Annotated in this window: 49 protein-coding genes and 1 riboswitch (2 of these 50 running past the window's edge); of the genes, 15 read left to right on the top strand and 34 right to left on the bottom strand. The window is 34.3% G+C overall.

Annotated elements, in window-relative coordinates; genetic code table 11:
* Together nadD and infA are read left to right on the top strand one after the other, a co-directional pair.
* Positions 1-346, top strand: partial view of a nicotinate-nucleotide adenylyltransferase gene (gene nadD / locus AC5LXV_RS07745; RefSeq protein WP_493467878.1) — the 3' portion only. The gene continues 311 nt to the left of window position 1, outside the view; 346 of the gene's 657 nt are visible here — the last part of the coding sequence; its start codon lies beyond the left edge, outside the window; the stop codon is at positions 344-346.
* A 225-nt stretch (positions 347-571) separates the two neighbouring features.
* A complete protein-coding gene (infA, locus tag AC5LXV_RS07740) occupies positions 572-790 on the top strand; it encodes a translation initiation factor IF-1 (protein ID WP_025315083.1) in 219 nt (72 codons plus the stop codon).
* 122 nt (positions 791-912) lie between these two features.
* Here the strand turns inward: infA and AC5LXV_RS07735 are convergent, their stop codons facing one another.
* Both AC5LXV_RS07735 and AC5LXV_RS07730 read right to left on the bottom strand, forming a co-directional pair.
* The gene (locus tag AC5LXV_RS07735; RefSeq protein WP_258363941.1) at positions 913-2,379 is read right to left on the bottom strand and encodes an amino acid permease; all 1,467 of its coding nucleotides are present in this window, start codon (positions 2,377-2,379) and stop codon (positions 913-915) included.
* A gap of 178 nt (positions 2,380-2,557) precedes the next feature.
* Positions 2,558-2,824: a YkgJ family cysteine cluster protein gene (locus AC5LXV_RS07730; protein ID WP_493446277.1), complete on the bottom strand. Its 267-nt coding sequence runs from the start codon at positions 2,822-2,824 to the stop codon at positions 2,558-2,560.
* Positions 2,825-2,934: 110 nt separating this feature from the next.
* Between AC5LXV_RS07730 and efpL the strand changes: the two genes are divergently transcribed.
* The 4 genes from efpL to AC5LXV_RS07710 all read left to right on the top strand — a co-directional run bounded on the left by efpL (position 2,935) and on the right by AC5LXV_RS07710 (position 6,707).
* Positions 2,935-3,507: an elongation factor P-like protein EfpL gene (gene efpL, locus AC5LXV_RS07725; RefSeq protein WP_493467877.1), complete on the top strand. Its 573-nt coding sequence runs from the start codon at positions 2,935-2,937 to the stop codon at positions 3,505-3,507.
* 14 nt (positions 3,508-3,521) lie between these two features.
* Positions 3,522-4,418 (top strand): tRNA 2-thiocytidine(32) synthetase TtcA, encoded by an 897-nt coding sequence (gene ttcA, locus AC5LXV_RS07720; RefSeq protein WP_493446429.1) that lies wholly within the window; start codon positions 3,522-3,524, stop codon positions 4,416-4,418.
* 227 nt (positions 4,419-4,645) lie between these two features.
* Positions 4,646-5,473 (top strand): MBL fold metallo-hydrolase, encoded by an 828-nt coding sequence (locus AC5LXV_RS07715; RefSeq protein ID WP_493467876.1) that lies wholly within the window; start codon positions 4,646-4,648, stop codon positions 5,471-5,473.
* A gap of 13 nt (positions 5,474-5,486) precedes the next feature.
* The gene (locus AC5LXV_RS07710; RefSeq protein WP_110433991.1) at positions 5,487-6,707 is read left to right on the top strand and encodes an MFS transporter; all 1,221 of its coding nucleotides are present in this window, start codon (positions 5,487-5,489) and stop codon (positions 6,705-6,707) included.
* Between the two features lie 52 nt (positions 6,708-6,759).
* On the opposite strand, the gene AC5LXV_RS07705 is transcribed toward AC5LXV_RS07710, so the two are convergent.
* The 9 genes from AC5LXV_RS07705 to rplM all read right to left on the bottom strand — a co-directional run bounded on the left by AC5LXV_RS07705 (position 6,760) and on the right by rplM (position 20,031).
* The gene (locus AC5LXV_RS07705) at positions 6,760-8,928 is read right to left on the bottom strand and encodes an extracellular solute-binding protein (RefSeq protein ID WP_493467875.1); all 2,169 of its coding nucleotides are present in this window, start codon (positions 8,926-8,928) and stop codon (positions 6,760-6,762) included.
* Between the two features lie 75 nt (positions 8,929-9,003).
* A complete protein-coding gene (gene glnE / locus AC5LXV_RS07700; protein ID WP_493467874.1) occupies positions 9,004-11,841 on the bottom strand; it encodes a bifunctional [glutamate--ammonia ligase]-adenylyl-L-tyrosine phosphorylase/[glutamate--ammonia-ligase] adenylyltransferase in 2,838 nt (945 codons plus the stop codon).
* 1,229 nt (positions 11,842-13,070) lie between these two features.
* On the bottom strand, positions 13,071-13,988 hold the full coding sequence (locus AC5LXV_RS07695; protein WP_493467873.1) for a CYTH domain-containing protein: 918 nt from the start codon (positions 13,986-13,988) through the stop codon (positions 13,071-13,073).
* Positions 13,989-14,052: 64 nt separating this feature from the next.
* Positions 14,053-15,786 carry an ABC transporter ATP-binding protein gene (locus tag AC5LXV_RS07690; protein WP_493467872.1) on the bottom strand — a complete coding sequence of 578 codons (1,734 nt, stop codon included), beginning with the start codon at positions 15,784-15,786 and terminating at the stop codon, positions 14,053-14,055.
* Positions 15,779-17,605, bottom strand: coding sequence for an ABC transporter ATP-binding protein (locus AC5LXV_RS07685; RefSeq protein ID WP_493467871.1), 1,827 nt, complete (start codon positions 17,603-17,605; stop codon positions 15,779-15,781). The genes AC5LXV_RS07690 and AC5LXV_RS07685 overlap by 8 nt, the downstream gene beginning before the upstream one ends.
* A gap of 209 nt (positions 17,606-17,814) precedes the next feature.
* Positions 17,815-18,219 (bottom strand): ClpXP protease specificity-enhancing factor, encoded by a 405-nt coding sequence (locus AC5LXV_RS07680; RefSeq protein WP_110433997.1) that lies wholly within the window; start codon positions 18,217-18,219, stop codon positions 17,815-17,817.
* A 44-nt stretch (positions 18,220-18,263) separates the two neighbouring features.
* Entirely contained in the window at positions 18,264-18,896 is a 633-nt protein-coding gene (gene sspA, locus AC5LXV_RS07675; RefSeq protein WP_110433998.1) for a stringent starvation protein SspA, read from the bottom strand.
* A 302-nt stretch (positions 18,897-19,198) separates the two neighbouring features.
* Entirely contained in the window at positions 19,199-19,591 is a 393-nt protein-coding gene (rpsI, locus tag AC5LXV_RS07670; RefSeq protein WP_034901366.1) for a 30S ribosomal protein S9, read from the bottom strand.
* A gap of 11 nt (positions 19,592-19,602) precedes the next feature.
* The gene (rplM, locus tag AC5LXV_RS07665) at positions 19,603-20,031 is read right to left on the bottom strand and encodes a 50S ribosomal protein L13 (RefSeq protein WP_034901369.1); all 429 of its coding nucleotides are present in this window, start codon (positions 20,029-20,031) and stop codon (positions 19,603-19,605) included.
* Between the two features lie 277 nt (positions 20,032-20,308).
* On the opposite strand from rplM, the gene AC5LXV_RS07660 reads away from it, so the two are divergent.
* Positions 20,309-20,929, top strand: a complete 621-nt coding sequence (locus AC5LXV_RS07660; protein WP_493467870.1) for a YrbL family protein — start codon at positions 20,309-20,311, stop codon at positions 20,927-20,929.
* Here AC5LXV_RS07660 and pmrB read toward each other — a convergent pair.
* The 11 genes from pmrB to AC5LXV_RS07605 all read right to left on the bottom strand — a co-directional run bounded on the left by pmrB (position 20,901) and on the right by AC5LXV_RS07605 (position 31,222).
* Entirely contained in the window at positions 20,901-22,001 is a 1,101-nt protein-coding gene (gene pmrB, locus AC5LXV_RS07655) for a two-component system sensor histidine kinase PmrB (protein WP_493467869.1), read from the bottom strand. The genes AC5LXV_RS07660 and pmrB overlap by 29 nt on opposite strands.
* 30 nt (positions 22,002-22,031) lie before the next feature.
* Entirely contained in the window at positions 22,032-22,688 is a 657-nt protein-coding gene (pmrA, locus tag AC5LXV_RS07650) for a two-component system response regulator PmrA (RefSeq protein WP_493467868.1), read from the bottom strand.
* Between the two features lie 130 nt (positions 22,689-22,818).
* Positions 22,819-23,343, bottom strand: a complete 525-nt coding sequence (locus tag AC5LXV_RS07645) for a phosphatase PAP2 family protein (RefSeq protein ID WP_493467867.1) — start codon at positions 23,341-23,343, stop codon at positions 22,819-22,821.
* 134 nt (positions 23,344-23,477) lie between these two features.
* Positions 23,478-24,164, bottom strand: coding sequence for an amino acid ABC transporter permease (locus tag AC5LXV_RS07640; protein ID WP_493467866.1), 687 nt, complete (start codon positions 24,162-24,164; stop codon positions 23,478-23,480).
* Positions 24,165-24,170: 6 nt separating this feature from the next.
* A complete protein-coding gene (locus AC5LXV_RS07635) occupies positions 24,171-24,890 on the bottom strand; it encodes an amino acid ABC transporter permease (protein WP_110434004.1) in 720 nt (239 codons plus the stop codon).
* A 3-nt stretch (positions 24,891-24,893) separates the two neighbouring features.
* Positions 24,894-25,721 carry an ABC transporter substrate-binding protein gene (locus tag AC5LXV_RS07630; protein ID WP_493467865.1) on the bottom strand — a complete coding sequence of 276 codons (828 nt, stop codon included), beginning with the start codon at positions 25,719-25,721 and terminating at the stop codon, positions 24,894-24,896.
* A gap of 276 nt (positions 25,722-25,997) precedes the next feature.
* Positions 25,998-26,462, bottom strand: a complete 465-nt coding sequence (locus AC5LXV_RS07625) for a NanQ anomerase/TabA/YiaL family protein (RefSeq protein WP_493467864.1) — start codon at positions 26,460-26,462, stop codon at positions 25,998-26,000.
* 75 nt (positions 26,463-26,537) lie between these two features.
* A complete protein-coding gene (locus AC5LXV_RS07620; protein WP_493467863.1) occupies positions 26,538-27,722 on the bottom strand; it encodes a sialidase family protein in 1,185 nt (394 codons plus the stop codon).
* Between the two features lie 15 nt (positions 27,723-27,737).
* Positions 27,738-29,138 carry a sodium:solute symporter family protein gene (locus tag AC5LXV_RS07615; protein ID WP_493467862.1) on the bottom strand — a complete coding sequence of 467 codons (1,401 nt, stop codon included), beginning with the start codon at positions 29,136-29,138 and terminating at the stop codon, positions 27,738-27,740.
* A gap of 42 nt (positions 29,139-29,180) precedes the next feature.
* Positions 29,181-30,059: a dihydrodipicolinate synthase family protein gene (locus AC5LXV_RS07610; RefSeq protein WP_493467861.1), complete on the bottom strand. Its 879-nt coding sequence runs from the start codon at positions 30,057-30,059 to the stop codon at positions 29,181-29,183.
* Positions 30,060-30,085: 26 nt separating this feature from the next.
* Complete coding sequence (locus AC5LXV_RS07605) at positions 30,086-31,222, bottom strand: iron-containing alcohol dehydrogenase (protein ID WP_493467860.1); 1,137 nt, start codon at positions 31,220-31,222, stop codon at positions 30,086-30,088.
* Positions 31,223-31,449: 227 nt separating this feature from the next.
* Here AC5LXV_RS07605 and dtnK point away from each other — a divergent pair, with 227 nt between their 5' ends.
* Genes dtnK through AC5LXV_RS07590 form a run of 3 tightly spaced genes read left to right on the top strand, consistent with a single transcriptional unit; the run spans position 31,450 to position 34,491 of the window.
* A complete protein-coding gene (gene dtnK / locus AC5LXV_RS07600; RefSeq protein ID WP_493467859.1) occupies positions 31,450-32,712 on the top strand; it encodes a D-threonate kinase in 1,263 nt (420 codons plus the stop codon).
* 11 nt (positions 32,713-32,723) lie between these two features.
* Positions 32,724-33,707 (top strand): 4-hydroxythreonine-4-phosphate dehydrogenase PdxA, encoded by a 984-nt coding sequence (pdxA, locus tag AC5LXV_RS07595; RefSeq protein WP_493467858.1) that lies wholly within the window; start codon positions 32,724-32,726, stop codon positions 33,705-33,707.
* 22 nt (positions 33,708-33,729) lie between these two features.
* Positions 33,730-34,491, top strand: a complete 762-nt coding sequence (locus AC5LXV_RS07590; protein ID WP_493467857.1) for a DeoR/GlpR family DNA-binding transcription regulator — start codon at positions 33,730-33,732, stop codon at positions 34,489-34,491.
* Between the two features lie 726 nt (positions 34,492-35,217).
* Here the strand turns inward: AC5LXV_RS07590 and pbpC are convergent.
* The 11 genes from pbpC to coaA form a co-directional block, all read right to left on the bottom strand.
* Entirely contained in the window at positions 35,218-37,515 is a 2,298-nt protein-coding gene (gene pbpC, locus AC5LXV_RS07585) for a penicillin-binding protein 1C (protein WP_493467856.1), read from the bottom strand.
* 100 nt (positions 37,516-37,615) lie between these two features.
* Positions 37,616-42,748, bottom strand: a complete 5,133-nt coding sequence (locus tag AC5LXV_RS07580; protein ID WP_493467855.1) for an alpha-2-macroglobulin family protein — start codon at positions 42,746-42,748, stop codon at positions 37,616-37,618.
* A gap of 264 nt (positions 42,749-43,012) precedes the next feature.
* Positions 43,013-43,684 (bottom strand): 7-cyano-7-deazaguanine/7-aminomethyl-7-deazaguanine transporter, encoded by a 672-nt coding sequence (locus tag AC5LXV_RS07575; RefSeq protein WP_110434015.1) that lies wholly within the window; start codon positions 43,682-43,684, stop codon positions 43,013-43,015.
* Between the two features lie 44 nt (positions 43,685-43,728).
* A complete protein-coding gene (gene queC, locus AC5LXV_RS07570) occupies positions 43,729-44,385 on the bottom strand; it encodes a 7-cyano-7-deazaguanine synthase QueC (protein WP_110434016.1) in 657 nt (218 codons plus the stop codon).
* Positions 44,386-44,435: 50 nt separating this feature from the next.
* A complete protein-coding gene (gene queF, locus AC5LXV_RS07565) occupies positions 44,436-44,909 on the bottom strand; it encodes a preQ(1) synthase (RefSeq protein WP_110423807.1) in 474 nt (157 codons plus the stop codon).
* 2 nt (positions 44,910-44,911) lie between these two features.
* A riboswitch (PreQ1 riboswitch) is annotated at positions 44,912-44,956 on the bottom strand.
* Positions 44,957-45,105: 149 nt separating this feature from the next.
* Entirely contained in the window at positions 45,106-48,030 is a 2,925-nt protein-coding gene (locus AC5LXV_RS07560; protein ID WP_493467854.1) for a bpX6 domain-containing protein, read from the bottom strand.
* Entirely contained in the window at positions 48,020-49,822 is a 1,803-nt protein-coding gene (locus AC5LXV_RS07555) for a hypothetical protein (protein WP_493467853.1), read from the bottom strand. The genes AC5LXV_RS07560 and AC5LXV_RS07555 overlap by 11 nt, the downstream gene beginning before the upstream one ends.
* The gene (locus AC5LXV_RS07550) at positions 49,812-50,234 is read right to left on the bottom strand and encodes a bpX5 domain-containing protein (protein ID WP_493467852.1); all 423 of its coding nucleotides are present in this window, start codon (positions 50,232-50,234) and stop codon (positions 49,812-49,814) included. The genes AC5LXV_RS07555 and AC5LXV_RS07550 overlap by 11 nt, the downstream gene beginning before the upstream one ends.
* 1 nt (position 50,235) lies before the next feature.
* The gene (locus tag AC5LXV_RS07545; protein ID WP_493467851.1) at positions 50,236-51,321 is read right to left on the bottom strand and encodes an AAA family ATPase; all 1,086 of its coding nucleotides are present in this window, start codon (positions 51,319-51,321) and stop codon (positions 50,236-50,238) included.
* Positions 51,322-51,578: 257 nt separating this feature from the next.
* Positions 51,579-52,034 (bottom strand): DUF1090 domain-containing protein, encoded by a 456-nt coding sequence (locus AC5LXV_RS07540; RefSeq protein ID WP_493446253.1) that lies wholly within the window; start codon positions 52,032-52,034, stop codon positions 51,579-51,581.
* 16 nt (positions 52,035-52,050) lie between these two features.
* A complete protein-coding gene (gene coaA / locus AC5LXV_RS07535; RefSeq protein ID WP_034884000.1) occupies positions 52,051-52,986 on the bottom strand; it encodes a type I pantothenate kinase in 936 nt (311 codons plus the stop codon).
* Between the two features lie 167 nt (positions 52,987-53,153).
* Between coaA and yihI the strand changes: the two genes are divergently transcribed.
* Both yihI and hemN read left to right on the top strand, forming a co-directional pair.
* On the top strand, positions 53,154-53,648 hold the full coding sequence (yihI, locus tag AC5LXV_RS07530) for a Der GTPase-activating protein YihI (RefSeq protein ID WP_110434022.1): 495 nt from the start codon (positions 53,154-53,156) through the stop codon (positions 53,646-53,648).
* Positions 53,649-53,888: 240 nt separating this feature from the next.
* A complete protein-coding gene (hemN, locus tag AC5LXV_RS07525) occupies positions 53,889-55,259 on the top strand; it encodes an oxygen-independent coproporphyrinogen III oxidase (RefSeq protein WP_493467975.1) in 1,371 nt (456 codons plus the stop codon).
* A 41-nt stretch (positions 55,260-55,300) separates the two neighbouring features.
* Here the strand turns inward: hemN and rsmC are convergent, their stop codons facing one another.
* Positions 55,301-56,341 carry a 16S rRNA (guanine(1207)-N(2))-methyltransferase RsmC gene (gene rsmC, locus AC5LXV_RS07520; protein ID WP_144188690.1) on the bottom strand — a complete coding sequence of 347 codons (1,041 nt, stop codon included), beginning with the start codon at positions 56,339-56,341 and terminating at the stop codon, positions 55,301-55,303.
* Between the two features lie 87 nt (positions 56,342-56,428).
* Between rsmC and AC5LXV_RS07515 the strand changes: the two genes are divergently transcribed.
* The 3 genes in view from AC5LXV_RS07515 to AC5LXV_RS07505 are tightly spaced (at most 21 nt apart) and all read left to right on the top strand, a layout consistent with a single transcriptional unit that may run on beyond the window.
* Positions 56,429-56,836: a DNA polymerase III subunit psi gene (locus tag AC5LXV_RS07515; RefSeq protein ID WP_110434024.1), complete on the top strand. Its 408-nt coding sequence runs from the start codon at positions 56,429-56,431 to the stop codon at positions 56,834-56,836.
* Positions 56,805-57,266, top strand: a complete 462-nt coding sequence (gene rimI / locus AC5LXV_RS07510) for a ribosomal protein S18-alanine N-acetyltransferase (protein ID WP_493467850.1) — start codon at positions 56,805-56,807, stop codon at positions 57,264-57,266. The genes AC5LXV_RS07515 and rimI overlap by 32 nt, the downstream gene beginning before the upstream one ends.
* Positions 57,267-57,287: 21 nt before the next feature.
* On the top strand, positions 57,288-57,671 hold the 5' portion of the coding sequence (locus AC5LXV_RS07505) for a thiamine diphosphokinase (protein ID WP_493467849.1). 252 nt of this gene lie beyond the right edge of the window; 384 of the gene's 636 nt are visible here — the first part of the coding sequence; it begins with the start codon at positions 57,288-57,290; its stop codon lies off the right edge, out of view.

The following is a 57,671-nucleotide window of genomic DNA, read 5'->3' as shown; positions in this document are numbered from 1 at the left end:
TTTTATTATGGGGCAAGACTCTTTACTTAGTTTACCAACGTGGAAAGAGTGGCAAAAACTCGTCGATTATTGCCATTTGCTTATATGCAAAAGACCTGGTTATGCTCAACCCACTTTCGAAAGCAATTTACAAACCTGGATCAATCAACATCAAACCAATGATATCCAAACATTACACCACAGCCCTAACGGTTATATCTATTTTGCTAATACGCCACTTGAAGCGATTTCTGCGACAGAAATAAGGCAAAATATTGATGACCTACAAAGGTGTAAAAAGTTATTACCGCTCAAAGTTTGGCAGTATATTCATGAGCATGGACTTTATAATTTAAAGAAATGTTAGAAATGACTTTACATCTGAGAGTTTTTTCGGCATTATTTCGCCGCTATATTTAGATATTCTATTTATAGCTGTTCTGTGTTTATACTCAAATCAATGAATTTACACACACCAAAAATTGGTGATTAAGTTGATAAATTCGCTTTTCTAATTTAAGCATAAAGAAAATCGAAGTAATATTAATTGATTTGAGTGTATTTAATTTGTATTTAATATTAAGAGGCCCCAATGGCAAAAGAAGATAACATTGAAATGCAAGGTACTATTCTTGATACTCTTCCGAATACGATGTTTCGTGTTGAACTTGAAAACGGTCATGTTGTTACCGCACATATCTCTGGAAAGATGAGAAAGAACTATATTCGTATTCTGACTGGCGATAAAGTAACGGTTGAAATGACACCTTATGATCTTTCAAAAGCGCGTATCATATTCCGTAGTCGCTAATACCGTTATCACACTTGTTGTTTGTATATCGTTAACCAGTTTATAGGTTATTTTCTCTTTTTTAATACAATTCCGTCGACAGATGTCGACGGAAGCGCAATGCTAATTTAGATGTGATTAGATTAATCCATTTGAGAAAAATCCATTTGATCGTATTTTATCCATTTTGTCTTTTTAACAATCTTATAACCAAAGTAAATTGCAAGAAATAATGGAATACCGATGTAAGTGGCAATAACACCATTCCAATCAATGGTATCTTGTAAAAATGCTTCATAATTTTGACCTAGCGTAATAGTCAAACAGAGTACGAAGGCAAAAATAGGACCAAATGGGAAACAACTTGAGCGATACGGTAATTTATTCAGATCCCGCCCTTGTGACACATAACCTTTTCTAAAACGATAGTGGCTAATAGCTATACCAAGCCATGCAATAAACCCGGTCATTCCAGACATATTAAGTAGCCATAAATAAACTTGTTGGTCTTTGTATAGTGAAGTTAAAAAGCACAGCATAGCCACTAATGTTGTGGCAAACAGCGCCATATCCGGTACACCTGATGAAGATAATCGACTAAAGATTTTAGGAGCCTTCCCCTCTTTAGCTAAGGCATATAGCATACGTGTTGACGCATATAAACCCGAGTTACCCGCGGAAAGGACTGAGGTTAAAATTACTGCATTCATGATAGCTGCTGCTGATAATAACCCTGCATGTTGGAATACTAAAGTAAATGGGCTAACACTAATATCCGTTTCGTCATTACGCAGTAAATTAGGGTCAGTGTAGGGAATAATTAAACTAATCACTAAAATCGCAAAAATATAGAATAGTAGTATACGCCAAAAGACTTGTTTCATGGCTTTGGGAATATTTTTTTCTGGATCTTTTGATTCTCCCGCGGCAATTCCAATCAGTTCGGTACCTTGGAATGAGAAGCCTACAACCATCGCAACACCGATCATTGAGGAAAATCCACCAACAAATGGTGCATCACCTATTTCCCAGTTTTGCCAACCAGCATTTTCAGCACCTTTTAAGATGCCAATTATCATCAATAAGCCAATCACAATAAATAATAAGACAGTAACCACTTTGATTAATGAGAACCAAAATTCAGCTTCACCAAAGCCTTTTACAGAAATATAGTTCAAGCAGAAGATGATACTTAGGAACAATAAACTCCATAACCAACTATAAGCACCTGCATCAAACCAATAGGAGATCACTAATTGTGCCGCAACTAAGTCAACCGCAACGGTAATCGCCCAGTTGTACCAATAGTTCCAACCAATGGCAAAACCAAAGGCCTCATCAACATAGCGAGCACCGTAAGTTGCAAAAGTTCCTGAAACAGGAAGATAAGCTGCAAGCTCACCAAGGCTAGTCATTAAAAAATAAACCATTATGCCAATAATCGCATAAGAGAGTAAGGCGCCACCTGGTCCCGCTTGTGCAACCGTAGCTCCAGAGGCAACAAATAGCCCGGTACCGATTGAGCCACCAATAGCGATCATTGCTAAATGGCGAGCTTTCAAATCACGCTTTAATTTTTTTGTCATATCAATCTTCTTCTTATTAAACAGATTAAATTTACTAAATATCCTAGCTACTACCTAATGTGTTATAGATGAGTAACTGATTTAAGCTAATTTATTTGATATTTATCATTAGCTAATAAAGTGCGTGAAGTGTATCAAAAAAATTTATTTGCGAGATAAATAATTCTAATAATACAGCGGATATGTTAAATATTCGCAATACTTAGTTGCTAGTTAACTGTTCTAATTGAGTTAAATAATTGAATGCTTGGTTACGATTAGTACCACACATTTCAAAACATGGCTTTAAGTGACTACAAACTTTAGGGCGGGTTGCTTGACCAAATAATTTGCATTGAAAATTTTCATCCAAATTATAACAAGGGACTCCCGCCGGTTTGCCGTTTGGCATACCTGGCATAGCTGATGAGATCGACGGTGCGATACAACAAGCACCACAATTTTTACGGCATTGGCATGAATCAGTCATGAGAATTGGATGAATTTGAGATTGTTTTATAAATTTTATTGGTGACAATAGCAAGTTAAGAGTAAAATAGCGAGCTAATTTTTAACTCTTTTAAATATGAAGAATGTATTATGGCTAAAGCAAATGAAATAAAACGTGGTGATGCAGTCACCTATAACGGCAAGTTGTTGCTGGTAAAAGAAATTGATGTACAAAGCCCTAGTGCTCGTGGTGCAAGTACACTCTATAAAATGCGTTTTACCGATGTTAAATCTGGTGGCAAAGTTGAAGAGCGTTTTAAAGGTGATGATATTTTAGATACTATCGAATTATTTCGACGCCCTGTTAGCTTTTCTTATATTGACGGTGATGAATATGTGTTTATGGATAATGAAGACTATACGCCGTTTATTTTTAAGAAGGATCAAATTGAAGAAGAACTGCTATTTATCCCTGAAGGTGGTATGGATGGCATTCAAGTTTTAATAGCTGAAAGTGAAGTGGTGGCTTTAGAATTACCACAAACAGTTGAACTTGAAATCATTGAAACGTCGCCAAGTATTAAAGGTGCGTCGGCAAGTGCACGCACTAAACCGGCTACACTCTCTACTGGTCTTGTTATTCAAGTACCTGAATATATTGATAACCACGAAAAAGTTAAAATTCATATTGCTGAACGCCGATATATGAGCCGAGCGGAATAATCAATTAAATCGTGATGAATACATACAATCAAAATAAATTACATAAACGCTTACGTCGTCTTACTGGCGAAGCAATCGCTGATTTTAATATGATTGAAGAAGGCGATCGTATAATGGTCTGTTTATCAGGCGGTAAAGATAGTTATACATTGCTAGACATTCTTATTAATTTAAAAATCAGTGCCCCAGTGCAATTTGAATTAGTTGCCGTTAATTTAGATCAGAAGCAGCCAGGATTCCCTGAACATGTTTTACCTCAATACCTAGAATCCTTAGGTATTGAATATAAAATTGTTCAAGAAAATACTTATGGTATTGTTAAAGAAAAAATCCCTGAAGGCAAAACTACCTGTTCACTCTGTTCTCGGCTTCGACGTGGTATTTTATATCGCACTGCAACTGAACTTGGCGCAACCAAAATAGCGCTTGGACATCATCGTGATGACATTTTGGAAACCTTGTTTTTAAATATGTTTTATGGGGGCAAACTTAAGGCTATGCCACCCAAGCTGATGAATGATTCGGGTGAACATATTATTATTCGACCTCTTGCTTACTGCAAAGAGAAGGATATTGCCAAATATGCTGAAATAAAACAGTTTCCTATCATTCCTTGTAATCTTTGTGGTTCACAGCCTAATTTACAACGGCAAGTGATCAAAGAGATGCTAAATGATTGGGATAAAAAGTTTCCTGGTCGTATCGAAACCATGTTTCGTGCCACGCAAAATATCACCCTTTCGCATTTATGTGATACCAGCCTTTATGATTTTAAAGGGATTAAGAAGGGTGATATCGATGTTAATGGTGGCGATTTAGCTTTTGACCGTGAAGATTTACCACCAATGATGGGATTTGATGCCTCAGAACTTGATGATCAAGATCTAATTCTTTGGAAAGAAGCCAACTAAAGATTATCTCTTCCCGCTCAATTCCTCTATTATCGGCGATGCTCAATATCGTCGATAATCTCTCTCAGCATTAAAACAGTAACCGTTAATATATAAAATTTGATCCAGCTCACGAATTAGCAAAAAAAAATATTAATTTTATTGTGGTTATAATAACATTAAAATAAAATTGAATCGTTCCAATTTTTATAAAATAATGATGTTTGAAGTTTAATTAGGAGAACAATGTGAAATTACAGTTTTTGGGTACGGCTGCATCGGAAGGTATCCCAAATCCTTTTTGTAAATGTCAGATTTGTGAAAAAACACGCATTGAAAAAGGGAAAAATATTAGAACCCGCAGTTCAATTCTTATTGATGATATTGTGCAAATTGATTTTGCCCCAGAATATAGCTATCAAGTTATGAGAGAAAACATTGATGTCACCAAAATAAAGGACTTATTGTTTACTCACACTCATCCTGACCATTTTAATGTCGGCGATCTATTTAGTCGTATGGTGGATTATGGTTTTAATATTGACCATCCTCTATATGTCTATGGCAATGATATTGCTATTAATGGCTGTTTAAATGTCCTACCAGGATATAGTCATGAGCGTTTTGTATTTAATTTATTAGTGCCTTTCCAAACAGTTGTGACTTCTGCTGGCTATACCGTTACTGCTCTGCTGGCTAATCATGCTAAATGGGAATTCTGCTTTATTTACTTAATCGAAAAAGATGGAAAAACGTTACTTCATGGCCATGATTCAGGCTATTTCCCTGAACTCACTTGGCAGTGGTTAAAAGATAGCGGTAAAAAAATTGATATGGCTATTTTTGAGTGTACTTACGGCTACAAACAGAATGATAAGACCAATAACCACATGAGTATTGAAACCGTTATTGCAACGCAAAAGCGTATGTTAGATGAGGGTATTTTCGATTCAAACACTCAACTTATCACTTCTCATCACTCGCATAGCAGTGGTTTTATGCATGATGAATTGGTTGAAATATTTAAACCTTACAATATTCAAGTTGCCTATGATGGCTTGACGAAGACGATTTAAAATGGAGTTTTATATGTTTAAAATACCACGCTTACTGGTAATGATGTTTTTACAATATTTTGTGCAAGGTGCATGGAATATGGTTATTGGGGCAGTGCTTGCTGCTTATGGATTAAAAGAAATTGTTGGTTCAACTTATTCTGTTTTAGGGATCGCAACCATTATCTCTCCACTTTTTATTGGAATGATTGCTGATAGATTTATTGCCTCGCAAAAAGTAATGGGGATATTACATATTTTAAATGCTGGTGTTTTATTTATCATTCCTAATTTTGTCGAAAGCGGTAATATAGCTGGCTTTTTAATTATGATTTTTATTGTTGGGTTATTATTCTATCCAACAACTGCTTTAGCGAATAGCGTTAGCTTTAGACATATAGATGGCGTGCGTTGGTTCCCAATTATTCGGGTATTTGGTACTATCGGTTTTATGATTGTCGGATTGATTCTTGGTTACACCGGATTTTCAAGTTCAATTAACTCATTTTTACTTGCTTCTGGTGCCTCAGTGGTTTATGGGATCTATTGTTTCACCCTACCAAATACACCGCCAACCAGTCGAAATAAAAAATTCTCAATCCGTGATGCAATGTGTTTAGATGCATTATCACTTTTCAAAGATAAATATTTCACTATTTTCATGCTTTCGACTTTTGTCTTAATGATAACTAAAACTGCATACAGTGCTTATTTACCAGTGTATCTACCTGTATTAGGTCTAGAGCCTGCTTCAATGATGCAAATTGCCATCGCAACCGAAGTACTATTTATGTTCCTTTTATCATTCTTATTAAGTCGTTTTGGCTTCAAAAAAATCATTTTATTCGGCGCAATTTGTTGGGTAATTCGTAGCATGATGTTATCGCTGGCAGCAACATCTGACGGTAATATGTTCTTCTATATTATTGGTACTTTGTTATTACAAGGTATTTGTTGGGACTTCTTCTTTACTGCGGGTGATATCTATGTTGATAAGAAAGCCGGTCCAGAAATTAAAGCTCAAGCTCAAGGCTTACGTTTTATTGTTTCTAACGGCTTTGGGGTATTTATGGCGGCATCAGTATGTGGATTTATCAATAATCGCGTTGTTACCGAAAAAACACTACCAAGTGCTGGACCACAATGGCAAGAGTTTTGGATCTACCCTGCTGTAGTTGCCGCAATCGTTGCTGTTGGTTTCTGGTATTTCTTTAGAGATAAAGATGTCATCATGACACCTAACAAGCAGAAGTAGATATTAAAGTAAAATAATTGCTTTAATTTAAAAGATTTATCATGGCTAATAATTATTTATTAGCCATATTTTTTTCAATTTCCGAATTGATCAACTCAATGACTTGCTTTGAGCTATATTGATTGGTGATCCATTGTGTGAGATGTTTACCAATAATGTTTTCCATCAATCTTAAATTAACCGCGTTCCCTGTCATGCTATTTTCCCGAATTCCATTGGCATATTGTTGTTGTACCACTGGTAACCATGGATAACTTTTAATAATTCGATGATTTTGAAAAATAGTATTTTGAGCAGTGGCCCCGCCAAGTAGTGCTATTTGTTCGCTAATTTCGGTGGAATAAAGCCAATTGAAAAAAGTTTTAACTTGTTCGTCTTTAGAGCTGCATTTTGACATCCCTAGGGAACCACCACCAAATAGTGACTTTTTGCCAGGTACTTTGGCATACCCGACTAAAGGTAAAATATTACGATGATTGATATAGCTAAATAAATTCATATAAACAATTAACATGGCAAGTTTACCTTGTTCAAATAAATTTACCGACTCTTGCCACCAAGTTGATTGTATATTTTTAGCCACGCTTATAAATGATCGCATCTGATTCAAGGTACTTAGCGCAATAGCTGGATTTAAAGCAAACTGATTAGCATTGATTAACTTTCCACCTTGAGAATAGTAACGAACTAAAAACTCAGATGCGATAAGTTCATAATTACCGAGAGTAATACAACTGCCAAACTCTACATGGGATTCGGGGTTTTGTTGTCGATTAAAAAAGGTTGCAATTTGGTCAAACTCTTTAAAGTTTTTAGGAATATCAAGATGTTGCCGATATGTTTCATAATAAGCCCGTTTAATTAATGGATCATTAAATAAATCTTTGCGATAAAAGAGCATCTGAACACTAGGATCAAAAGGAATAGCATAAGCGGTGCCATTCACATAACTAAAGCGCTCAACAATTTCTGGAGGATATTTTGCTAATAGCTGGTTTAAGTTAATATCTAAGTTGGTTAAGGGTTTAAATACCGACGGTGCGAACCATGGTAATCCGGCCATATCAATTCGAATTACATCGATTTGCTGATGCTGCTCAAGTTGATTAAGAACTGGATATATTTCATCGAAAGGTTTTATTATTAAGTTAACATCAATGCCACTCATCTTTTTAAAATGCGGCAATAGTTTTTTAACTGCTTGGGTTGATGGACTGGGTAATATCAAAAAGTTAATGGTTTGTGAATGTTTAGTGATGTTATCAGAGCCTGAATCAGGTAATAATGAAAATCCTTTATTCTCAAGCTGGTTAATCTTTTTTCCATCTATCAACTTAATAATTTGCTCACTTAATATGCCATAATTCATATGGTATTGGTAAATATTATCTTCATAAAAAAAACTATTATTAGTTAATGTATAAATTGCAGGACAAGATTGTAGACTACCAAAATAATTTGCATTGCGCACAAAATGAGCTCGATCCATATCCATGGTGATAATAGCATCATAATTAACCTGCTCGTCTGCAAAAAAACTAAAGGCTAAGTTATAGGTACCGTTAGAAGGTTTTGAGGTAATGTTATTCAGGGTTATATCGTAATGCTGTTCTTTGAAGGTATTTTGTAAACCTTTTTTGAAGGTTTGGATATGAGTATAATGTTCTGAATTACTAAATAGGCCAATGCGACGATAGGATTTTTTCATTAACTCTTTAGCAATATCTTGCCCGGCTTTTTCATAATCAAGGGACACAAACTGCTGTGCGGATAAAGGTTTTCGATATACAAAGATAATTTTTTCCTTTGGTAATTTAACTTTTTGGTAATAGTCAGTAGCATCGGATAATGAACTAACCACTATAATGGCATGATCACGTTTCGCCGCTATTTTTTGTATGAATTGTAATTCAAGTTCTTTAGAATCATAAGTTAGGTAAAGGGAAAGTTCATAACCCTGTCGGTTAGCTTGACTAAATAGACCATCATATAAATTGCTATACTGCTCTGAGGTAATATTTGGCAGTATTACCGAAATAGATTTGGTTGAACCTCCTCTCAAAGTTTTGGCTGATAAATTGATTTGATAACCAAGTTGTTGAATCGCTTGTTCAACCAATTTAATTTTTTTTACACTAACATTACCACGGTCGTTAAGTACATTTGAAACAGTACCATGAGATACCCCAGCAAGTTTCGCAATATCTTTGATCGTCGCCACTAAATATTAAACTCCATAAGTTTTTCTTATTAATCAAATCAACAACATTAATCAAGAATAGATTTGGACTAACTATTATTTAAGCCATTTTAACCAGCTTTGGTTAACAATCTGTTTTTCTGATTTAAAACAGGAATCATCAACGGTGCTAGGTAAAAGTTGTAATGATAATTGATGTATTTCATTACGCATATCAATATAAGCTTTAGTTAGTTGCTCTGCTTCTTGACTATCCATAATTTGATAATTTGCCGCTAACTCGAGAATTCGTACGTTATCACTCCATGTGGTCATTTTAGGGTATTGATGTGCATAGTTTAGTACCAGATATTGAGATAAGAATTCAATATCTCCAATACCGCCTTCATCAATTTTTAAATTAAACCGATGAGATTCAGTAGAACCTAAATAGGCTCGCATCTTTTCACGCATCTCTCGGACTTCGGTTTTTAATACATTTTCCTCACGTTTTTTACATAGAACATCATGTCTGATTTGATTAAAGCGTTTAATAAGATCTACTTCACCATAAACAGCTCTTGCTCGAACCAGTGCTTGATGCTCCCATGTCCAAGCTTCATGCATTTGGTAATCATAAAATGCGCTCAAGCTACAGGCTAATAGTCCTGCATCCCCTTGAGGACGTAAACGAACATCAACTTCATAAAGAATACCAAAGCTGGTGCGGACATTAAATAGGTGAATGATTCGCTGCACCAATCGCAAGTAAAATTGGCGGCTATCAATTTGTTTATCCCCATTGGTCATGCTATCGGCTGGACAGTCGTGAAGAAATACCAGATCTAAATCAGAACCATATCCTAATTCTAAGCCACCCAATTTACCATAAGCAATAATAACTAAGCCTTTTTGATTATCGGTTAAATGTGCGGGTATTCCATAACGAGCCACCATTTGATTCCACGCCATTTGAACGACAAAATCAAGCAGTGATTCAGCGACATAGGTTAAATGATCACTAACTTTCATGGTATTTAATACCTGTTCAACATCAGCCGCCGCTATGTGCAGTAGTTGCATCTGTTTGAACTGCCTTAATGCCTCAAGTTGTTGTTCTTCATCATCAACCTGAATTCTCAGTAAATATTGATAAAGTTCACTTTTGTATTCATTAGGTGCAACAGTTTGATAAAGTGAGTTAATATCTATTAGCTCATCTAATAGAATTGGATAATGTGCAAGCTGTTCACTAATCATTGGCGAAGCACTACATAATCGAATTAGTTGCTTCAATGCGGTTGGGTATTCAAGCAGTAATTCTAAATACGTTGTTCGACTAACAATATTCACTAATAGCGGTAAAATCCGCGACAATACGATTAGCGCATGCTTATCATTACAAACCGATTCCAATAATCTTGGCATTAGCTGATCAAGGATTTCTCGGCCGCGAACACCAATCGTCCTTTTACCGATATCATCACGAAATTGGCAAAGCATTTGATAGAGTTTTTCAGCATCATCATGTGCATAGTTGGATAATACCGAAGTAACATCACTTAATTGTAAATCCGGTACCCAAAGATCAGCATATTGGTCGTTGTTTATGTTATGTGATGTTTCTGTTGATTCATCTCCGATAAGCTGATTGAATATTTGTCGAGTAAATTGCATTCTTCGAGTGAGTTCCGTTACAAATTCGTTCCAGTTACTAAAATTCATGCCGATTGCTAAACGTATTTGGTCTAATTCATCTTCTGGTAGAGTTTGCGTTTGCTCATCATGCATCGCTTGTAATAGATTTTCACAGCGACGTAAGAAGAAGTAGTTTTCTCGTAGCGTATTCACTTCGTTAACATTAAGTAGGGATTCTTGTTCAATCACCTGTAGCGCCGATAATAGGGAACGAGTTTGTAAACCAACAACTCGGCCACCGCGAATAAGTTGAAAAACTTGTACGATAAACTCTATTTCACGAATACCACCTGCCCCAAGTTTGATATTATTGGTTAAACCTCGACGACGAACTTCGCGTTCAATCATGCTTTTCATATTGCGCAATGATTGTAATACACTGAAATCAATATAACGGCGGTAAACAAAAGGTTTTAGCATTTGGTAGAGTTCTTTGATGTAAGGATCTTGCTGATCGCCTAGTATTTTCGCTTTTACCATAGCGTAACGTTCCCAGTCTCTGCCCTGTTCTTGATAATAGTCTTCCATCGCGGAAAAACTCAAGACGAGCGGACCGCCATCGCCAAGCGGACGTAAACGCATATCAACGCGGTAAACAAAACCATCTTCGGTAATTTGGTCTAAAGCTTTTATTAGACGTTGTCCCAAGCGGGTAAAAAACACTGCATTGTCTAATTCTCGCCGGCCACCTTGTGTTTGACCATGCTCAGGGTAGGTAAAAATAAGATCAATATCGGAGGAAAAATTAAGTTCTCCACCACCTAATTTCCCCATACCTAGGATGAGTAATGGCTGAGCTTGTCCCTGTGAATTATAGGGAGTTCCCCATTCTTTACAACTTAGTTCATAAAGCCAATCTCGTGCAGTGACAATAATCACCTCAGCTAAGTGAGAAAGTTGCAATAAAATTTGCTCATCACTACTTGTGCGGGTTAATTGTGACCATTCGAGTCTTAGCAAAATATAGCGCCTAAATAATCTTAGCGCTTTCATCAATGCTAACTCATCAAATATTGATGCTAATTTTTCAGTTAACCACGGTTGATAGTAATTTCTTTCATCAGCTTGCGGAGGATTGTTAACAATATCTGTCAGCCACTCTGGATAGCGATAAACAGCATCAACAATAAAATCACTTTGCAGCAAAATATCAAGGTTATCGAGCACCTCTTTTGCATCACATTGTGATAATTGGGAGATAATTTTCTGTTTTTGCTGATCAATTAATGGTGAAGCTAGCGATATAGGCTGAGACATAATAAGCACTCACTTAAAATAGTTACATGTTGATGAAATCACCTAATTAACTATTATAAATGACTTTTTAAGTTCACCTATCTTTTTATTAAACAAATCGCGAAAAACAGTATTGATACTTTTTCGCAATCTGTTTACCGATAAAACTGTAACTGCTGACTATCGTTAGGTCTTATATTGCTTGTTTACCTTATCATTGTTATTGGTTATAACGTAACGGCCAATAACAATGTTATATTCTCTGATTCGAATGGCGGGTTAATGTTTATCAAAAAACAGCTTTGTCATCTTTCTTACCAATAGACAACTTGAAATCAACAAAGTAATTAAAAACATCCATAAGTAGAACAATTTAAAAGTATTAGAGATAATATCGAATGGTAGGAAATTATAGATATAGTTGTAAATGTATAGAATAAGTACTAATAAAAGACAGTTTAATATAAAAGTAATAAGCGAACTAAAAATTACCTTTTTTAAAGCCAAAATTTCTGTTACCGCGGTAAAGCATTTTCTTAGCAAGAAATAACCAATTAAATTTACTATTGATAAAAATGTCGCCAATAAGACTATAGAGAAAATCAGGTTACTTAAACTGTAATACATACCATCGAAAAGCAACAAATATGACATGGTTATAAAGAAACAGTTATAAAAACAGATGAATAACACCATATGTAACTTCTGACTTTCTGTTTCGGTTAATATGATTTCGTTACAGATATAATTTTTTTTGAATAATTTAATACTAAGATAAGTACAAAGTGTTATAAAAAAATAGAAAATGAGATGCTCTGCGAGATGAAATATATATGCCGAAAAATTATCTCCATCTTTGATATTTAAAAATCTTAGTTTAGACACAATCCAATCATAACTATAAGAGTAGTAACTCCAGCGAAAAACCATGTAGCTTAATACAATAAATATGGCAACTAAGAAGGTATTAATAATGTTTTTCCGATTAATTATGGAAATGGAATACTGATTAAATGCTATTGTGGAAATAGTAAAAAGAACTGCTGAATTAGGTATTTGAAGAAAAAAACTGATTAAAACTTGCTTAACAATTTTCAAGGCAATTTGATCAGTCCCAACATATAACGATATAAAATCGTTATCAAATTTGGTAAGATAAATAACGATAAAAACACTATATAATAACCAATAAAATACCACTAATAATAGTGGTAATTTGAAGAGGGTTGTTTTCATTTTAATTCGTATACCTATTTTTTATTTATTTCAGCCATTAACAACAATTTGAACTTGTTATTCACCTCGCAATAAGCAAACTGTTTAATCGAGTCAATAAATGGTATCGCCATTTGCCACTGTTTAAATTCAGGCTCAATTTGCAGATTTTTGTTAATAAGTATCTCGTTTATTTGAATAAGTAGCTGTTTATAAAAAATTAAATCATTATTTGCTAAAGCATATTCTTCATTTTGTTGCCAAAAGTTTAGTAGACCGGCTAAACTTTGCTCAATTTGTGAACAAAGAACAGTAGGAGTTAAGGTTAAGTTATCTAATAAACGATAGCCCCGAGAAGCCTTACTCTGAGAAAATAGATGTAAGTTAAAGCGACTTAATTCGATCGCAAAGTTGAGCAAATCTTGCTTATTGCCTTGTTTGATTTCTAACTCTACCTCTTGTATTGGCATAGATTGACCATTTGAGGTAATTTGCCCCAAATCTAAAGCAACTTCAATTTCGCTATTGGCAAATGAAATCAGCCAAGTTTGCCGTTTAAAATTGGTGGTAAAAAGAGGCCTTAACTGCGTTAACCCATTAGGTAATGCCTCTTTCGGTAGGACACTTAAATCGAGCTTATCATTAGGTAAAGGTTGGTTAATTTCAATGCGTTCATGTAATCCACCTACAGAATTACCTTTTGATTTTAAGGTAATTTCAAAACACTTAATTTGCTCAGTTTCTGTAGTTCGAATTCGAAGACCACAACCATTACGTCGTAAAAAATGATCTTCAGTATCGTAATAAGTGTTAGTCAGATTTAATTGACTAACCAAATGTTGTTGCGATGAAAACTCGGCTTCATCACAACAAACCCATTGATTTAAGTAATTTTGTAACTGCTCTATATCACTTTGATTGATTTGAAACTTTAATTCAATTTCGTTACTCATTTGTCTGTTTTTTATCAGTTATTTTGCTATATGATATACTGATTAAGTTGATAAATATAGCCTGTCATGAAGTAATCGAAAATGTCTGTTTTTGTAAACTATAAAGCTTGGTAAATAAACCATTTCTTGCCATTAATTCATGATAATTACCTTGTTCAACAATTAAACCTTTATCTAAGACAATAATATTATCCGCACCGACGATGGTTTTTAGGCGATGAGCAATAACAATCACGGTTCGATCTTTGACTAAATTAGCAATTGCTTCTTGAATATAAATCTCATTTTCTGGATCTAATGAAGCGGTAGCTTCATCAAGTAAAATGATTGGCGCATTTTTTAATAATGCTCTGGCTATTGAGATTCGTTGTCTTTCACCACCTGAAAGCTTACTACCGTTTTCACCGATTAATGTATTCCAACCATCTGGTAATCGAGCTATAAGTTCGTCACATCGGGCTATTTTAGCTGCTAGTTTAACTTCCTCATCACTAGCATTATGCTTACCAATTCGAATATTATTCATGATGGTATCATCAAATAATACTACCTGTTGAAAAACAAAGGCCATGGAGTGCATCAAGGTTTCAGGATCAATCTGTTTTATATCCTGATTACCGATGGTGATTTTACCGGAATTTACATCCCAAAAACGAGCAATCAATTGCAATAAGGTACTTTTACCGCTACCTGATGGTCCAACTAATGCCGTCATTTTATTTTCCGGAATAGTACAACTTAAATCATTGATAACACTGGTTTGGTTATAGGAAAAGTTAATATGATCAAGATTAATAGTAAAATTATCAAAAGTTACATCATCTTTACCTTCCATGATCGATTCAGTTTGCAGACTCTTCATTCTGTCGATAGAGACAAGCATATAAAACAGTTCAGGTAATAATGTTAAAACCGATATCAAAGGGCTATAAATCCGAGAACTAATAATAATAAAAGCAATAAAAGTAATTGGATCCAAACTACCGGTAACCATCAAATTAACTCCTAGGAGTACAACAATGCCTAAACCGACCTGCAAGACCATGGTAGACAAGGTGACAATAATGCCGCCTATTCCTTCAAACTTAATTGATGCCCACATCATATTTTTAAGGGCTTGATCTAACCGCTGGAATTTTTTACCACTTAAGCCAAATCCTTTTATAATCTTTATACCTTCAAGATATTCTTGAACTTCGCCTGATACAGCTAATTTGGATTGAACATGTTTTTCCCCTAATTTTTGCTCTAACCTTTTACCGACAACAACAATAATAGTGGCAATTGGTAAAGTACAGAAAATAGCGCCAGCCATACGCCAATCATAAAATGCTAAGAGACAACATGTTATAAAGCTACTTAATGAATAACCAATCAATTGCGGTATTACATGGCTAAGCATGTTTTCTATAACCGCACAGTCTCCCATAATATTAGCAGTGAGCTCTGAAAGATCTTTTCGATTGAAAAAGCTAAGCGGTAATTTTCGCATCTTTTCAGCAACTTCAATTCGGGTATTAGCTGCTTGACTAAAAGCATTAGTATAAGTTTTTTTATATTCTCTTTTATAACATAGTAAGAACAAGATTGCTGATAGCCCTCCTAAGCCAGCCATCATCCAGAGATAATAAATATTTACCGGTATTTGATTAGTTAATGGTTCAATTAACAGTATGATTATTTGTAACAAAATGACAAAAGGTAACATTAATGACAAATTGGAAATGCTACAAGCTATTATAGCTTGATTAAGATTTCTACTTTCGATATCAGACAACATTAAGATTTTTTTAAACATGTGCCACCTCATCATTGTGACTAGAACCATCCATCTGCCAATCTAACGTTTGTTTATAGTATTGCCACATTTTGTAATAGGTTTGCTGACGATCAATGAGTTCGTCATGAGTACCCTTCTCAACAAGGTTACCTTTATCTAATACTACAATCTGATCTGCATCTTTTATTGTCGATAAACGGTGAGCAATCATAATAACGGTTTTACCTTCCATCAAAACTTTCATGGCAAGTTGAATTTTATATTCGTTTTCTGGGTCGGCAAAAGAAGTCGCTTCATCTAAAATCAAGATAGGCGAATTTTTTAGTAGCGCTCTGGCTATCGCTAAACGTTGCATTTCCCCTCCTGAAAGATGCATTCCTTTGGCGCCAATTACAGATTGATAGCCATCAGGCAGTCTTTCAATAAATTCATGACATTGTGCAGCTTTAGCTGCGGCAATAACTTCATCTAAACTAGCATCGGGTTTACCGATTTTAATATTATCGAGAATAGTTTGTTTAAAAAGAAAAACATCTTGAAACACGAAACTTACTAGCGATAATAAATAGTCACTCTTCATTTGCCTAATATCCACACCACCAATCGTGATTGAACCTTTATTTGGATCAAAAAAGCGAGGAATAAGTAAAGATACTGTGCTTTTACCACTTCCCGACAGTCCAACTAGCGCGGTAGTGGTTCCTTGTTTGGCATCAAAAGAGATATGATTCAAAGCATTATTTTCTGGGGCATCGCTTGCCTCATTTGTATCATAAGCGAAAGTAACCTCATTAAAACAAATATCATAATTATCGACTTCAAGGCCCGATTCTGGCTCAACCAATGGCTTGGTATTTAAAATATTATCCATATTTTCAACACTTTTCACTGCTCGTTGTAAACCTTGCGAGACATATAAAAGTTTAAAAAATGGTGCCGGTAATGCCAATGAGAAGATCAAATAGAAAATAGAGGCCAAAATAAAATTCGCATAATTATCAGTCACACCTAATAACCAAATTATTACTGGAACAATAAAAAGATAAATATTATTTAAGATAAGAATGAAAAATGCCATATGGTATTTGAAGCAATTAATAAACCTAAGGCAATATTGTTCATACGCTTTAATTGATTCATAAAAACGTTTGAATGAGAAAAACGTTTGGTTAAAAGCTTTGACAACCGTTATTCCGCGAATATATTCCACCGATGCATTGCTCATATCAACAAGTCGCTTTTGAAACTCTTGCATATTATTTTTGATACCTTTTCGACGGTAACCGCTGATTAACACAATATAGGCTAAAATTATTGGTACTAACGTTGCTAAACCTAAACGCCAATCGAAAAAGGCTAAAATAATCAATATAATCACAGGTGTTGTAAATGATCCAATGATATCTGGTAATTGATGGGCAATAAAAATCTCAATTTTTTCAATATCATCATCTACAACTTTTCGTAATTCTCCACTCGAATGTGCAGTATAAAATCCAAGTGGTAAACATGATAAATAACGAACAAAATTATATTTTAAATGATAGAGAGTTTTAAAAGCGGCAATATGTGAAAAACAGAGTGCAAGAAAATTAAAAAAGATTGAACAAGCAGCACCTATAAAAGCCAACCAACCATAATTAATGATAAGTTCACTATTTAATAGTTGATGATTAACCAGCGCCGTTATTATTTCGTAAACTATATAATAAACTGAAATAAAGGGAGTAAAAGCTGTCGCCACACTCAGGATTGAAAATAAACAAGAAAAGATAATTATTATCTTATATCTAAATGTGAGTTGCCAAAGCCGATAACTGGGGTTACTTGTTTTCATTGAATAAGCACTTTATAACTGAAATAATAATCATTATCAATTATAAATTATCAAATAACAATTACTTTCATACATTGTATGATTTATCTTCACTATTATTAGGATAGATATTATCTTAGAAAGGAAGGTATCCTATTTTTAGCAAAATTCAAAATAGGATAATAAAATTAGGTTAGTAGTTAAAAATAATTAAGAATAGTTAAGAATAATTATTTAACTACTCGGAAAGGATTATCCGGTTTGGCTTTTTCTGATGGTTTATTGATGCCGTCTCTTAATGCTTTGTAATGTGGTTCATCTTCAAATCCCATCCCCACTCCATTTTCACGAGCATAGATAGCTTCAATGGCGGCCATTGGCACCACAATATGTTGCGGAACGCCGGAAAATCTAGCATTAAATTCAATTTGATCGTTATTTGCCAAATATTGACCAACCGAATGAGGAGCAATATTAAGTACTATCTGATTATCTTTGACAAACTCTTGTGGAACCAATACGCCATCAATTAAAGTATTAACCACAATATAGGGAGTTAATTCGTTATCTAAAATCCAATCATAAAACGCCCTAAACATATAAGGACGACGAGGAGTCATGTTATCAAGTTCCATAACGGCTACCTTGTTGAGTTGCTAAGCTGTAATTATTTAAAATATTATGCTCTTATTTTTCTTTCATCTTCAGTTAACGAGCTTATAAAAGCAGGACGTTCAAAAATACGTGCCATATATGATAGATAATTTTTCTCAGCAATTTTTGGTAATTCAATACCGATCATTGGTAAACGCCAGAGTAATGGTGCAAAATAGCAATCACACAAAGTAAAATCATCACTCATAAAATAATCTTTTTCTTTAAACATAACCGAAATAGAAACTAAATCATCAAGCAAATTTTTACGCGCTTCTTTGGCTTCGTTACTATCAGGATCGGCTAAGATGGTTTCGTAAGCACTGTACCACTCTTTTTTAATACGGTACATTGTTAAGCGAGAATTTGCTCTAACAATTGGGTATACCGGCATTAATGGTGGATGAGGAAAACGTTCATCTAAATACTCTAGGGCAATATGTGGTTCATATAGAGTCAGGTCACGATCGATTAATGTTGGAATTGAACCATATGGATTAAGATCCAATAATTCTTGAGGTAAATTATTTGCTGTAACAAATTCAACCTCTGCGGTTACCCCTTTTTCTGCCAACACGAAACGAATCTGATGGCCGTAAATATCAGTTGTATCACAAAATAATGTCATTACAGAACGTTTATTAACAGCAACAACCATGTTCACTCCAAATATGCAAATTTAAAATAAGTTATTATATGATTACTATTCTAGCAAATTGGATAACAAATTTGTTAAAAAAAATGTATTTTCTTTTTGTTTTTTCTAAGAATAGTCTTTTTAAACTTTTGTTAACGGCGTTTAAAAGAAGGAAAATAGATAAAATAAAATAATTATCTAATTGAATAATTTACAATTAATAAAAAAGTAAAATTATTATTACGGTAGTTTATAGAGCAATATTAAATAATCAAAAAAACCCAGCATAGGCTGGGTTTTGAAACAAATTTGTAACGTAACAATTAACGTTTGCTGAATTGTGGACGACGACGAGCTTTGCGTAGACCCACTTTTTTACGTTCAACTTGACGTGCATCACGAGTAACAAAGCCCGCTTGACGTAATGAAGAGCGTAAAGTTTCATCATATTCCATTAATGCACGAGTAATACCGTGACGAATCGCACCAGCTTGACCTGAAATACCACCACCTTTAACAGTAATGTAAAGATCAAGTTTGTCAGTCATTTCAACTAACTCTAAAGGTTGCATTACAACCATACGAGCAGTATCACGACCAAAGTATTGCTCTAATGAACGCTTGTTAATAACGATATTTCCACTACCTGGTTTAATAAACACGCGAGCAGCAGAACTTTTGCGGCGACCTGTACCGTAATATTGATTATCAGCCATCTTCTATCCCCTTAAATATCTAATACTTGCGGTTGTTGTGCCGCATGATTGTGCTCACTACCAGCATAAACTTTAAGTTTGCGGTACATTGCACGACCAAGAGGACCTTTCGGTAACATGCCTTTTACAGCAATTTCGATGACTTGTTCAGGATGACGTTCAATCATTTCTTTAAAAGTCGCTTCTTTAAGTCCACCGATGTAACCAGTATGACGATAATAGATCTTATCAGTGCGTTTTTTGCCTGTTACAGCAACTTTTTCTGCATTGATAACGATGATATAGTCACCTGTATCAACATGTGGTGTATATTCTGCTTTGTGTTTACCACGCAAACGGCTTGCGATTTCAGTAGCTAAACGACCTAACGTTTTACCTGCTGCATCGACAACATACCAGTCGCGTTTAACTGTTTCTGGTTTAGCTGAAAAAGTACTCATTCGTAATTATCCAATTTTTAATTAATCTCACGTTAATAAATCAATTGATTTATTTACACTTTTTGATCGCTACTATTTAATTAACTAACCCCTTCGAGTTGTTATACTAAATGTTGACAATCGAAAACAGTGTTGGGAAGAACACTGTTGTAACGTGGGTGGCAATATTATACAGAAATAATACAAAAGCGCTAGGATTTATAATAAAAAAAGCATAGCGATAAAAAACAGTAACTGCTACACTTTTACCTAACATTCACTAATACGATAAAGATTGATGGAAAACTTAATTCAACTTACTGAGAAAGATTATATAAGTAAAGGGTTACACCGCAAATGCTATCATCATCCCGATGATCCTAATAAATGTATCAAGGTTAATTATAATGATGGCGCAGAAGAAGAAACCAACCGTGAAATTGCTTATTATAAACATCTTATAAACCGCAACATCTCATGGGATGTATTAGCCCAATATTATGGCCTGGTAACCACTAATTTTGGCCAAGGCCATGTTTTTGAGCTTATTCGAGATTATGATGGAAAAATTTCTACCCCATTAGAAAAATACCTTTGCGATGAAAAGCTAACCAAACAATATTATGCAGCGTTAGTTGTATCACTTAAAGCATTAAAAACCGCATTACTAAAAGATCGCATTATTACGATGACAATCAAAAGTAAAAATATTCTATTTCAGCACCTATCAGCTGAAGAAAATCGCTTAATTATTATTGATAACATTGGTAATTCAACCTTTATTCCTATCGCTAATTATGTGGGATTTTTTGCCAAAGCCAAAATTGAACGCACATGGCAACGATTTTTATCATCACTTATTCGAGAAAATCAGCATAACACACTAATTACTAAGTTAATTGATGAAGTGAATCATTGAGTCTGACTTCGGCAATAGTACCCATTTTATGGTCTTGCCGATTTCTTAACGTAAATTGCCCATGATGTAATTTAGTTATACGGTTAACAATACTTAATCCTAACCCTATTCCATTATGTTTACGATCCATTCTGAAAAAAGCTTGGGTTAACTTCTCGGCTTTTGATTCATCAATCCCATGTCCTTCATCTTTGACCGCTAATATAATTTCTTCTGAATCTTTATAAAAACTGATAATGATTTTACTTTTATTTGGACTATATCGATTACTGTTTTCTACTAAATTACGAATTAATAAACGAATCAAGGTCGCATCACCATTAAAAGTAATATTATTACTCGCAATTTGCCAATCAATAGATTGTTGTTTTTGTTCGGTTAGCTCAGTTAATTCATCATAAAGAGGGAGTTGAATATCATCATAAAAATTAATTTTTTGATAATGACCTAAGGTAAATTTTTGGCTTGCACGAGCTAACATTAACAGTTGTTCCACGGTACTAACTAAGCGATCTATACGTTCAATTAATTCATGACAATCTATGTTTTCTTTAGCTTCTAACAACTCTAAATGTAGACGAATCCCGGCTAATGGTGTTCGCATCTCATGGGCAACATCAGCTGTAAACAAACGTTCTTGGGAAAGCGTATTATTGAGTCTTTCAAACAATTTATTTAATACCGTAGTAATAGACTTAATTTCTCGCATATTACTAATTGGTTTTATCGGTTTGAGATTATCTTCGGTTCTTTGATTAAGATCTTTTTCAAGTATTTCGAGTGGTTTAGTAATCCATTTAATTGCCTTATAAGCTAAAAATAGGGTCACAACCATCATGGAAAATGCAGAACAAAATAATGCGAAAATTGCCTCTAACTCTTCATGCTCAACCACTTCTGCAATTTTATTTTTACTCAAGGTTAAATTAACTAAAACGTCAATTTGCTCTTTACTTTCATGCCATAACCAAAAAACCGTAATGATTTGGCAAATTAACATAATCGCACCCAATGTAAAAAATAAATTCCAACGAATACTATGACGGATGTTATTCAAAGACTTTTCAATCATAAACTTGCCATTTATTAAGTTAAAAAAGAACTAACTATTGAGTTGATAACCATATCCACGTACGGTTTTAATTAAATCTTTACCAATTTTATTTCGCAGCGCATGAATATAAACTTCAAGCACATTTGAATTGGGATCACTTTGCCAATCATATAGGTCATTTTGTAATAAGCTTCGGTGCACTTTTTCACCGGCTTTTAACATTAGTCGAGATAATAAAATAAACTCTTTAGGCGTTAAAACCACCTCTTGATTATTTAAAGTGACTTTTTGCAGTTTTATATCCATTGAAATAGGACCATAATTAACCACATTATCAGCTGTACCTTGATTTCGACGAATCAACGCCCTTATTCTGGCTAACAATTCGGTTAAAGCAAACGGTTTAATTAAATAATCATCAGCCCCAAGGTCTAAACCTTCCACTCTATCTTCAATTGTGTCGCGAGCAGTTAAGATAAGAACAGGAATATCGATATTTTTTTTACGCCATCGGCTGAGTAACGTTAAACCATCACAATCTGGCAGTCCTAAATCCAGCACAATTAAACTAAACTGGGCAAACCCAACAAGCTCTTCAGCCTGCTTACCATTCGATGCAACTTCACAAACATAGCCATTAGAGGTTATCGCATCATATAGACCTTTTTGTAATAAACTATCATCTTCTACGATAAGAATTTTCATTATAATGTTACCTAATGTAGAATTGAAAAATGTTAAAATTAACATTAAGAACTATTATACGCTTTACAATTTATTCCCCGAGTTTATTAAAGAAATTGAAATCATTTAAATATTTATGATGCAGCAATAACTATTTAAAACTATTTGAACGTATAATCCCTATTTTTTTGACTAAATAAACTGATATAAAACTTAACAACAGACCCACTAGCATATCCAGTGGCCAATGAACGCCTAGATAGATACGACTCCAACAAACTAACAATGCCACGACCGTACATAAATAAGCTAACGCCTTAAACTGCTTTTTATAATTTAGATAAATTGAAAAACAGATAGTCCAAACAAAAACCGCATGCTGACTAGGAAGAGAGCTAGTTTTGTCATGAGCTAAATAATTATTTCCAATATTTTGTACAAAAGGTCGTGGTGAATAAAATAGATGTCGAATGATAAAGGTTAAGAAACACGCTAACGCTAACCCTAAAATCATCTTTATAATTAACTGTCTATATATAGGTCTAAATAAAAAACATATTACCAATATACCGATAAGTGCTAAGATTAAATATTTAGCACAAAAAATAGCAAAAAGAATAAATAATTTAGAAGCTTTTTCCTGAGCATTAATTAATAAAAATAGATGAGTGTTCATATCAAGCAAAATACAACGACCTATATAACAATATTTAGTTATAATTTAACTAATAAAGCTTAAAAGAACCTTAACAACGATTTTGAGCTTTATATAGCTGATATTTATTCATGAAACCATATTAAGGTATTTGTCTACTTTCTTCGAGTCAATAAATGAAGCCTCGGTAACACCAATACACTAAAATCAAGTGCAGCACAAATAATAAAATAGACAATTATAACAAACAAAAATATTTCAGTTGGGTAAACCATACTTCGATTATTAATTTGAGTAGCAATAAAAGTAAACTCGGCAACACCAACTATATAGGCTAAAGAGGTATCTTTAATTAATGATACCCATTGATTAACAAATGATGGTAGCATCATTTTTAACGCTTGTGGCAAAATGATAAAAAAGATGACCTGTTTTTTATTTAAACCCAATGAAAAAGCTGCTTGCCATTGTTCTTTGGCAATAGCAACCATTCCCGCATGCACAGAGTGTCCAATATAGGCCCCGCCAATCAAAGATAAAGCAAAAATAACTGTGGCAATGGCCGGCACATCAACATTTAATAGCACGGGCAATAAAAAATAAGTCCAAAATATCAGCATAATGACAGGGATAGCTCTTAAAAAGCCCAATACCACAACTAAAAGTTGATGTAAAAAACCTCGCCAAACAGTCAAACCGATACCCGCGAAAATGCCTAAAATAGTCGAAAAGATAATGGCCGCAAAGCTCATCAACAATGTCAAAATAATGCCGCCAGGGAAGTTGCCCCACAATAGGTAATCTAAATTATTCCAAATAACTTCAAAACCTTTAAAATCCATAATGCATTAGACCTTGTTTAATCGCTTTGCTTGATAAATATTGCCAAAGGTACCCACCATAACAATAGCTAAAATATATAAAAATGTTGCTATCGCAAAATCCTGAAATGTTTTTAACGACTCGGTTTCAACTTGGCGTGAAACATAAGATAGCTCCAATACGCCAATTGCCATTGTTAGGGAGGAATTTTTGATAATATTCATATATTGACCAATTAGCGGAGGGAATGCGATACGAATGCTTTGCGGTAAAATAATCAATCGCATACTTTGCCAACGAGTAAGTCCTAAAGCTAATGATGCTTGTTCTTGTCCGTTACTTACGCCCAAAATTCCTGCACGAAATTCTTCAGCTATAAAAGCACTCGAGTAAAACGTTAAGCCAATTAATCCAATAATAAACTCAAAAGAAGGCATTTTTAGTGTAAAAAACAGCAGTTGGATTTGTGGTTCATCAAATAACCATATTTTAAATTCCACCGGTAATAAATTGCCGACACCGAAATACCAAAAGAAAAGTTGCGGTAATAATGGAGAATAACGAAATATGGCGTTATAACCAATGACAACACCTTTGATAATTTTGATATGACTTTGTTGAGCAATAACCAGCAAAAATCCCAATATTGTAGATAAAATGATGGTTAAAACTGAAATTGCAAGGGTAACTAAAAAACCATCCCACAACCACCACCAATAACGTGGCGCTAGTAATTGCTCAAACATGCTTTATTGACCTTTACCGATTTTGAAATCACCACGAGGTATAGCTGAATTAGTATCTGGTCCAAACCAACGGTTATAAATAGTTAAGGCTTCACCTTCATTTTCTAGTTTTAATAATATTTGGTTAACTTTTTCTTGCAAACGAGTTTCCCCTTTTGGAATACCAACAGCTTGATATTCTTGAGTGATACTAAATGGTGAAATTTCAAAAGCAGCTCGTTGTTCTTCAGGAAGATTAGCGAGCAAACCAATTAACTTCGCATCGTCTTGAGTAATAGCTTGTACCACACCATTGCGTAATGCGGCAAAAGCAAAAGGCGTATCATCATATGAGATCACTTTAGCGGTTGGGAACTTTTCACGTAACGTAATTTCCATTACTGTTCCTTTATCTGCTCCTATGCGAAGATTTTTAAGGTCATCAGCAGTTTTTAATAACCCTTTTTTAGCTACAAACTTCTGACCGGTAGCAAAATAAGGTAAGCTAAAATCGACTGTTTTAGCTCGCTCGTCAGTAACCGTAAAGTTTGCCACAATTAAATCCGCTTTTTGTGAAGTAAGTAGAGGAATGCGATTAGCTGGATTAGTAGGAACCAGTTCGACTTTTACCTTTAATGCTTTGGCAATTTCATTGGCATAATCAACATCAAGACCGGCAATTTTATTGGTTTTTTCATCAATAAAGCCAAAAGGAGGATTACTATCAAAAACAGCAATCTTAATCTCCCCCCGTTTTTCAATATCATCCAAACGATCTGCATAAGCAGAATTAACATTCAATAGTGTACCGATCAAAGCAACAGCTGTTAACGATTTAGTTAGAAATTTCATGACACATCCTCAATAAGGTAATTTGGTGTTTACATAAAAAGTCTACCAATAAACACTCTTAGTGCTAAATAACAAAAATTTACATCCATATAACTATTGGTTATATGTGGTTATCAGCCTGAAAATTAATTGAGTTAAGAGGATAGATAGCGAGATAATTTAACCGAGACTTTACAACATTGTTATAAAAATAGCCATATAAGTCTACTGTAAAGTCAAATAATGCGTTTACAATAAACTTAAATAGGAATTAACTTAATCTTTATGAAATTACAATTAGATAATTTCTACAGGAACTTTGAATACTGCTTTTCGAACTTTTTTAGGCGTATCAACCATACATAATGCTTGATGTGGTTCTCCTGGATAAAAAGTAGCAAAATCCCCCTCTTTTAGATGAATAGAATTAGTCAACAAAGGTTGTTCTAGAATAAAAAGATCTGTTTTTTTCTCAAAATATGAATCAGAACTACAATCATTTAATCCATAACGGATAATTTCTTCACCGTCTAAAATTAATTGAATATCTAAATATTTTTTGTGAAATTCAGTATGCCTATCTTGAATTGGTGAAGTAATTGAATCACCTATATTATAAAACCATTTCTCACCCTCTAATTGATAACGACCATCGGCTAAACTTTTTAAATAATTTAGGCTTGTTTCTGGCTGAGACAAAATATCATATAACGATTTTGGTAGTGTTGCTAATTTCAAAAAATTCATATTCCCTGCAATCATCATTACGCTCCATTACATTGTTTAAAATAATATCTAATCCAATATTGCCCATCAAAATTGATGGGCTAGATTAAATTATTTACCAGCTTTAACCCAATTTTCATCAACAACGACATATTTAATTGCCATGCGGAAATAGGTATAAGCGATATGGAGTTTGCCATCTAAACCTTGTTTGATACTAGGATAAGAAAACTCTCTATTCAATTTATCTTTAGAATTATTCGACATACAGTAACCATCGCCTTCATCTAAATTACGAATAAAAGACCATGTGTTACCATTATCGGTTGAAATAGCTAAAGACATCGGTGCTCTTGGTGCTCCCCAAAAAGCATTTTTTTGTCCTTGAATGATAGCAGCTTCTTTTTTATTGGCACTACTACTATCTTCAATTTCATCATATAACGATACTCGTCTCTCTTTTGCATCCTTCGCGCTTGAATTATTGAAAACTAACGCGATATGACCATTATTCAATACGGTTGCTTGAATAGACGAATTATTATTAGGTAATTTTGTAGGAGTTGGCTTTGTCCAGGTATATCCACCATCATTAGATCGACTTTCATAAATATGATCAGCCCAACGACTACGGAAAAGAGCATATAAGCTATTATCCTGTAACATCATAATATTCATATGAACACAACCAAGACTGTCTGGTATATCAACATTAGTCCAAGTGTTACCTTTGTCCTTTGATATCATTACACCACTAGTATCATAGCTACCAACCCATTTTTCACCAGGTTTAGCAATACAATAAAATACGGGTAATAACCAATCACCATTTGGCATAACTGTTATAGGTTGCCTTATAAAAATGCCTTTATCTGGGTCTTCAAGAAGCGTATTTATTGGCCCCCAAGTTTCACCGAAATCATTTGATTTACGATAACGTACGATTGCAGTATCTTGATTACCTGCAACTTGAGCTGTATATAAAAGCCATAACACATTGTCTGGATCCAAAAAGAATAATGGATTTTGTTCAGAACGAGTTGAATCATCAGATAGTTTTCTTGCTTTGCTCCACGTATCTGAGCCTTTCTTCAACCTTGAATAATAAGCCGAAATATCCGCAATTCCTTCTTGTGTACCACCAAACCACGTACAGAGCAGATCACCGTTTGGCAATGGTAATAAATTTGCAGCATGATTTTGTACACATTCAGTTGGTAAATAAGCATCAATGCGTAATGGATCAGAACTATTTGTGGTCAATTTTCCGCTACAGTCCAATGTAATTTTCGTCATTCATTTATCTCCCTATTAAGCATCAGTTTTTTGGTTAGATTTTACAAAAGGACTGATTAATATTTTATCTAATAACATGATGATTGCTGGCGAAAGTAATGCTACATACATATTATTAATACCTAACGGATCTCCACAATAAAACCACATTGAAGTGATAACCGCTGCACCAATTAAAGCCATATTAGCTGCTCTAGTACTATTTAAAAATGGTAGATAAAACGCGATCATTGCAACGATAGTAATTGATAAACGAATAGCCCGAGTAAAGAACGATAGTTTTAAAACCTCTGGAAACGCTAGTACTAACAGTAATGGGGCAAACCCAACAATAACTGAAATGATTTTGGTTGCTTTAAATTCTTTATCTTGTGTTGGTTTAAAGTATGGAACATAAAAATCTTTCACAATTAATGATGCAATTGCTAAAGCAACTGTACTTACACTAATAAATATAGAAGCAACTAATGATGTGGTAATAATACCAGCCATGAAAGGGTTCATATCTTGAATGAATACCGGCAATGCATATAAACTTTTGATTTCAGGATGCAAAAATTTTGCACATACACCAATTACCGCAATAGCGATCGCAATAGGAAGACAGAAAAAGAATGCATACCAACATGCGCGTTTAGCCGATTTAGCATCTTTAGTTGAAGAGATCGCTTGAATAACAAACTGAGTACAAAATATTGAACCAATTGTTCCAATCAACCAAGCAAAAATAGTGCTTGCGCCAATTGTTCCATCCCATGTCCAATAATGTGGTGGCATTTGTTCAATCATTGGTCCGAAACCGCCAGTAAGATATAGCGCCGTGCCCAGTATAAATAACACACCAAAATATTTAACACCACTATGTATTATGGTGACATAAGCAACACCCTTTAGGCCACCAAATGCAAAGTAGAAAGTACTAACTACTGCGGTAATAAAAGCTGCAACTGGTAATGAAATCTGTAAAACTGTTGAAATTGCAGCAGCACCACTAATATAGTTACCGACATTAACAAGAATTAAGGCATAGATCATAATGATCGATATTAAATTTTTAGTCGAATTGCCATATTTTTGGGCAATAGCAGCTGAAATGGTAATTTCACCAGTATTGTAGATTTTCTTTACTAACAATAATCCAAACAGAGGGAAACCAATAGCCGCGCCAATGACTGACCATGATGCGGCAATCCCATTATCAAATGCAGATTGTGCAGTACCAATTGTTGATTTTGCGCCAATGTACTCAGTCATTAATAATATTCCAACAACTATGGCTGGTACAGTTCTTGAGCCTTCCATGAAATCGCTATTATTTTTACTTCTTAAAAAATAAGTCATCCATGATGTAGCTAATATGTAAAGGACGACAATACTAACTATTATTATTGTGTCCATTGTTCCAAAGTAATGCATATATCACCTTTATTTCTCTTATAATTACATGTTAAATAGTTGTTATAATTGCTTAACAATAGCCTTGATGGTGGTTATGTGATCATCAGTAAACGTTATTGGATAACGACTTACCCCAACCTCTTCCCCCATCAGAGTTAATGCTTTTTTAACAGCCGCAGGTGAGAACACTGTTGCGTATAAATTTTTCCTTAAATCACCCACAGCGTCTTGTGCTGCTTTAGATTTTTCCAGATCACCCGCTTTAAAATTTTTCCAAATTGCATTGATATATCCCGGTGCAACATTAGCCAGCCCTGAAATTGATCCAACTGCTCCACCTACAAAGCCTTGATATATCAATGAGTCAGGTCCAGTTAATACATCAAATCCATCTAGGTTTTTTGCTACGTCAAGAAAGGCTTGCAAACTTTCAGCACTTCCTGCACTATCTTTTATTCCTGCGATATTAGGATGCTCAGCAAGTTTTGCTGCGGTATCAGGTAAAATAGTGTTACCTGTTCTGGCTGGAATGTTGTAAAGATATACAGGAACAGTGAGAGCATCGGCAATGGTAGAATAGTGGTAGATTAGCTCTTCCTGTTTTAATGGGATAAAATATGGCGCAATTACTGATACTGCATCGACACCTAATTTTGCTATTTCTTTGCCTAGTTTTATTGTTTCTCGTGTTGAGATTTCACCAATGTGAGCCATTACCGGCGAGCGTCCTGCAACCTCATCGACACAAACTTCTGTAACTTGTATCTTTTCTTGCTGAGTTAATACAAAAAATTCACCATTAGTACCATTGCAAAAAACACTATTGCCATTAGTTAATTGCCGTTGAACTTGTTTGCGCATTCGTTTAGGGCAAAAATCACCATTATCATCAAAAGTTGTGACAATGGCGGTTAAGATTCCCTCTACTTTTTTGCTCATAATTTTTACTCCAGAAGTAGGATTGTTTATAAAAGTGATTGATAAATAGTTAGAACATCATCTTTGGTCACTTGTTTAGGAACGTTATTCATGAGGCGTTTTACGTCTAAAGCAGAATCAACAAGATAAGGTAAATGTTCTGGTGAGATATTCAGTTCCTGTAACTTAGAAGGTAGCGCTAAACGTTTCACTAACTCTCTAAAATAATTGACTAGTGCGTGAGATTTTTCTTCGTCTGTTAAACTTAAATTGGCATCAGGCAATAAGTCATAAGCTTGAGCAAATTTGTCAACAACCGCATCACGAACAAATTCCATACATGGAACAAGTAAAATGGCATTCGCTACACCATGAGGTATGTGATATTTACCACCAAGTGGATATGACATTGCATGAACTAAATGTGTTCCAGCATGAGCAATTGCAGCGCCACCATAGTATGAAGCCCAAAGCATATTCAATTTTGCTTCAATATCTGTTTGGTCATTGACTGACTTTTCTAAGGAATGAAATAATTTATCCATACCAATCAAAGCGTAATTATCGCCTACAGGATTAGAGATATTGGCAGTAAAACATTCGATTAAGTGGCACAGGGCGTCAACTCCGGTTGATGCAGCGATATGCTTCGGCATAGAAATAGTTAATTCAGGAATCAAACAGACATAATCAGGCAGCATAACCGGTGAAATAATGCCTTGTTTGGTGGATTTTTCCGGAATAGCTAAAATCGCATTTGGCGTAGCTTCAGAACCGGTTCCCGCTGTAGTAGGAATAAGAATCGATGTACATCTTTTAGATGGTTTTTCACCCGCTAATAATTTTTCAAGGGTAAGTTGATTGTCCTTGGCACACAATACTGAAATTAATTTAGCAACATCAAGAACGCTACCACCGCCAACTCCAACAACTAAATCGACGTCAGTTATTTTCATTCGATTTAATAAATTGGTAACATCATGATGACTAGGCTCTGGCGGGATATCATCAATAAGTGTTAAATGCGCAACGGTATCTTCAAGGGTCTTTATTAGTTTGCTGACAATCGGCAAATTAATAATATTCTTATCGGTAAGAAAAACTACATGATTTCTTTGAGTAAATAAAAAATTAAGATCATTTAGTACACCTTGTCCACTTAAAACAGTACTGTTAATGTGCATAATTTGCTCCAATAATTTGCAATAAAATGAGTATTAAAAATCATATTGACGTAATTTAATCATTTAATGTTATTTTATGTTGGCAAAATGATCAATTTTTAGATTACAAAACTATGATCTAGATCACATTATGATTAAAATGATTTAATTTAATCACTTTGAATTGTTTTTTTCGGAAAATAATCTGTATAATCGCAAAAATAGTTTTTTTTGAGCAAAAATAATCAATGATAAAATTAATAATTGCTGATGACTTCACCGGTTCTAACGATGCTGGAGTGCAACTTGTTAACAAAGGATTTACTGTAGATGTAGTTTTTGATTGGAAGTCTAATCAATTATTAAATACAAATGATGGTGATGATAAAGTTGTTGTTATTAATACGGAAAGTAGAGCAATTTCGCGACACGAGGCGCAAGAAAGAATAAAACAGGTCATCTTAAATAATGTACATTTATCGCCTATTTATAAAAAAATAGATTCCACGATGAGGGGGAATATCGGTTGTGAAATAGAAACACTATTAGCCACTACTCAGGTTAAATTTGCCTTAGTTATACCCGCTTTTCCCAACATGAACCGCATAACTAAACATGGGAAATGTTATGTTGACGGTAAAGAGTTAATTCATACTGAATTTGCAACTGACCCTAAAACACCTATCTGTTCATCGAATATTAAAACGATTATAGAACAACAAACTGATTATCCATGTGAAGAGATCAATCTAAATGAAGTAAGAACGCATCAAGTAGAAGAACGTATTGAAGACTTTGTAACTCGAGGAACAAAAATCATCATCATCGATGCTGAAACAAATCATGATTTAAAAATCATAATTGAACAAATTCAGGCATTTGAAGATAACATTTTGTTAGTTGGCTCGGCTGGATTGGTTGATTTCCTTTCACCCGCAATGATAGATAACGCAGCAAAAACTGAACATACCAGTTCACAACCGATGTTAGTTATTGCTGGATCAATGAGCGAAATTACCCAACAACAGATAAATTATACCATTCAACATGATAATAAATGGAAGGTCATTGATCTAAAAATCCAAGATCTATTACCAGAACTATCAGCAAATACATTGGAAAAATGTAGGAATAAAATTCAAGAAATACTTGATGATAATCAACATTGTATTATTAGAACCAGTACAGATAAACAAGAACGAGAAGAAATCGATTCATATTGTCAACAATATCAATTATCAAGAACCGAACTAGGTGAAAAAATTTGTAATGAATTAGCAAGATTGGTTAAACATTTGAAGTTCGATAATTTATTTTTAACCGGTGGTGATGTGGCAATTTCAGTTGCTAAATCGTTAGGTGCAATAGGTTTTAGAATTGAAGGGCAAGTTTGCGATGGTGTCCCTTACGGTAAATTATTAAGCACCCAAAATTTAAATTATCGAGTATTTACCAAGGCTGGCGGGTTTGGAAAAAAGGATATTTTTTTAAAATCATTAAGATTTATTTAAGGAGATAAATTGTGTCAAAAATCGTAGCGATAACTATGGGGGATCCAGCTGGAATTGGACCAGAAATTATTGTCAAAGCATTACAATCAGATATTTTAAAAAACATAAAATCTGTAGTAATTGGTTCGGCAGATTTATTAAAAAAACAGTTAACAATGGGACTATTTAATAATGTTAGTTTCAATATAATTAACAACGTGAGTGATGCTGATTTTTCAGAAAATGTCATCAATATTATAGATGTAAAATTAGCCGATATTGATGCATTGCAACCTGGCAAAATTCAACCTCAAGCGGGCGATCTGGCCTATCGTTGTGTCAAAAAAGCTACCGAATTAGCACTTGCTGGGGAAGTAACTGCAATTGCAACAGCGCCTCTTAACAAAGAAGCATTACATTCGGCTGGACATATGTATCCTGGACACACTGAACTATTAGCCAAATTGACTAATAGCAAAGATGTTGCTATGGTACTTTATACCGATTCACTAAAAGTGATTCATGTTACTACTCACGTTTCACTACGAAACTTTTTAGATAAAATAAGTAGTGATAGAATTGAAAAAGTAATTAAAATAGCTGATGATTTTCTTAAAAAAGTTGGAATATCTGCCCCTAAAATTGCAGTAGCAGGCGTTAATCCACATGCCGGAGAACATGGATTATTTGGTGATGAGGAAATCAAATTCGTTACCCCAGCTATTGAAAAAATGCAGAGTTGTGGTATTGATGCTATTGGACCGTGTGCTCCTGATACCGTTTTTTTACAGGCTCATCAAGGTAAATTTGATATTGTTGTTGCGATGTACCATGACCAAGGTCATATACCGCTTAAACTATTAGGTTTTTATGATGGTGTAAATATTGCTGCTGGTCTGCCATTTATAAGAACATCTGCTGACCATGGAACTGCATTCGATATTGCATGGCAAGGTATTGCAAAAGCCGATAGTATGATAGAATCAATTCGATTAGCGGAACTGTTATCTAAGTAAAAATACAAAGGGGGAACTTTCAGTGGGAAAATATAATCGACTAGATCAAATCATGGACTATTTAAAGCTTCATAATTTAGTAACAGTCGAAGAGTTAGTCATCGCTACTGAAGCCTCTCCTGCAACAATTCGCCGAGATTTAATCAAATTAGATCAACATGGCGTTATTAGTCGAACCCATGGTGGCGTAACACTAAACCGCTTTATTCCTAATCAGCCAACGACTTCTGAAAAAATTCATAAAAATTTTAATGAAAAACAATTAATTGCTGATGTAGCAGCCAAGCTAATTAAACCCGGTGACTCAATCGCACTTGATGCAGGAACGACAACTTTAGAAATAGCCAAAAGAATTACTCAGATGCCTGTTAGGGTGATTACTTCTGACTTACATATTGCGCTATTTTTATCCGAATTCAAACAAATTGAAGTCACCATTATTGGTGGAAAAATTGATGACAGTAGCCAATCCTGTATTGGTGAACATGGTCGCTCCCTGTTATTGCAAATTAATCCTGATATTTCATTTATTAGTTGTAACTCTTGGAGTTTAAGTAAGGGAGTAACCGCACCAACTGAAGATAAAGCGTTAATCAAAGCTGGTTTTGCTGAGAAGGCTGATAAAGTCGTTCTGGTTGCTGATAGTAGTAAATATAACTCTTACTCTTTATTTACCTCTATTCCACTAAACCGTTTTACCGACATTATTACCGATAATCATTTGGACACAGAAACATTACAAGTTCTTAAAAGTCAGATATTTAAATTGCATATTGCCAGTTAATCTATGCCACAAATAAGCTAAAAAAATCTATTTATCGGTAATATCAAGGTTATTAACCAATTAACCAGCTGTTTCAGTATATTATGCTTCAACCTCAATATGGTTAGTTTTATCAAACTCCTCTGCTTGAGTCACTGAAACGTAAGTAGCACTTTTAACATTAATAACAATTGTTCCAACTTCATAAAGAGATCTAATTAATACAAAATAATTTAACGCATGATTGCTGTCGTTTACCAATGTAATTAACGATAATTTGAATTCTGATTTTCAAGTTGAATTTGTAAGTGAAATAACCTTTTTAAAATAATTTAAAGGCTAATACTAATTGCTGTCTCATCAGGTTCAGCATCTATAAAATTAAGTAATAATTTTGGAAACTTTTATTTGAGATTTGCTAACTAAACAACTAATAACCAAGAAAATTAATAGAAATTTAATAATCACCAAAAGTAATTTCGTGACGTGTTCCAAGCACTTTTTGTCTAGTTCAATTGTTATTCGGAAAACCAATTATAATTTTTACTCTACCATTTTATCTATATCCAAAGTATTTAACCAAGATTGTATAAAAGACCAATAGCTTACTCAATGATGATATACAATATAATTTTGGGGGTGGGTTAATTATAAATTATCTAATTTTCAATCAATAAATATTAGCAATAATATACAGACTTTCAGGAAATTAAACTGCATGCAATCAGGTTTCCGGCAATATCTTGATCAATCGGACATAAACGTTAATCGAAAAATTTGCCCGCTTTCATCCACTAATAGTAAACGATGAACGCCTTTTTTGGTGATAGTTAAAGCAATTTTTTCATTATTTTGGGAATTAGCGACTAAATCACCATCCAAAAACCACCATTTTTCGCCATAGCCACCTTCAGGAGTTAAACCTATAGTGACTTGTTTAGCTCCCGGTAATGCTCTAACTAGTTGTCTATCGCGCAAGCCAACAATATTAAGTGAAGCAAAAACATCTTGCCCCATTACCGGACAACTTTTATCAATTGGCGGTAAAATATTATGTCTTTTCTCTTTGGTTAATAACCAATTTTCTAACGAAACTGGCCACAGTGCGAGTTGTTTTTTTTGTGCGCCCGGGCAATCAGCAGCAACACGTTCGCCTCGTTCATTAACCCAAATAGTTATCGCACCAGAACGATAAATATTATTTTTTAATTCACTATAGGTGCTGAGTGTTGGTGGTACCATATTATTTAAAACCCATGCCGTTTTTTGTCGATGACAATTTATATCCGATTCGGCAAGTGGTTGCCCTAAAGGCCAACAAATTTTCATAGAGGATACTGATTCTGGTTTTTCATAATTAACAAATGGTCGATTTAGACGATTTTCCCGGTTTAATAACATTGAATTAATATGTTGTAAAAGTGGCATGGCAGACATTGAGCCATATTGTCCCACAACGGGAGTTCCATCCGGGCGCCCTACCCAAACACCAATTAAATATCTTGGATTTATACCCACCGCCCAAGCATCACGATACCCATAACTGGTTCCGGTTTTATATGCTAATAAATTACTATTAGCCAGCATTTGTTTGGTTATCCAAGCACTTCCATCGGAAATTAGTGGTTTATTAATTAATGGCTCTTTTGCGGTAAAACGTAATGGACTCACTTCACCATGCCTTGCAAATGCACTATACGCACTAACAAGATTATCCAACCTTAATGAAGCACCACCTAAGATGTAAGAGATATTAGGTTCATTTGCTATTGAGGATAAAGGTAAACCAACAGCAGCCAGTTTGCCGGTAAATCGTCTTGGTCCATATAACTCAATTAATTGCACCGCAGGTAAATTTAATGATTTGCTTAATGCATCAGATGCGCTAACCGGACCATTAAAACCTTCATCAAAATTTGTTGGGCGATAGTCGGTTGTAATACGTGGGACATCTTGTAATAACGATTCAGAATGAATCATACCTTCATCAATAGCAAAAGCATAAATAAAAGGTTTTAATGTCGAGCCGGGGGAGCGTAGTGCACTAATCATATCGATTTGGCCAAAGCGTTCGTTATCATTAAAATCAGCCGAACCGACATAACCTTTAACGGTCATATCCGTGTGATCCACCACCAAAATAGCCAATGAGGTTTTAGGTGGTAACTGTTTTGCCCGATTAATGGCTAAATCTTCTAAATTATATTGAATGCCAACATCGATCGTCGAGTGAATAATATCCTCATCAGGGTATTTACGTTTTAAACGGTAAGCCAGTAACGGAGCTAATTGTGGTGCTTTTCTTGGATAGACCCAAACTTCATCACGGCGAACTGTTTCTATTAAGTCTTTTGACCACACTTCATATTCAGCCAATCTATCTAGTACTTTGTCTCGGGCTTGCTTAGCTCTTTCAGGAAATCGATCGGGTCTTAATCGGCTCGGTGCTTGAGGCAACACGGCTAATAATACAGCCTCACTTCTGGTCAACTCTTTGGGTTGTTTACCAAAATAGGACCAACTTGCCGCCCCAATACCTTCGATGGTACCGCCATAAGGCGCATGATTGATATATAAAGTTAGGATCTCTTTTTTACTATAATGTAGTTCAAGTTGAAAGGTTCGGAAAATCTGTTTTAACTTGCCGGTCAGGGTTCGATCGTGTGGATATAAAAGTCTCGCCACTTGCATGGAGATAGTACTACCACCAGAGACGATTCTATCATTGGTTATATTTTGCCAAGCTGCACGAAATAGAGAAAGCGGATTAATACCGAGATGATCATAAAAATAGCGATCTTCATAATTCAATAAAACTTCGAGATAATAGTCAGGAACTTCATCGAGACTGACTGAATATCGCCAAACTCCATTTTCATCAGCAAATCGCCATAATGGCGTTTCATCTTCGGCGACAACCGTTTGAGTCGTTTTATTTTGTGAAATAGATAATGGAAAAAAATAGTCTGCAATAAAAAAGCTGCCCACCATTAAAACTAATAATATCAATAAAAATTTGAGTAGTTTATAAAAGCATTTTTTCATTATCGTTGTTAAATTACTCAGCTAAATGTATTTAGAAATAAAAATTCCGCCAAATAGATTGGCGGAATGATCAGTCAAGCTTGATTTTATCGATAGTTGCTTAATTTTCTTCCTTTTTAGGATTTGAAATTGTCATCAAATCAGGAGCATTTCCTATAGCAAAACGTTCTGGACGGTACATAGATTCAACATAAGGATAAGGAATCATATAATTACCAGTAGTGACCGCTCTAACTAAATAAACAATACGGGTATAATATTTATTACGTCCCATATAATTTTTAAGGTTAACCGCTGCAACATATCTATCGTCTCTATATTCCTGATATATAATATCACTGATATCTTGGCCTTTCATTAAATGAGCAATAGCAGGAATTGATGATAAATTCACACTGCTGTTAGAGAGGTTTTGATTTTCAAGTTCTAAACCTGCAGGTAAAAAATCAACAATCAACGCATCACGAACAGACTGTTGAGCTGATACATCTAACACTACGACCATCATTGAACCAACTTCTAAAGTTTCTGGTGATATGCTATTACCCTGCAAATCATAATAAGTTCGACTGATATTAAAGAAACCATCAGTAGAGGTTGGTGCCGGTGGTGTTTTAGAATAACCATTAACAGTAAACTTAATATAAAGCGGGGCTTTTGATTCAGAATTATGCAACGATAATCCTTGCGCTAATCCAGCATAATCATAAGAACGTGATAACACTGAATCAACTTCAGTAATTTCACCATTTATTGACACGTCAAATTTATTATCACCCTTGTGCTGTTCTATTGACCAACCAGCAATAAACAAGGAATTTAGCTCTTGCGTTGAGAGATAGTTTTTATCATTTAATAAATTTGATAATCTAACTAAATAGTTTGCTTGAGTATTTTGAGCCATATTATTCTCTATCAATAAAGAGAGAATTAATGCTTCATCACGTATAACACTACCATAGTTACCGAGCCAGTCATCTTTGTACTTATATGAAGTATTAAATACCATTGGCAATAATTTTTCATAAGTAGTTTGATAACCAATCAGTTTCGCGGTTACCGCTAATTGGGCAATAGGTAACGGTGAATAGAGAGATGATTTATTCTGAGTAATCTTATCTGTCAAATAATATATCTCATTACGCATTGCTGAAGTAATTTTATTTTGTTTACTCAGCACCATTAAAGCATAAGCTTTAGTTGACAATTTATTAAACTCAAGGACATTTGAATCACCATAGTAATTAAGATTATTAAATGCAGAGTTATCATAAATATACTGACCTAAACGCGTCATTGCTGAATCAAGCGCTTTATCACTAACTTGGTAGCCCCGTTCCTTAGCTTGCAATAAAAAGTCTGTCGCATAAACCGTTAGCCAATGCTCCTCTTCACTATCGCTATTCCATAAACCAAAGCTACCGTTACTACGTTGCATGGTTAAGATACGTGAAATACCTTTTTGAACTTTTTTACGACGCTCATCATCCGAATCAGTTTTAATACCTAACTTTGCAAGTTGCTCACTATTAGCATATAACGATGGGAATAAACCACTCGTTGTTTGTTCGAGACAACCATAAGGATATGCATATAACTGTTTGATATACTGAGCTATATTTAATGGTGGTTGATTAGAGATAACCAATTGGCCTTCAATAGTGTTTTCAATTAATCCGACCAATGCTTGGTCTGGTAATTGCCAATTTTTATTTGGATTCAATGCTACTACATAAGATTTTGTTGTTCCAGCATATGCAGGTCTTACGCCAATTGACCATGAACGTTGCAAGTTAACATTTGTGTTTTCATCAAGCAAAATTCCTTTGACATCAATTGCTATTGTACCAGTACCAAAGCCATAATCAGCTACCACTGGAATTTGAACAATATCTTTTTGTTTACTATCAAGTTTGACAGATAGCGTTTTTATCTCATTTTGAGTTAACAAACCACTAGTAGATACAGCAATTTGCATATTTTGCGTATTATCAGTCAAATTTTGCAGCTCTAACGCTAATACTGCGCTATCACCACCTGACAAGAATCGTGGAGTTATTAATTCAGCTACAACCGGGGCTGCAACTTTCATTTTTTTCTCAGCTTTACCAAAACGATTATCATCCCAGGCTTGTGCCATTATACGTAGTTCACCATTGAAATCAGGTAAGGATAAATTAATTACTCCTTCACCTTGATCATTTAATTCAATAGTTTTTAGTTGTTGTGCCACAATCTTAACTTCATTTGACGGTTTTTTACCGCCAGTACCCATCGCATCACCACCGAAGCTCATGTTAACATTACGACCAGCCCCTTCAATTAATTTGCCATAAACATCATAGATATCGACATCATAACGTTTACGCCCTAAGAATTCGGCATAAGGATCTGGCGTAACATAATCGGTGATATTTAACACACCTGAATCAACAGCTGAAATCAATACAGTAACTTTTTTATTTTGTTGGATAGATTGCTTATCCATTTTAATTTTAATTGGTACCACACTTTCAGGTTCTACTTGTACAGGTGTATCAATTGACACTTTTAATTGACGGTTAGTCGTATCAATCGGTAAATGAAGTAAACCAATTGCTCGTTTCACGGTTTGCACTGAAGCATCGGTCGATGGGCGAACAATCATGGCGTTGATGTAGATATCATGTCGACCCCAATTTTCAATCGGAACTTCGACATCTAAACCTTCTTCGCCAATCGTTATTGCTTTTTTCCAGATAGTACCATCATTGGTTTCAAGTGAAACATAACCAGACCCAGCAACAGGTGCTTGAACATTAACTTTAGCGACATCACCAGGATTATAAGATGGTTTATCAATACTCAACTTAACTTGATCTGGGCGTACGGATTTGGTGCCACGAGTATTATCTTCCCAATCATAACCAGACCAGAAGCGAAAACTGCTCACAACATTGTTTTTAGGATCAACAATTTCCACACGGTAAGAACCATAATCCATTGGTTGATAAGTTATTTTTGTGGTACTTCCCCTTTCAATAGATAACTGTTCTTCAGAAATCAGAAATTCCTTAGTGGTGTAATTTTCACGCCAGCCATCTTCGTCTGACCATACCCAATAGTAATTATTACGCTCACGAATTATTCTAGCTTTTAGTGAATTTGTCGCTAGTTTTTCACCATTAGTATTGACATAAGCAATTTCGAACTCTGCATTACTATTTATATCTACAGTAGGACGTTGATAATAGTTATCACTATTCCAATCATAGTATGGTGAATCGCCAAATAATGCACGGATTGCTGGCATTTTTTCTGCTGGCCAAATAGTTTGGGTTGCGTAACGGGTAACTGGTCTTCCACCTGAATCTAGCAAACTAGCTTGTAAAACTACTTTCATAGGGGAACGTGTTCCTGACCAATAATCTTTATCAACATTAATGTGAGTTAAACCATCGTTGTCCAACTTCAAATTTAAAGAATCAAGTTCACGATATGGATTATTATCCGTAACTGCACCAATTTTAAACTCATCTAGTCCAGATACAGTATCCACTTTCTTTAAATAAATGTTGGCATCTAAGCTATTACCTGATGCTGGTGCGCCATACAAATACCAACCTTTAATCTCAAAGGAAACATCCTCATCATTTTGAACAGGGAGATCCGATGAACTGTTAATTTCCATCGCCATGCGTTCTGGTAAAAATTCTTCAACTTTGAATTGCCAATAGCGATAGTTATCATCGCCTAAATTAAAACGAATTGACCACATACCGGTCGGTGCATCACTAGGAATAACAAACTCTTGTTGATATAAACCATTGGTATTAGCGCTGCTTTTTAATTGGTAAGATTTAACAACTCGACCACTATTAGAAATCACATCAGCTAAAATAGGTTGATCCGGTAATGGTTGACCATCGGCATCACGTAAAAGAGCATTAAAATAGACAGTTTCTTTTGGACGATAGAGATCACGTGGACCGAAAACAAATAATTGTTTTTGATAGAAAGGTTTACCAGATAAATTGAAATCCGTTAAATTAAGCGCATTTCGATCAATAGTGACAAAAGACGTTTGTTTGCCATCGGTAGCTGTTAATATGTTATATGTAAAGCCTTTAGGTTTGTCAAATTCAGCATAACCATCTTGATCGGTGGTTGCTGAAACATTGCTACATTTTTTGTTACTCTCATTGATCTGACAGAGTAGTGATAAATTGATATTATCAAGTGGTTTACCATCATCTAAGGCATGTGCCATTACCACCAATTTACCATTTTTATAACCATGTAACGAAACGCCAATATTACTAATGGAAAATAGTGTCGCTGGATTGGTTTCATTATAAGCGCCAACTTCATTGATTACCGCGATATAAACGCCTTCTTGGTTAAGTTCAGAAATATTAGCAAGATTAACTATAATGGTTTCTTGAGCATTAGGTTTAGGATTAAGATCAAATTTTGATGAGTAAACTAAATCGGCATATTTTCTCATCTCTTGTGAGCGCCAAGTTGATAACATGTTAATAAAACCATAATTATCAATAAAACTAGATAATTGTTCCGGTTTAATTTTGAAAAAATTGATATCAACTTTATTAACATTTAAAGTGGTGATAGGTAATCCACTCATCGACTTACTTGGCAATAAAAATCCAGTGCTTGCAAAACCAACTGTTGGTTGGCGATCTTGAGTGGTTATTTCGGTTTGATAAACCGTTGGTAAATGGCTATCGTTGATGGCTGATACCATTTTATCTATCGTTAATGTCAATTTACGGTTTGGTTGGAGATAACGTAGTCTTAATTCTGTTCCATTTTCTGACAATTCCCACGCACCATCAACCACACCAGTTTCTTTATCAACCAATTTCAATAAATTTGAAAAATTCAATTTAGGATTGATAGGCACTGAAAAAGTCACGACTAAAGTACTTGAACCATCCAGAATAACTTCTGAACTATCAATTACCTTTAGATCTTTACCTTTATATTTTTCAATTAATTCAGGAGTAGGATTAAAAGCATTATTAATTGGTAAGGTTGTCACCGTGTCTTGCGTAGTCGTATCTTCGGTGTTAGTCGTAGTTACCTCGCTTTTAGCCGTAGTTACTTCGCTTTTAGTGGTAGTTACTTCACTTTTATTGATATTTTCCGAATCAGTAGTTTTCTTTTTTTGATCATCACAAGCGCATAACGTCAAAAACAAACTTAACATACATAAAGGTTTTATGAACTTCATTCTTTCACCCAATCCTTGCAATTTCTAATTCTAATGAATCTATTTGTTATTATTTTTAATAATATGCATTATCACACAAACTTTAGCAAAAATCTTCAATGAAATTGATAATTTATTCTGCAATAGACAAATCTTTTGATACGAGTGAAAAAATTGAGGAACAAGATATTAAAGGGGGGAATACTGACATTTAGCACTTATCAGGAATTAGATAAGCGCTAAATGATGATTCTTGCAGCAATTATTAATTGCTAAGCGATTAATTTACTGCGATTTTATAATTAATTTTTTTAAGATAAAATTCAGAATAATGCCATATAATGGTAAAAAGAATAGACCACAGATGATAATTTTAAAACTATAATCGATAGTGGCGATTTCGACCCAATGCGTAGCCATAAATTCATCATTTGTTTTATAAAAGGCGATCGCAAAAAAGACGATGGTATCAATACCATTACCTAATATTGCCGATGCTGAAGGCGCTACCCACCATGCTCTGTTTTTACGTAAATAATTAAACACGGTAATATCCATCAATTGACCTACTAAGTAAGCGGCAAAACTCGCTAAAGCAATGCGAAAAACAAAGCTATTAAACACGGCTAACGCAGAAAATCCCATCCAGTGGCTTTCAAAAAACAGTACTGAGATAGAATAAGAAAATAGTAAAGCGGGAATCATCACCACAAAAATAATCTTTCTCGCTAAACTCGCGCCAAAGACCCGAATAGTTAAATCAGTAGTCAAAAAGATAAATGGAAAGGTAAACGCTCCCCACGTGGTATGGAAACCAAAAATATCAAAAGGGATTTGTACCAGATAATTGCTTGAAGCAATAACCAAAATATGAAAAAACGAAAGCCAACCAAGGGCTTTCATTTGTTGTGCGTGAGTAAATTGGCTAGTCTGTTCTGAATTAGTGTTCAGATACATAAATTTTTCCTTTTTTAATGGGGTAAGTGAACCCAGTGTTACAATTAATTTGAATGATTAAGGTATTCGTTTAAACCTTTTTCGCGAAGAATACAGCTAGGACATTGGCCACATCCACCATCTACACCATAATAACAAGTATGCGTATGCTTTCGGACATAAGCCAAATAGCCAAGTTTATCGGCCATTTCCCATGTTTGGGCTTTGGTTAGATACATCAGTGGCGTGATTAGATTAAAGTTGTAATCCATAGCCAGATTCATCGATACATTCATTGATTTGATAAAGATATCTCGACAATCAGGGTAGCCACTAAAATCGGTTTCACAGACACCAATAATAATATTAGGTATACCTTGTTGCTTGGCATAACAACCTGCTAGAAGTAAGAACAGCATATTACGACCGTCAACAAAAGTATTCGGGTAATCCCCATCTTTGGCTGCTTTGATTTCTTGCGAGTCATCAATCAAAGCATTATTAGTGGTCTGTTTAATCACCGATGTATCGATCACCGTTTGTTTAACGCCAAGATCTTCAGCAATCCATTTAGCTTTTTCAAGTTCAATAACATGCCGTTGCCCATATTGAAAGCTAATGGTTTCCACATTTTCGCGTCCATAATCAGCAATGGCTTGCAGTAAACAGGTGGTAGAGTCTTGCCCACCAGAAAATATCACTAGTGCTTTACGATTTTGCATGTTTCTTTATTCCGATTTAACTATTTCGTAATACTGTTGCGTTGAAAAGATTAACGATTATCAATTTTTTCAGGATAAAGATCGTGATTAGCTAAACGATTCATCGCTATTTGCTGCCAATTGGTGCCAGCTTTACCATAATTGGCATATGGATCGATTGAGATTCCACCTCGGGGAGTAAATTTACCCCACACTTCTATATATTTCGGATCCATTAACTTAATTAGATCTTTCATAATGATGTTGATGCAATCTTCATGATAATCACCATGATTACGGAAACTGAATAGATATAGCTTAAGTGATTTACTTTCTACCATTTTTATATTTGGCACATACGAAATATAAATAGTAGCAAAATCGGGTTGGCCAGTAATTGGACAAAGACTGGTAAATTCCGGACAGTTGAATTTGACAAAATAATCATTGCCGGGATGTTTATTATCGAATGTTTCTAAAATTTCTGGACAATAGTCAGTTGGATAGCGAACGGATTGATCGCCAAGTAGTGTTAGGTTACTCATAATTTTCCTTAGTTTTTTAGCGTGGGAGGTTCACGAACCACGTAATAAGGCGCACACCTTACTCTTTTTAGGGCTAAAAGTCTAGAATATTGATTAAAAACGCGCTAGTTTAAGTGTTTATTGGTAGCGCAATGCTAGAATTAATTTATTAAAAAAATCGCGCATTTTAACTAAAAATGACATGTTTAATTTAATTCTATACCGAAAACGACGTTACCTTATTTTCCGTAACATTGACATGCAATGCTCTACCCTGATCATCAAAAAAACAATATTCATCACCAATATACGAACACGACACCTTGGTCGATGCATTCCACTCAATTGTCATGCATATTTTCTTATTAAAAGGATAAAAGAGATGAATATCATAACCCGATTCATCTATTCTTTGAATGATAAGTGCCATAAGTTCCATAAGTTGACCGGTTGAGTAGATAAGTAGGTTATCGAATTGTTTTTGGACTATTTTTAATGGAAATTCGGAGCAATAACGAATGTCACTAAATCTAAATCGCAACTGCTGATTGAATCGATTATATTCCATTTTCATTATGTCAGAATCATGAGAAATAAATATTTTATTATTTTCTTCATTTATATCAATTCGTTTTATTAAACAATGTTCCGGCAAACTATAACAAAAAGCTTCATATTTATTTTCATTACTGAGCGTCAAAATAGTTTTGTAATTAATATTCATGGCTATTTGTTTGACACTATTCGGGGAAAAATCCACACGCCAAACCACAGATAACTTATCACTTATATCAATAATTTCTAAACAATTATCTTTAATAATAGTCCAATTGATGCCATCAAACTCCCAGCAACATAAATCAAATTTGATCACCCCAAGATCGACGATGCTACCGGTACTCAAATCGAGTTTATGAATACGATAATAATTATCTCGTTTAATCAATGCTAAAACCTGTAATCGGTTTGCAGATACTACAAAGCTATCAGCAACTATCATAAAATGATCTAGTTGCTTACCTTGCTTATTAACTTGAATAATGCCTAGTTCACCTAATGCTAATAAAAAGTTATTATTGGTTAACGGTATCATAGCAAAAATTGCTTTCTGCCCCTTATCGGGACAATGATATCGTATAACATTACTCGTCTCTAATAACGATTTTTGTTTAACACGGTTTAAACTTGATAACGGCAGATCCACCTGCAACGCTTTATCTTGAGTTAGTTTAATTAATGCTGCTATATCAGATTTAGTAAATCTATTAGGATAAGTGATGGCATCAACAAGAATATGATTGATCATTATCCGCAACAAACCGCGCAATTTATCAATATATTTTTGTTGTTCTAGAATTTCATAAGCTATTTCCAACCTTGTTTGATAATAACTAGCATTAGTTTTGATTTCCATTAAGCATTCTTCAAGTTTATTAATGGAATCTGGCATTAGAATAAAGCGTTTTACGATCGCTTTGGCATTAAAATTATCAACGTTACAAAGCCACTGTTCAGCTAGATAGCGATATTCTGTTAGTGGCCAAATAACATCAATCGCCGCTAACCACTCTGCTTTTTCCGCTAAGGTGTTGGCCCACTCTACTCTTAACTTATTTGCAATTTCACGTTGTTCTTTTTCAAGCATTATAATCGCACTAGCAAATGCATGATCTCGTCTTGCTATCATTATTGCTGTATGCCAATCATTAGCTAAACAGCATAGTTTAACTATCCACGCAGTATTTGCATTCCTAGCAATAGCGAGCTCCATAGCCTGTTTGTACATTTTATGCTGTTCTAGACATTCTATCCCTTCTTTTAAATTATTGAGTAATTCAACTAAAACATAAACCGCTGCTTCAATTTTTTTTTGTTGGATTAACTTAGTAGCACTTTGTCGATATAACTGTTGCAAATAGTTTTTCAATTGTTGGTCAAGATTAATAGCGAGCGAATTTCCATAAACCGATTCATTTAATGACAATTTTTCACGCGGCTTGGGTACACCAAATGATTGTCCTATTGGAGGTTGATCACCATTGATCGGAATAGCATAACGCAAAGCATCCATCAAATCACCTTTCTCAAGTTTTTTAATCATTGTGTCAATATATTTACCTTGTCGAAAAGCAACTAAATGGCTCAATTTCGAAACTAATGCAAATAATGTTGCGTAATGACGCCACTGACTTAATACCGATTTTTTTCGATTAGCACGCGATGGTAGCGTTGAGTAATTAAGGTTAGGAGTTGCTTGTAAATCACCCGCTTTAATATTATAAGAAAAATTTTTTGCTACAATGTTGGGAGGAAAATTAGCTTGTTTAACCTTAGATGGGAGATTGTATAGAAATTTTATAATTTTTATACCTAGCAAAATAGTCACGACATAAAATGAGGTCAAAAGGATAAAAGAGGAAATTTTAGATAAATTTTGACTAAGTCGCGTTTCAAGTGAAAATAATTTAAAATTAAAATAAATCAATATTGCCATCAGCAAGATTAATAGAATAAAAATGGGTAAGATCAAATTCCTTTTTGTTATTGATGGTTCTTGATCGTATTTATTATATTGTTTATCTTTTTCCTGTTGAATACCATTATGTTGGCTATTAACGAACGCCAACATTCGCCGATTAGGGCGAGGTATTTTTCCTGCCAATATTTGTTCGATGGATTTACTCTCTTCAATATCTTCAGATAACTCATCATAAACAATATTAATATTATAACTGTCCGTCTCGCTTAATTGATATTCTGTTAGATCAATCCAATCGGCAGGATCGATATGGACCGCATCTTCATAACGATAACAATTGATATCGTTCCCCATTACAATAACCAAATCATAATTCATGATTTCAGCATCTGGTTTTTTTACAAATTGTGTTGAGGTGAGGATTCCATTTTCTAAAACTAATGGCCAACCATCTAAATTATTACAATTGATCGTTTTTGGGGTTGCAAACTTGAGTAAGTCACCTTGTTCAAATCGATAAATTGAACATCCTATAAACCACGATTTTATCAACAAACCTCGACGCTGCTCACGATCAAACCATTGCTTAGGAAACCATATTCCAAATACCTTTTGTACGCCTTTCAGCGTTGGATAGCCAATAAAATAGGTGTTATTGTTCATTGTGTAAATCATCTTGATATAATTTTAATCTTATTGATCGCGTCAAAAAGGAATACAAAATTAATTCACCGATATCAGTGATAATTGTGAAGCATTGAGCTAATGAGTTATAACTATAATTGACAATTTTATTTGATGAACTCAAACAGATATCAATGTTATTATTGAGATAATCAAATGTTGCCACTTGTTTTTTATCATGATTGATTATTAGAAAATTAATTTTATCTTCATGATAATCATGAAAAAGCCCAAAAACCTGCCAGTTTAAAGGCGTTTTTACTTCAACATAACTATTTTCATTATCAAATACTTGCCATTGTTGCTCGAATCCAATGGCTAGTCGACCAAAACCTGTCAACCATAAGTTTTCGGCGGAAATAAAATACTGTAGATTATCATGAATTGATTTTATCTTTAAACAATATGGTAAATGATACAAATGTTCACTTTCTATCCAAAACTGATCTTGATTATGATAAATATAACATGCATGTCTATCACTTAATTTAAACAATGCAATAACGTTTTGAGCAATTTTCTCAACTTGTTTAATTTCCTCGCTATTTTTTGGTACGCAAAATATTGAATAAAGTACTTTTTGATCGTCAATATATAAAATATTCGTTACATCATATCCATACATCGATTGTCTAGATATCGATAAAAAATGAGACAGAGTGTGGTTTGCATTGATTTGAATAGCTTCAGATAGCGCTTTTCGTGGACCTTTAGTTCCCCATAAAAAAATTTTTTGATCTTCTTGATATAAAGCGAATATGTATTTACCTTGAATATCAATTGCCAATACCTTAGACTTTAACTTCAATTGATAAAATTTGATACGGCATTTCTGTCTCTGAGATAAGGCATCACTAATTCCAATAAAATGAATATTATTGTTTTCATTGTTAAACATTAAAACATAATCTCCATTTTTTGAAATTTTAGGCTTGAAGTTAATATTTATAGGTTCAATGAATTGTTGATTAATTACACCGTAATTACTACCTGACTCGAATTGTCCCGACAATAATTTTGCGCAAATAACTTGGTTAGGTAATGTGAGTTCAAAACGCTTTGCTACTTTATCACTCACTATATTAACTGCTATTTTACTAAAGTGATTAATCAATCTGCTAATTGATACTTTATGAGTTGCAAAATCAATTTGTGAAATGTTATTACCAATTAACCAACACTCATCATAAAAAAATTCAGATTTTTGTAAATAATTATGCCAATAATCTAATTGGTTATCATCAATACATGTAATTGTACGGCTATTCAATAACAGCTTTAGATCCTCGATACCTGAAAACAATTTTAATTTTGATCTTGATTGTATGATGCCCCAGTAAAATTGACTCTTGTGTTGCTGAGCTCGGATATCGAATAATATCATCAAAATCAGATGGGCAAGACGCGGAACACCTAATTGTAATAATCCACAATCAAACAAAGCGATAATCACACCATTCGCTTTTGATTTTTCATATATTGGCGTTACGAAAAGATGCTCATTATTAACTGCACGACGGATAAACTCATCTGGCTCTTCTTCCCCTATTAACCATTCTGTCGTCGATAAGTGTTGGTAATCTCCTCGATTGTGAATGTCACCTAAACCAGATGATAACATCTGGTCACACCATTTACTTTCCTTGACAGGACCAAGAGAATTGCTTAATTGCAAAAGCAAATCAGTAATAACGGGTTGTAAGTCTTCATCAAACCATGATAACCAAGACTGCCAAGTTTTAATCGGTTTGGTTAATTGATTATATGGCATATTCAAGAAACTCTTTGGTTAATGGCCAACTAACACCTAAAGGAATAACCATTTTAGGATGATCCCATAATAGTACATGTTTATGGGTAAATTTATTCGCGATAGCATTAGTTAAAAGCAAGGTTGAAATTGAGGGTTTAGCATGACACGGTAACCAAAGTTGGGGAGCTTGACTGTCAACCATTGCATACTGTACTCCATCTACCCACGGTAATTGAGATTCAGGACCAATGATGATTATAAAATCTTCACCTTTGACAAATTTAAATTTTTGTAAATCGTATTTATCTTGATTTTTCAAAAGATAGATTAGTAAACGTGGCACTGTTTCATACCATGCAACTACAGCAACAGGGATTACTGCCTCAGTATTGAGTTGCCAATGCCAGTTGATCAAACTTTTGTTGTTCATATTACGCTATCAATTTAATTAATTGTGTTCTTAACTGGTTTAATTCATCAGGTATAGTTTCAGTGGTGTAATTAGCATCAATTTCACGTAACACACTTTCTACATGAATATCGCCTTGATTTAGGCAACGCTTAGCCAGTTCAACCAACCTTTGCAAACGGCCGTTAGGTTGTTGCGACGCCAATTCAGTAGCGTAAAACAGTTGAGAATTATTTGATAGTGTAAAAAATTCCTTTAAGATCTCTTGACCACGCTGTTGCATATCTTTGGTAGGTAAAACGTAAAATAAAGGCCATATGTCTTGTTTTTGAGCTTCAAGGCGACCATTTACTAAAGCTGCTGCTGCAATAAGTTTTAATGTTTTTACCACTCGTCTATCAGTTAAAACAATGCCACTTTGTCTGAGTAAACGGATTGCATCAGCAAAAAAAGGAATAATGTGATCTAATTTAACATTTTTTAAATGTTCGCTCATTTCTGAAAGTTCATTTAATGAAAGAACTGAATCAACATGGCTAAACTCAGCTTGCCAACCACCGACTAACAGGTCTTCAATAAAACTATCAGCAATTGGTTCAATAAAAAGACGGATTAAAAAACGATCGGCGAAAGCCGCTAAACCTTCGTCTTCTGGAAGCGAATTTGATGCTCCAATACAAATTTTCAATGGACAGTCTATTTGCGTATGTCCACGTCTAAATTTTCCTTCATTTAATATACCTAGCAAGGTATTTAAAATTGCAGTTGAACCTAAAAAAACTTCATCTAAAAATGCGATTTCAGCTTCCGGTAACATCCCTTGGGTATCGGTCTCAACGCTCCCTTCTCGAAGTTTTTTAAGGTTCACAGTTCCAAACAATTCTGATGGTTCGGTAAAACGACCTAAAAGATATTCAAAATAATTACCATCCATGATTCTAGCCATACGCCTAACTACAGCACTTTTAGCTGTACCTGGTGGCCCGATAACTAATAAATGTTCTTTGGCGATAGCTGCGAGTATGATAAGTTCAGCAAGTTGCTGACGACCAATAAAACCTTGGGTAGCAACTTTAATACATTCGCGAATTTTAGTGATGTTTTCCATTATATTTCTTTATATTTCTTTATACTTCTTTATATTTATATATAAATTATAGACTTATTATTTTAGTAATCAATTATCTTAAAGAATTGTAACTCTTTTATAAAGAGAAATATTTTACCATCTATAAAAAATCTATAAAAAAGGTCTCATGCAGATTTGAAATTTATCTTCATGAGACCATCATTAATTTGAAAAATTTAATCTTATTATGGTTAATAATCGATAACTATCTAATAAGATAAGAACAAAAATCTCAATTATTTAGCTTTAAGTTTGTTATAATAATCAGCTAAATTATTTTTGGCTTCAGTTAACTCTTTTTCTGCATCATTAAGTTTCGATTTTAAAGCATCAATTTTATCTTGATTGGCATTGAGTTTATCTTTGGCATATTCTTTGGTTTTTTCAACTAATTCTTTAGTTTTGTCAGTGACATTTTGAGTTTTTTCAACCACTATTCTTTTGTATTTTTCTTCTAATGTTTCATCTTTACAGTTGGTATTAACTTCTTGAAGGGCTTTTTCAAGACCGGTTACTTCATTGGTATTATTGGCAGTTTTAGCTTGATTAATCTTGGTTTGGATTGCTTGCTTTTTAGCGTCGCAAGTTAACCCTTGGTATTCATCATTGCTTGTTGCATAACTGTTGACAGAAAACGCAGTAACTAAAGTGATAATGCTTAACTTACTTAATAACCTTATTGCTGATTTCATATTGATTCCCCTAAGTTTATTTTCTTAATTGAACACAATCTACTTTATGGTCTTTACCTTTGGTTAGAATTAAACTTGCTCGTTCCCGTGTTGGCAGGATGTTTTCGATTAAATTTAATTCATTAATTTCTCGCCAAAGGCGGTTAGCAATATTCACGGCTTCTTGTTCAGGAAGCTTAGAATAGTGGTTAAAGTAAGAGTTAGGATCACTAAATGCCCCAGCTCTAAATTTTAAAAATCGATTCACATACCAGTCATGTAGTAGTGGTAATTGCGCATCGACATAGATAGAAAAATCGACATAATCCGAAACAAATACCCGATTGTTAGCTTGAGCATAATTTATGGAACCTTGTAAAACATTTAATCCCTCAAGGATTAAAATATCTGGACTATCGATAGTGATTTGTTCGTCTTCAACGATATCGTAAACTAAATGTGAATAAACCGGTGCTTTAACTTCCGACTGCCCTGATTTTACATCAGCAACAAAATTAATCAATTTTTTGATATCATAAGATTGAGGAAATCCTTTCTTATTCATGATACCACGTTCTTCAAGATAACGATTGGGATATAAAAAACCGTCGGTCGTCACTAATGCAACTTTGCGATGTTCTGGCCAACGAGTTAATAATGCTTGTAAGACACGGGCTGTAGTGCTTTTACCTACAGCAACACTACCAGCAATACCGATAACATAAGGTATTTTTTGGCTTTTACCTAGAAATTTTGATAAGACTGCCTGACGGCTAAAACAGTTATTAATATAATAATTGAGTAATCGAGATAAAGGCAAGTAAATTTCACTTACTTCATCCATTGATAAGTCTTCATTAATTCCTTGTAGTGAAGTTAGCTCCTCGGCTGTTAAAGTCATCGGTACCGCATTACGCAAGCCTGCCCACTCTTGTCGGGTAAATTGCATATAAGGGCTCAAATGATTTTTCATGTTTTATTCTCTATTGCTCAGTAATTAAAAATTATTTGGCTCAGATTATACTAAATCTATTTTTTTACAATCATAAATTCGCATTACCTTCTGCTCATAGCTATATTAACCACTTACTGGTAAAATAGGTTTAATGCATTAATAACCAGATATCAAATTGAGATTGTATGTTAAAAAATAAATCGAAACTAAAACCTAAAAAAACCCGTCAAGAGATTAATGAAGAGTCACGCGAACTCAAGCGCAAACGTAAACATAAAGGTTTACCTAGTGGTTCTCGTTTTAATGGACCAGATAACAATCAAAATAAAAAATCTACCAATACAATTAAAGATCCACGCATTGGCAGCAAAAAACCAATTTCATTGCTACAAACCAATGATTCATCAATAAAAAACAAAGTTAATCAACCACAAAAAACTAAATTAACACCGCAACAAGAGTTAGAACAACTTGAAAATGATACTAAACTAGATCATTTACTTGATTTGGTTGAGCAAGGCAAAACATTAACTGATGATCAACAATCTTATCTCGATAATAAACTAGATCGCATTGATCAACTGATGAAACAGTTAGGTATTGAAGATGATGATTTTGAAGACGATGAGGAGTTAGACGAGCCTAAAGAAGATATCGTCGGCCTACTTAAGCGTAAGTAAGTTAATTTGATTCAATATCAATGCCAAATCAATAATTTTATACAAATCACCATAAAGAGCCATCTATCATGCCAATATTTATTATGCTAGGTTTGTACTTGGGATTATTTATTTGCACATTATTATATTTGAAAAAAGTCAATCGGCTTAAAATTAAAACGCAATTAAAGACCAAACAGCCTAATACCGCAAAACGTTATGGAAGTGGCAATGTCAAACGTAGAATTAAAAAATAATAATATGCTTCAATCGCAACTCTGGGATCAAGCGTTAATTGAAAAGTATAACTATTCCGGCCCAAGGTATACCTCATACCCAACTGCACTTGAATTTAATGAGCAGTTTACTGAGCAAGACTTTATTTCAGCCGCTTCTTATTATCCTCAGCGGCCATTATCGCTTTATATTCATATTCCGTTTTGTCACAAACTCTGTTATTTCTGCGGATGTAATAAACTGGTAACCCGGCAAACTCATAAAGTTACCCGATATCTTGATATATTAGATATTGAAATAACCAAACGAGCTGAATTGTTCAAAGATCGAATTGTCACTCAAATGCATTGGGGGGGAGGTACACCTACTTTTTTGACTGACGATGAAATAAGCCGATTAATTACCTCTATAAAGCAACACTTTAACTTTGCTCAAGATGCCGAGCTATCCATTGAAATTGATCCCAGAGAAATCAGCCAACAAACTATCGATCATCTTGCCAAACTTGGCTTTAATCGGTTAAGTATGGGGATTCAAGATTTCAATCATGAAATTCAAAACCTTATTAATCGTGAGCAAGATGAGAATTTGATCCGCTCATTAATTGCCCAAGCACGAAAAAATCATTTTCGATCGATTAGTCTTGATTTAATTTATGGATTACCTAAGCAGACCGTTGAAAGTTTTACCGAGACATTAAATAAAGTTATTGATATTTCTCCTGATAGATTAAGTGTGTTTAATTATGCACACTTACCTAGCCGTTTTGCTGCTCAACGTAAAATTAAAGACCATGATCTACCAAATGCTAACCAAAAACTAAAGATCTTACAAACCAGTATCGAAAAATTAACCCAAGCTGGTTATCAATTTATCGGCATGGATCACTTTGCCAAACCAACCGATGAGTTAGCTATCGCTCAACAGCAAAATAAGCTGCATCGTAACTTTCAAGGTTACACCACTAAAGGCGATGCGGATTTAGTGGGGCTTGGAGTATCGGCAATTAGCATGCTGGGTGATAGTTATGCGCAAAATCAGAAAGATCTAAAATCATATCAAACTTTGGTTGAACAAAAAGGTCATGGTCTATGGAAAGGCTTTACCTTAAACCAAGATGATAAAATACGCAGAGATGTGATTAAGCAGCTAATTTGTCATTTCCATCTTGATAAAAAACCGATTGAACAACTTTATCACATTAAATTTGATGACTATTTTGCTGACGATTTAAAACTACTTGCACCACTAGCCCAAGATGGACTAGTAATAATTAATCAAGATAGCATCGTTGTTCAACCTAAAGGTCATTTGCTAATACGCAATATTTGTATGTGCTTTGATATCTATATGCGTCGCTTAGTCCGACAACATCAGTTTTCACGCGTGATTTAATTGGTTTAACTCACGCATGAATATTTGATTATCTTTAATGATTAATGACTGGCTAGATAGACTTTAAATTTGGTTGTTTGCGCAATAACGTCAACCTGTTTAAAGGTCTCATCCAAAATCGATTGATAAGGCAAAAATGAATTTGCCACAATACAAAGATAGCCATTTAATTTTAAGTACTTTTTAGCTTCTTTAATCAGTTTGTTTACTGCCGTGTAACTGGTCTCCTTACCATCGTGAAAAGGAGGATTAGAGATAATTAAGTGATACTTGTCATTGATATCTGAAAATACATCACTAGCAATAACTTTTCCTGCAATGTGATTGCCAGCTAAAGTAGCTTTACTGGATTCTAACGCGGCGCTATTAACATCGGTTAATGTTAAGTTTAGATCTTGATATAATTTACCTAAAACTGTCGATAAAATACCTGAGCCACAGCCTACATCGAGAACGTTGCCTTTAATAATATCACTTTGCTCCATCAATGCATTCAATAATAATTCACTTCCTGCATCCAAACCTTTTTGGCTAAAGACACCTGGCAAGCTCTTAATTTCGATAGCTTGGTTTTCAATAGTTAAATGATAACTTAACCACCACTCTTTTAAATCAAAAGCCAAACGGCTATCTGCACGAAAATGATATAAACCACATCGTCTGGCACTATCTATTTTTTGGATGGTGCCAAAATCCGCTAATAACCCTTCAACACTTTTTACCCCAGTACGATTTTCACCTATGATAAAAATATCACTCTCTTTGGGCATATTGTTTAATAAAAACGATAATTGAAATTGCGCTTCGCTCTTAGTTTTGGGCCAATAGTAAATGAGTGTATTAATATCGGTATAAAAAGATTCGTCAGGATAGAGTGAAAAATTTGTACTATCTGATCGTTTGCTGTGTTTAAAATTTAAAAATGTGTGATACTGCGAGCAGTGGATCTTAACCAAATTAGCCGCAATAACCGCTGGATAATTATCTTGGATATCGCCTGCAATTAAAATATTTTTATCCTCAAAAAAGGATTGGTGACGTTCAAGTACTTGGCTAGCAGGAGTAAATATCGATGTTGCCATAATGCCTCAATGAAAAACCTTTATAAATTGAAGCGAAGATTATACAATTAACTCTCTTTAATCCCTAATAAAAACCGTAATCCGACAATGACACAAATTGATTGGTATCTTAAGCAATGTGATATTACCCAATATGTTTTACGCAATTCTGCCGTTTTTCAAGGTGAACTTGCTACACATATGGATGATAAAATTCGTTTAATTGTGGTCGCAAAACAGCAACCAACACAAAAAATATATTATGATATTTTAAAAGCTATTGAATTAACCGAAGAACAAGTTTTATTTCTTACACCTTCACAATTAATAATACCGGCAAATGAAGTAAAAATCGTGACTTGGTTTATTGACGTAAATACTGATGAACCTTGGCAAAATAACTTAACTATTAACACTAGCGATTTAGATTCGCTCGCCAAAGATCCGCAACAAAAGCGCAAACTTTGGCAACAATTATGTAACTATGAAAACCATTTCCATCCTGAACGAAAATGATTTAGCCGAAGCTTATCAATTAGAGCGGCTATGTCACCCAATTCCTTGGTCTAAAGAGACTTTTTTTTCAAACCAAGGTGAACGCTATTTAAATTTTAAAATAACAGTTGCTAATAAAATTGTAGGCTTTTGTATTTGCCAACAAGTGGTTGATGAAGCAACTTTATTTAATATTGCCATCCACCCCAAATACCGAAAGCAAGGATTAGCTAAAGCATTATTAAATCATTTAATTGATGAGTTAATGGCAATAAGCTCGCCCTATAAGATTTCAACCCTATGGTTAGAAGTTAGAAGATCAAATACTCCAGCAATTGTCTTGTACCAGTCAATTGGATTTAATCAAATAACCATAAGAAAAAACTATTATCCATCTACCGATGGTCATCGGGAAGATGCAATTATTATGGCTTATACTTTAGCACTATAAATTATTTTGACGGGAGTAATTATGTCCAGAGCACTATTATTTGTAAATGGTGAGCCACCTAAAAAACTTCCTACACATTTAGATTTAGCAAACTATCAATATATAGCCTGCACGGATGGCGCATATCACAGTTATCTATCTGAATCCGCAATTGTGCCGGATTTTATTATTGGTGATTTAGACAGTATTAACCCGAAAATGACCGTGCCGGATAAAACGCAAATCATTCACACACCCGATCAATCTAAACCTGATTTTGAAAAGGCGCTGTTATTTTTAAATAGTAAAGGAGTTACATCATTTAGCATATATGGTGCAACAGGACGTGCCAGTGACCATTTTTTAGGTAATTTATCGGTTGCTATGCAATATCATCAACAGTTCAAAATGGTGTTTTACGATGAT

This window comes from Gilliamella sp. LMG 34359 (assembly GCF_984569085.1).
The sequence above is the reverse complement of the archived record's forward strand: the minus strand, read 5'-3'. Positions and strand labels throughout refer to the sequence as shown.

What these genes read in the sequence shown, in the direction of transcription:
- hemN (WP_493467975.1), top strand. Translation starts at nt 53,889, where the DNA reads ATGCTTCAATCGCAACTCTGGGATCAAGCGTTAATTGAAAAGTATAAC.
- AC5LXV_RS07645 (WP_493467867.1), bottom strand. Translation starts at nt 23,343, where the DNA reads ATGAACACTCATCTATTTTTATTAATTAATGCTCAGGAAAAAGCTTCT.
- queF (WP_110423807.1), bottom strand. Translation starts at nt 44,909, where the DNA reads ATGAGTAACCTAACACTACTTGGCGATCAATCCGTTCGCTATCCAACT.
- AC5LXV_RS07640 (WP_493467866.1), bottom strand. Translation starts at nt 24,164, where the DNA reads ATGGATTTTAAAGGTTTTGAAGTTATTTGGAATAATTTAGATTACCTA.
- rimI (WP_493467850.1), top strand. Translation starts at nt 56,805, where the DNA reads ATGAAAACCATTTCCATCCTGAACGAAAATGATTTAGCCGAAGCTTAT.
- dtnK (WP_493467859.1), top strand. Translation starts at nt 31,450, where the DNA reads ATGATAAAATTAATAATTGCTGATGACTTCACCGGTTCTAACGATGCT.
- AC5LXV_RS07690 (WP_493467872.1), bottom strand. Translation starts at nt 15,786, where the DNA reads ATGTTTAAAAAAATCTTAATGTTGTCTGATATCGAAAGTAGAAATCTT.
- AC5LXV_RS07630 (WP_493467865.1), bottom strand. Translation starts at nt 25,721, where the DNA reads ATGAAATTTCTAACTAAATCGTTAACAGCTGTTGCTTTGATCGGTACA.
- AC5LXV_RS07575 (WP_110434015.1), bottom strand. Translation starts at nt 43,684, where the DNA reads ATGTATCTGAACACTAATTCAGAACAGACTAGCCAATTTACTCACGCA.
- efpL (WP_493467877.1), top strand. Translation starts at nt 2,935, where the DNA reads ATGGCTAAAGCAAATGAAATAAAACGTGGTGATGCAGTCACCTATAAC.
- rpsI (WP_034901366.1), bottom strand. Translation starts at nt 19,591, where the DNA reads ATGGCTGATAATCAATATTACGGTACAGGTCGCCGCAAAAGTTCTGCT.
- AC5LXV_RS07730 (WP_493446277.1), bottom strand. Translation starts at nt 2,824, where the DNA reads ATGACTGATTCATGCCAATGCCGTAAAAATTGTGGTGCTTGTTGTATC.
- rplM (WP_034901369.1), bottom strand. Translation starts at nt 20,031, where the DNA reads ATGAGTACTTTTTCAGCTAAACCAGAAACAGTTAAACGCGACTGGTAT.
- AC5LXV_RS07555 (WP_493467853.1), bottom strand. Translation starts at nt 49,822, where the DNA reads ATGCCATATAATCAATTAACCAAACCGATTAAAACTTGGCAGTCTTGG.
- AC5LXV_RS07660 (WP_493467870.1), top strand. Translation starts at nt 20,309, where the DNA reads ATGGAAAACTTAATTCAACTTACTGAGAAAGATTATATAAGTAAAGGG.
- sspA (WP_110433998.1), bottom strand. Translation starts at nt 18,896, where the DNA reads ATGGTTGTTGCTGTTAATAAACGTTCTGTAATGACATTATTTTGTGAT.
- ttcA (WP_493446429.1), top strand. Translation starts at nt 3,522, where the DNA reads ATGAATACATACAATCAAAATAAATTACATAAACGCTTACGTCGTCTT.
- AC5LXV_RS07685 (WP_493467871.1), bottom strand. Translation starts at nt 17,605, where the DNA reads ATGAAAACAAGTAACCCCAGTTATCGGCTTTGGCAACTCACATTTAGA.
- rsmC (WP_144188690.1), bottom strand. Translation starts at nt 56,341, where the DNA reads ATGGCAACATCGATATTTACTCCTGCTAGCCAAGTACTTGAACGTCAC.
- AC5LXV_RS07615 (WP_493467862.1), bottom strand. Translation starts at nt 29,138, where the DNA reads ATGCATTACTTTGGAACAATGGACACAATAATAATAGTTAGTATTGTC.
- AC5LXV_RS07610 (WP_493467861.1), bottom strand. Translation starts at nt 30,059, where the DNA reads ATGAGCAAAAAAGTAGAGGGAATCTTAACCGCCATTGTCACAACTTTT.
- AC5LXV_RS07550 (WP_493467852.1), bottom strand. Translation starts at nt 50,234, where the DNA reads ATGAACAACAAAAGTTTGATCAACTGGCATTGGCAACTCAATACTGAG.
- pmrA (WP_493467868.1), bottom strand. Translation starts at nt 22,688, where the DNA reads ATGAAAATTCTTATCGTAGAAGATGATAGTTTATTACAAAAAGGTCTA.
- coaA (WP_034884000.1), bottom strand. Translation starts at nt 52,986, where the DNA reads ATGAAAAATCATTTGAGCCCTTATATGCAATTTACCCGACAAGAGTGG.
- AC5LXV_RS07545 (WP_493467851.1), bottom strand. Translation starts at nt 51,321, where the DNA reads ATGGAAAACATCACTAAAATTCGCGAATGTATTAAAGTTGCTACCCAA.
- AC5LXV_RS07625 (WP_493467864.1), bottom strand. Translation starts at nt 26,462, where the DNA reads ATGATTGCAGGGAATATGAATTTTTTGAAATTAGCAACACTACCAAAA.
- pbpC (WP_493467856.1), bottom strand. Translation starts at nt 37,515, where the DNA reads ATGAAAAAATGCTTTTATAAACTACTCAAATTTTTATTGATATTATTA.
- infA (WP_025315083.1), top strand. Translation starts at nt 572, where the DNA reads ATGGCAAAAGAAGATAACATTGAAATGCAAGGTACTATTCTTGATACT.
- AC5LXV_RS07540 (WP_493446253.1), bottom strand. Translation starts at nt 52,034, where the DNA reads ATGAAATCAGCAATAAGGTTATTAAGTAAGTTAAGCATTATCACTTTA.
- AC5LXV_RS07560 (WP_493467854.1), bottom strand. Translation starts at nt 48,030, where the DNA reads ATGAACAATAACACCTATTTTATTGGCTATCCAACGCTGAAAGGCGTA.
- AC5LXV_RS07680 (WP_110433997.1), bottom strand. Translation starts at nt 18,219, where the DNA reads ATGGAACTTGATAACATGACTCCTCGTCGTCCTTATATGTTTAGGGCG.
- AC5LXV_RS07515 (WP_110434024.1), top strand. Translation starts at nt 56,429, where the DNA reads ATGACACAAATTGATTGGTATCTTAAGCAATGTGATATTACCCAATAT.
- AC5LXV_RS07695 (WP_493467873.1), bottom strand. Translation starts at nt 13,988, where the DNA reads ATGAGTAACGAAATTGAATTAAAGTTTCAAATCAATCAAAGTGATATA.
- queC (WP_110434016.1), bottom strand. Translation starts at nt 44,385, where the DNA reads ATGCAAAATCGTAAAGCACTAGTGATATTTTCTGGTGGGCAAGACTCT.
- AC5LXV_RS07605 (WP_493467860.1), bottom strand. Translation starts at nt 31,222, where the DNA reads ATGCACATTAACAGTACTGTTTTAAGTGGACAAGGTGTACTAAATGAT.
- yihI (WP_110434022.1), top strand. Translation starts at nt 53,154, where the DNA reads ATGTTAAAAAATAAATCGAAACTAAAACCTAAAAAAACCCGTCAAGAG.
- AC5LXV_RS07620 (WP_493467863.1), bottom strand. Translation starts at nt 27,722, where the DNA reads ATGACGAAAATTACATTGGACTGTAGCGGAAAATTGACCACAAATAGT.
- glnE (WP_493467874.1), bottom strand. Translation starts at nt 11,841, where the DNA reads ATGTCTCAGCCTATATCGCTAGCTTCACCATTAATTGATCAGCAAAAA.
- AC5LXV_RS07580 (WP_493467855.1), bottom strand. Translation starts at nt 42,748, where the DNA reads ATGAAGTTCATAAAACCTTTATGTATGTTAAGTTTGTTTTTGACGTTA.
- AC5LXV_RS07635 (WP_110434004.1), bottom strand. Translation starts at nt 24,890, where the DNA reads ATGTTTGAGCAATTACTAGCGCCACGTTATTGGTGGTGGTTGTGGGAT.
- AC5LXV_RS07710 (WP_110433991.1), top strand. Translation starts at nt 5,487, where the DNA reads ATGTTTAAAATACCACGCTTACTGGTAATGATGTTTTTACAATATTTT.
- pmrB (WP_493467869.1), bottom strand. Translation starts at nt 22,001, where the DNA reads ATGATTGAAAAGTCTTTGAATAACATCCGTCATAGTATTCGTTGGAAT.